Source organism: Kitasatospora sp. NPDC127067 (assembly GCF_042724755.1).
Taxonomy (GTDB): Bacteria; Actinomycetota; Actinomycetes; order Streptomycetales; family Streptomycetaceae; genus Kitasatospora; species Kitasatospora lactacystinica.
On the sequence record NZ_JBHXEM010000045.1, the window covers coordinates 1 to 55,121 of the forward strand.

Below are 55,121 nucleotides of genomic sequence, written 5' to 3' on the forward strand. Positions count from 1 at the left end.
GCCGGCCTCAAACAGGGCTGGGCGTTCTCCTGGCGCTCCCTGATGGCCGCCGAACTCGTCGCCTCCTCCCCCGACCTCGGCCGCGGCCTCGGCCGGTTCCTGGAGGACCAGCGCGAGTTCTCCGACATGTCCGGCGTCCTCCTCGGCATCATCCTCATCCTCTTCGTCGGCATCGCCATCGAACTCCTCGTCTTCACCCCCGTCGAACGCCGCGTCCTGCGCAACCGCGGCCTCCTGACCACGAGCAAGTGAGGCACCGCTGATGCCCGCCCTCCTCCTGATCGCCCACGGCAGCCGCGACCCGCGCCACGCCGCGACGGTGGCCGCGCTCGTGGAGGAGGTGCGGGCGCAGCGGCCCGGCATCGAGGTCGCCACCGCCTATCTGGACCATTGCGCGCCGCGGATCCCGCAGGTGGTCGGGCGGCTGGCGGACGCGGTGGCGGTGCCGCTGCTGCTCAACCGGGCGTTCCACGCCAAGCACGACATCCCGGCCGCGCTGCGCGCCGCCGGCTCCCGGCTGCCGGTCGCGGACGTGCTGGGCCCATCGCCCCTGCTGCTCGCCGCCCTGGACCGCCGCCTCGCCGAGGCCGCTCCGGCGCTCGGCTCGCCCGCCGTCCGGGCCCGTACCGGCGTCGTGCTGGCGGCGGCCGGCTCCTCGGACCCGGCCGCCGACGCCGCGACCCGCGCGGTCGCCGCCGAGTGGCGCCGTACCCGGGGCTGGGCCGCCGTCGAGGTCGCGTACGCCTCCGCCGAGGGCCCGCGCGTCCCCGACGCCCTCGCCGCGCTGCGCGCCGCGGGCTCCGAGCACACCGCCGTCGCCCCTTACCTGCTGGCTCCGGGCCTGCTCCCCGACCGCATCGCGGCCGCCGCCGAGGAGGCCGGGGCGGATGTGCTGGCCCCGGTCCTCGGCCCGTCCCCCGAGGTGGCGGCCCTCCTCCTGCAGCGCCACGACGAGGCCCTGCGGGCCGCCGAAGCGGCCCCGGCCCTCACCGCCTGAGCCTCACGAGGCCTTGCGGTGCTGGTACTCGGCGACCGCGGCGGTGATCACGCTGAGCGGCACCGGCTCGTCGATGTCGGCGATGGCGGCCTCGATCCACTCCCGCATGATCGCCGTCGGCTTCAGCCCCCGCTCCCGGGCGCGGCGCCGAACCTCGTCCATCACCGGCTTGGGCAGCCGCAGCGAGGTGGTGATCATCACCGACTCGGCCGCCACCGGCTCTCCCGGCTCGGCGCTCATGATCTCGTCCTCGCTCAGCTCGTGCGTCTCGTAGTACTCGGCAATCGCTTCGAGGTCCGCACCGTTGTCAGTCATCCGTCACCTTCAACTCGTCCGTTTGAGGAACAAGCGCCTCTCGGCGGCTGTCATGTCGCGGGCCGTGGCGCAGTACCACGCCGACGGCACCGCCGCGCTCCGCGCCAACACCACCAACAGGTACCGCCCGGACCGCGTCACGCCGTGGCACAGGGTCGTCCCCTGACGGCCGTCCGAGAACCAGTGAGGGCGGCAGAACACGACGTCCTCGACCTCCTCCGGGTCCACTCCGTGCCTGGCGATGTGCTCCTCGGAGCGCTCGGTCCAGTAGATCTCACTATGCACGAGCAGCAGCGTGTTGCAAACGCATTGCACGGCTCAAGCCGCCGTCACTCGGGCGAGTGACGGCGGCCGGGAGCAGCAACGGCGCGCGCCGCACGGGCCGCACGCCGTCACGGCCGACCGCACCCGGGTCACACCCGGCGCAGGGTGAAGGTGTCCGTCGGGTGCCCGGCGTTGGCCTCGGCGAGGCCGCCGGCGAGCTGGTAGAGGCTGCCGGCCGGGCCGCCGACCACCGCGGTGGGGGTGGGGTCGGCCGAGGGGCGGACGGCGGTGAGGCGGGCGGTGCGCCAGTGGTCCTCGGAGCGCAACTCGACCTCGGCGTCCCGTCCCGCGCCGAAGAAGGCGTTGGTGACGCCCGCGATCGAGCCGTCCGGGCGGCCGAGCAGGCCGTCCAGGTGGAGCAGCGCCTGCCCGCCGGCCACCTCGACGCGCCGCAGCGCGGCCGGGTTCCCCAGCGGGACCTGCCACAGGGTGCCGTCGTCCCACTTGCCGAGGATCAGCCGGCCGTCCCGGTGGACGATGCCGTTGAGGCCGTACGCGCCGGGGGCGGGGGCCAGTCGCGGGTCGCGCAGCAGGACGGCGGCGCTGCCGTCCGGGGCGACCCGGTAGACGACGGGGGCGAAGGAGTCGGTGACGTACGCGGTGCCGTCGGGGCCGATCGCGATGTCGTTGGCCAGGTGGTCGGCGCCGTCGGCGGCGACCGCCGCGAGGTCGGTGTAGAAGAGGCGCCGGCCGGTGTCCAGGTCGTAGGCGCCGATCCCGGCGACCTTGCCCAGGGTGGCGGGGGTGCTGCGCTCGCCGATGCCGTTGTCGAGGTTGGTGACCAGGACGCGGCGGTGGACCGGGTCGATCCGCAGGCCGGCGATCTCGATCAGGGTGCCGGGGTCGTCCACCAGGGTGCGCACGCCGGCGTCGGTGCCGACGGCGGAGACGGTGCCGTGCCGCAGCGAGCCGAGCAGGAAGCGGTGGTGGGCGGCGTCCCAGTCGCCCGACTCGGGGACGAGGCCGGGCGCGCGGCCCTGGATCACGGCGGGTGCCGGGCAGGCGGCGGCCGCGGCGGGCAGCGCCCCGGCCGTGCCGAGGAGGGCGGCCGCGACGGCGACGGCGGCCAGGGCCCGGCGGGCAGTACGGTTCTGACGGTGGCTCATCGGCGTTCCCTCGCGTGTGCGGTCCGTTGACGCGGTCAAGCCTCGCCCGATCGGCCGGCCCGCAGCAGTGCGTGGGAATACTGGTAGTCGGACTACCGGGAAGAACGGGGGACGGGGTGGACGTGAGGGACGTGGACGACACCGGGGAGCGCCGCTCGGCGCTGTCGAGCTTTCTGCGCAGTCGCCGCGCGCGGCTGACGCCGCAGGACGTCGGGCTGGCGCCCGGGGTGCGGCGGCGCACCCCGGGGCTGCGCCGCGAGGAGCTGGCGCTGCTCGCCGGGGTGGGGGTGACCTGGTACACGTGGCTGGAGCAGGGGCGGGACATCCACCCGTCGCCGGAGGTGCTGGCGAGCCTCGCCCGTACGCTGCGGCTGGACCGGGCGGAGACGGCGTACCTGTTCCGGCTGGCCGGCGGGCATCCGCTGGACGGCGAGGTGGCCGCACCCGGGGACGTGCCGGCCCCGCTGCTGCGGCTGATGCGCGCGCAGTGGCCGGCGCCGTCCTTCGTGATGGACGCCAACTGGGACATCCGGGCCTGGAACCCGGGCGCGGACGCGCTGTTCGGCCTGACCGGCCGCCCGCCGCAGGAGTGCAACCTGGCCTGGGTGGTGTTCGGCAACCCGGTGCACCGGGCCCGGGTGGAGCACTGGGAGGAGCACGCCCGGCGCTTCCTGGCCCAGCTGCGCTCCGCCTACGCCGAGCGCGGCGGCGAGGCGACGGCCGTGGGGCGCCGGCTGGCCCGGATGATCCGGCAGGTCCGCGGCGAGTACCCGGAGGCGGACCGCTGGCTGGACGAGCACCAGGTCGCGGAGCGCTCCGGCACCGAGAAGGTGATCCGGCACGAGCGGGTGGGCGTGCTGCGGATCGACCAGCACGTGCTGCTGGCCGCCGAGGGCCTGCAGCTGATCGTGATGTCGCCGCGCGACGCCGGAACCGAGGAGCGGCTGCGCACCCTGGCACCGGCCCCGGAAGCGGCGGTGGCCCCGGCCCCGGTGTAGCGCGGACAGCGGTCCGCCGCCCCGCACGGCGCGGGGGGGGCGGCGGACCGGGAGCGGTGGACCGGGGCCGGCCGTCAGACCGGCAGGTTCCACTTCTGGTTGGCGGCGCCGTTGCAGTCCCAGATGCCGAGCTGGTTGCCGTTCTCGGTGGCGAAGCCGAGGTCGTCCAGGCAGCGGCCGGACTGCGGGTTGAGCAGCGAGCCGTCGGCCCGGGCCTGCCACTGCTGGGCGCCGCTGCCGTTGCAGTCCCAGATCTGCACCTTGGTGCCGTTGCCGGTGTTGCCGCCCGACACGTCCAGGCACTTGCCGAGCGCGCGGATCGTGCCGTCGACGCCGATCCGCCACTTCTGCGCGACCGAGCCGTTGCAGTCGTAGATCTGGACGGCGGTGCCGTTGCCGAGGTTGGCGCCCCGCACGTCGACGCACTTGTTGACGTAGCCGGTGATCTGGCCGGTCGGGCCGGCCGGCGGCGCGGCGCCGAGGACGACGCGCGGGAACATCACGGAGTCGCCGATCATGCAGGAGGCGGACACGGTGCCGTCGCCCATCCCCAGGCCGCCGATGGCGGGGCGGGAGAACTGCACGGTGTGGGTGGAGTTCCAGTAGAGGCAGTTGGCGGTCACGGTCCAGGTCTGCATCGGGTCGAGGCCGCTACAGCTGCCGACGGCGTTCCAGGCGGAGGTGTAGGCGGCGCAGGCGGGGGCGGCCTGGGCGGCGGTGGCCGGTGCCACCACGGCGGCGGCCCCGACGAGCAGGGCGGTGGTCAGCAGGGCGGAGGTTCGGCGCATGGGAGGGTCGTCCTTCCGAATCGGGGAATCACGTCGACTCACCGTCCACGCCCCGTCGGTGACGGTGCGTCGGATGTGTGGGCCGCGTGAAAGACTCGGGGGTGCGCGGTCGGCCGTCAACCGGCAGGACACCGGCAGCTGCCGGGTGCGGTGGGGCTGAGCAGGGACGTTGTCCCAGGGGGCAGTTTCGCCGGGTCCGCACGGCCGGGCCGTCGAGGGCCGGGTCATCGACGGGCCGGGTCGCGGGAGCGGCGGCCGGGAGCGACGGCCGGGCTGCGGGGGGATGCGGGGGCGCGCCACCGATCCGCCCCCGGAGGGAAGGTGCGCGGCAGGGAGCGGGGACGTCCCGGGCGGGCCGCCGGTCCGGCCGGACAGCGCACGGCCCGGCTCCCCCCTGCCGGGGGAACCGGGCCGTCGTCGGAACGGAAGGGCGTCAGTCCGTCTTGCGGCGCTGGCGGCCGGTGCCGTAGTTGGAGCCGGACTTGGAGCCGCTGCCGGGCTTGGCGCGGCCCGAGGAGCGGCCGATGAAGCCGGCCGCCTGCGGGCGGTCGCCCTGGGCGGCGGCGCCCATGCGCTGCTTGGGGCGGGGGCGGCGCGGGTTGCCGTTCATGTCGACGTCGGCGGGCAGCGCGGAGCGCTTGCCGGACCGGCGGCGCGGGGCACCGGACTTGGCCCCGGCGGGCTTGTCGGCGCCGTCCTTGGCCGAGGCGCCGGACCCGGCCTGGGCCGCGACGACCGGTACGGCCAGCGTCACCGCGACACCGCTGGGCGTGCGGGCGCCGGTGATCCGGGCCAGGTCGGCGTCGCCCGGGCGGATCTTGGTGACGGTCGGGCGGATGCCGGCGACCGTCATCAGCCGGTTGACCTCGCGGCGCTGCTCGGGCAGCACCAGGGTGACGACCGTCCCGGACTCGCCGGCCCGGGCGGTGCGGCCGCCGCGGTGCAGGTAGTCCTTGTGGTCGACCGGCGGGTCCACGTTGACGACCAGGTCCAGGCCGTCGATGTGGATGCCGCGGGCGGCGACGTTGGTGGCGATCAACGCGGTGACGTGGCCGTCCCGGAACTGGTCCAGGACCCGGTTGCGCTGCGGCTGGGACTTGCCGCCGTGCAGGGCGGCGGCCTTCACGCCGTTGGCGAGCAGCTGCTTGGCCAGCCGGTCGGCGCCGTGCTTGGTGTGCACGAACATGATCACGCGGCCGTCGCGGGAGGCGATGTGCGCGGTGGCGGAGACCTTGTCGGTCTGCTCCAGCTGGAGGACGTGGTGGTCCATGGTGCTGACCGCGCCGGCCGAGGGGTCGACCGAGTGGGTCACCGGGTCGGCGAGGAAGCGCTTGACCAGCCGGTCGACGTTGCGGTCCAGGGTGGCGGAGAACAGCATCCGCTGCCCGCCCTCGGCGACCTGCTCCAGCAGCTTGCTGACCTGCGGCAGGAAGCCCATGTCGGCCATCTGGTCGGCCTCGTCGAGGACCGTGATCGCGACGTCGGAGAGATTGACGTCACCGCGCCCGATCAGGTCGTCCAGCCGGCCCGGGGTGGCCACCAGCACCTCGGTGCCGCGGCGCACCGCGTTGGCCTGCCGGTTGATCGACATGCCGCCGACGACGGTGGTGATCCGCAGGTTGACGGCGGTGGCGTACGGGGTGAGCGCCTCGGTGACCTGCTGCGCCAGCTCGCGGGTGGGCACCAGCACGAGCGCCAGCGGGTGCCGGGCGTCGGCACGGCGCCCGGCGGTGCGGGCGAGCAGCGGCAGGCCGAAGGCCAGGGTCTTGCCGGAGCCGGTGCGGCCGCGGCCGAGCACGTCGCGCCCGGCGATCGAGTCGGGCAGCGTGGCGGCCTGGATCGGGAAGGGCTCGGTGACGCCCTCGCGGGTGAGCGCGGAGAGGATCGCCCTGGGCAGTTCCAGCTCGGCGAAGGAGGCCGCCGGGGGCCGGGGCGGGGTGCCCTGGACCACGGTGAACTCGGTGGCCTCGGGCACGGCGGCGGGGCGGCCCTGCTTGGGGGCGCCGCCGCGGTTGCGCGGCTTGCGCGGGCGGTCGCCGCCGGCGGTGCGGCGGGCCTGGTCGGTGGTGCGGGGGCCGCGGTCGCGCGGCGGGCGGGCAGGGGTGGTCACGGGAGCTCCGTCGGTCGGTCGGCAGCCCGGGCTGCGGGCTGGTCGGCCGTCGGAGGATTTGCGTGTGCCGCCCCGGCCGTACGGCGGCATGAGCGGGGGCCCGCACCGTGCGGTGCGGGCCCCCGCTTCGCGATGATCGCGAGTCAGCGTGGAGCTGACGTCAGCCGATGATCTGGATGTTCTCGGCCTGCGGGCCCTTCTGGCCCTGGGTGACGTCGAACTCGACCTTCTGGCCCTCGAACAGCTCACGGAAGCCCTGAGCCTGGATGTTCGAGTAGTGGGCGAACACGTCGGCGCCGCCACCATCCTGCTCGATGAAGCCGAAGCCCTTTTCGCTGTTGAACCACTTCACGGTGCCGGTAGCCATAACCGTCTCCTCTAACTGGGGCATCAGGGACCCACACCTCGTGGATCCCCAAGTAGCCGCGATCCCCATCCGGAGACTGAAACACCGGACAAAACAAATGCGCCTGTCGGTTGGAACCAGCAGGCGCACACCACGTTCATGGGAACCAAAACTGCAACTGCATCGACTGTAGCACGGTGGAACCGGGCGTGACCGGGGATTTTCCGCCTCGGAGATCACGTTTGGCGGCTCCGGCAAACGGGCAGCGGCGCCCCGCCGAAGCGGGACGCCGCCTGTCCTCGCGGACCCGGTCGGACCAGGGCCGACCGGTCGGGTCAGTGCCGGCCGGCCGGCTCCGGCACGCCGTGCGTGCCGGGCAGCGGGGCCGGGCCCTCGCCGTGGCCGTGACCGTGGCCGGGGTCGGCGCCGTGGCCGGGCCACCAGGCCTTGTTGCCGATCAGCGCGGTGAGCGCCGGGGTGAAGAACATCGCCATCACGAAGGCGGCCAGGATGATGCCGAAGGCCATCGCGAAGCCGAACTCCAGCATGAAGATGTTGCCCGCGAGCATGAAGGTCGCGAAGGACGCCGCCAGGATGAAGCCGGCCGCCGCGACGGTCGGGCCGCCGTGGCGCAGCGCCTCGCGCGCGGCCTCACGCGGGTTGCGGCCCTCGCGGGCCTCCTCGCGGAGGCGGGCGATGATCAGGATGTTGTAGTCGGTGCCGATCGCCACCACGAAGAGGTAGATGAGGATCGGCAGCATGAACATCAGGCCGGTCTCGCCGCCGAGGTTCTGGAAGAGCAGCGTGGTGGCGCCGAGGGTGGCGGTGAAGCCCAGGCCGACCGAGGCCATCAGGTACCAGGGGGCGACGACGCTGCGCAGCTGCAGGCCGAGGATGAGCAGGATCAGCAGACCCGCGATCGGGAAGACCAACTTGTAGTCGTGGGTCATCGCGAGGTTGATGTCCTTGTAGATGGCGGTCAGGCCGCCGACCTTCGCCTCGGTCCCGGCCGGCACCTGGCCGTGCGCGGCCTCCCGGAGCCGGGTGAGGGTCGCGATCGCCTCGTTGCTGTCCGGCTTGTCCTTCAGCATGACGGTGAAGTCGGCCGTCACGCCGTCCGCGCTGAGCTGGGGCTTCGGCGCGGCCTGGGCCACTCCGGAGACCTCGCCGAGCTTGGCGGCGTAGGAGTCGAACGCGCCCGGGTCGAGCTTGGCGCCGCTGGTGCTGGTGAGGAAGACGTGGGTCGGGTCGGCCGCACCGGCGGAGAAGCCGTGGATCATCTTGTCCTGAACGACCATCGACTCCTTCTCCTTGGGCATGGAACTGCCCGCGAGGTCGAAGGTGCCGTTGTAGCCCAGGGCGCCGACGGACAGCGCCAGCAGCACGCCGCCGGAGGCGAGCGCGACCACCGCCGGGCGCTTCTGCACCATCCGGCCGAGCGCGGCGAAGCGCGCGTCGTTCGGCTCCCGCATCCACTTCTTGCCCGGCCAGAACACGGCACGGGCCGGGATGACCGCGAGCAGGGCCGGGGCCAGGGTGAGCGAGGCGAAGGCGGTGACCACGACGGCGATGGCCAGGGCGGGGCCGAGGGCCTTGAACATGCCCAGGCTGGAGAGGATCAGCACGGCGAAGGCGACGGTGACCGCGCCGGCGGCGGAGGCGATCGCCTCGCCGACCCGCCCGACCGCGTTGGCCACGGCCTCCTTGCGGTCGTCACCGGCCCGCAGCCGCTCGCGGTAGCGGAACGCCAGGAAGAGGAAGTAGTCGGTGCCGACGCCGAGCACGACGACGATCAGGATCGCCGAGAGTATCGGGGTGCTTTCGAGGCCGAAGGCCTTGGTGGCGTAGTTGATCAGGCCGTTGGAGGTCGGCATGGCGACCACGAGCGAGACCAGGAGCGGCAGCAGGCCGGCCAGGATGCTGCGGAAGATGATCCCGACGATGATCGCGACCAGGACGATCGTCGCCAGTCCGATGAGGGCGTCGGCCGAGCCGGAGGCGTCCTGCTGGTCCAGCGACTGGGCGGCGGCGCCACCGAGCTGGAACTTGACGTCGGTGCCCGCGCTGAGTGCCTTGCCCTCCTCACGGAGGTGCTTGGCGACGTCGCCGAACGCCTTGGGGTCCTGCTGCTTGGTCTTGTCGATGGCTATCGGCGCGAGCGCGTACTTGCCGTCCTTGGACGTGGTCTGCTCGCCGACCGGGATGATCTTCTCGACCGCCTCGATCTTCTTGTCCGTGAGGCCCTGGACGATCTTGGCCATCGCGGCCTTGTCGCCCTCGTTCAGCGCACCGCCGTCGTTGCGCTCGAAGAGTGCCAGCGCGGACGGCGTGAAGCTGGCCGGGAACGCCTGTTCCTGGAGCGCGGCGGCCTGGATCGACTCGTAGTGCTTGGGGAGGAACGACGCCTCGTCCGTCTGCGCGGTGATCTTCGGCGCCGTCGCGACGATGGCGACCATCGCGACGACCCATGCGGCGATCACCCACCACGCACGGCGAACGACGAATTGTCCTAGTCGGTGGAACATGCTCGTGATGCCTCCTGGGCATGGTTCACCGCAGCCCTTGGGGGACGGGACGCTGGGCGACGGCAGGACCGGCTCGGGGAATGCCCGGCGGGCACTCCCTTGCCGGTCGGCAGGTAAGTGGATCTGGGGCATCATCCTACGAGCACTTGCTTGCCGCCCGGCAAGGAGCCCCCGTGTGCTTCAACCCCCGTAGGCCGCCCCGAAGCGGCCCCGCCCCAGTTTCCCCCGCCCACAGCCCTGTTGACCTCGTGCTCCGGGTGGAGTCCTCTCCCCCTCAGGGTGGAGGCGCACCCCCTACCCCCCAGGAGGAGATCTCGGGGTCCGGGGGTAGGGAAAACCCCACCCCGGACCCGAGGAGAACACCAGGAGAGGGCCACCCGCCAGCCGGATTACCCGTCAACCCCCGCTTCCCTACTGTCGATCGGGACGCCGGACAGCAGCCGGCGCACCGCGACCGGCGGCTCCCCCGACCCAGGGCCGCCGCCGCTCCCGTCCGGCGACCACCGCCGCTCTCCCAGGGGGGAAGACCCACCGTGAAGCCCGTGAAGTCCAGACTCGGCCCGGCGGCCGCCATGGGCGCCTGGAGCGCCCGGCACCGCAAGACCGCCGTGTTCGGCTGGCTGCTCTTCGTCGTCCTGGCCGCCGCGCTCGGCGCCGCGCACGGCAGCACCAAGGTGACCGAGGCCGAGTCGATCCCCGGACAGGTCTCCCGGGCCGCGCGGATCCTCGACGAGGCCGGGCTGCAGAGCCCGGCGGGCGAGACCGTCCTGGTCCAGAGCACCACCCGCAACGCCGACGACCCGGAGTTCCGCGCCGCCGTCGGCCAGGTGGTCGCCGCGGTGAACGGCACCGGCAAGGCCGCCGAGGTCCGCTCGCCGTACGACACCCGGGCGGTCTCCGCGGACGGCCACTCCGCGCTCGTGACGCTGACGCTCAAGGGCGACCGCGAGCAGGCGCCGGACCACGTCCAGCCGGTGCTGGACGCGGTGGCCGGCGTGCAGCGGCAGCACCCCGACCTCACCGTGGTCCAGCTCGGCGACGCCAGCTCCGGCAAGTGGATGCAGGACCAGCTCACGAACGACTTCGCCCGCGCCGAGTGGACGGCCGTGCCGCTCGCCCTCGGCATCCTGCTGGTCGCCTTCGGCGCGCTGGTCGCCGCCGTGCTGCCGGTGGTGCTCGCGCTCACCGCCTTCGTCGCCGCCGCCGGGCTGGTCGCCCTCAGCAGCGGGTTCCTGCACACCAGCGGCGACGCCTCCTCGGTGATGCTGCTGGTCGGTCTCGCCGTCGGCGTCGACTACTGCCTCTTCTACCTGCGCCGCGAGCGCGAGGAGCGGGCCGCCGGACGCGACGCCGCCACCGCGCTGGCCGTGGCCGCCGCCACCAGCGGCCGGGCCGTACTGGTCTCCGGCGTCACCGTGGTGGTCGCCATGGCCGGCATGTTCCTCACCGGGATCGCCACCTTCAAGGCGATGGCCTTCGCGACCATCGTGGTCGTGATCACCGCCGTGCTCGGCTCGCTCACCGTGCTGCCCGCACTGCTGTCGATGCTCGGCGACCGGGTCGAGAAGGGCCGGGTGCCGTTCCTCGCCAGGCCGCGCCGCCCGGCCGCCGGGGACCGGAGCGGCGGACGGTTCTGGAACGCGGTGCTGACCCCGGTGCTGCGCCACCCGCTGGCCGCCACCGTCCTCGCCGGCGCCTTCCTGCTGGCCGTGGCCGCACCGCTGCTCACCATGCACACCGCCAAGCTGACCTTCCAGCAGCAGCTGCCCGCGGGCAACGCCCTGGTCGCCGCCTCGCAGAAGATCGAGGCTGCCTTCCCGGGCAGCCCCGCCCCCGCCACCGTGGTGATCAGGGCCGCCGACATCGACTCCCCCGCGATGACCGCCGCGATCGCCGAGCTCAGGGCCAGGGCGCTGGCCGGTGGACGGATGCACGGCCCGGTGGAGGTCACCGTGCACCCCGACAAGAACGTGGCCACCGTCGACATCCCGCTCAACGGCACCGGCAACGACGCCGCCAGCAACGAAGCCCTGCGGAGCCTGCGCGAGGACCTGGTGCCCGCCACCGTGCTCGCGGTGCCCGGCACCGAGGCCCCGGTCACCGGCCAGACCGCCGGCTCGTACGACTTCAACCGGAAGATGACCGGCTCGATGCCGCTGGTCCTCGGCTTCGTGGTGGTCTTCGCCTTCCTGCTGATGCTCACCTCGTTCCGCTCCCCGGTCGTCGCCCTCACCGCCGTGGTGCTCAACCTGCTCTCGGTGGGCGCCGCGTACGGGGTGCTGACGCTGGTGTTCCAGCACGGCATGGGCGCCTCGCTGCTGGGCACCGCCGGGGTCGGCGCGGTGGAGTCCTGGGTGCCGCTGTTCCTCTTCGTGATCCTCTTCGGACTCTCGATGGACTACCACGTCTTCGTGGTCTCCCGGATCAAGGAGGGCCACGACCGCGGCCTGCCGACCCGGGACGCGATCGCCCACGGCATCCGCTCCACGGCCGGGGTGGTCACCAGCGCCGCGGTGATCATGGTGGCGGTGTTCTCGGTCTTCGGCTCGCTGTCCATGCAGGTGATGAAGCAGATGGGCGTGGGCCTGGCGGTCGCGGTGCTGATCGACGCCACGGTGATCCGCGCGGTGCTGCTGCCCTCGGTGATGACCCTGCTCGGCGAGCGCAACTGGTACCTGCCGCGCTGGCTGAACTGGCTGCCGGACCTCTCGCACGGCGAGTCCGTCCCGCCGCCCGGCGCCGACCGGGCCCCGCACGGGCCGCCGGCCGCCCCGGCGCAGGGGGCGCGCCACCGGGCCGAGGTCTGAGCCTCCGGCACCCCCGGCACCTCCGGCAACCTCGAAGCCCCGGCGTCCCGACCGCTCCGAGACCCCTCCGAGCCCCCCTCCGACCCGCCCGACGCCGGGCTCCGCAGCGCGCGGGGCCCGGCGTCCTTGCGTCATGATGATCACCGTCCGGGGTTCCCCGGATGAACGTCGGCGGAACGGAAACCCAGTCATGATCCCCTTCGACGAGGGCCGCGCCCGGCTGCTGCTCGCCCGGGCCTGCGAGTCGGCCGGGCTGGCCGCCCCCGACGGGGCCACGCTGCTCGCGCTCGGCGAGAACGCCGTCTTCGACCTCGGCGACCCGGCCGTGGTCGCCAAGGTCGGCCGCGGCCCCGAGCTGTACGACCGCGCCCACCGCGAACTGGCCCTGGCCCACTGGCTGGCCGGCCAGGACGTCCCGGTGGTCCGCCCGTACGACGCGGTGGCGCCCGAGCCGCAGCTGGCCGACGGCCACCCGGTCACCTTCTGGCACCGGCTCGCGCCCGCCGTCCGGCCCGCCCGCCCGGTCGACCTCGCCCCGCTGCTGCACGCCCTGCACCAGCTGCCGCTGCCGCCCTTCACGCTCGGCCGGCGCGACCTGCTGGCCCCGGTCGAGCGCTGGCTGGCCTCCGCCGAGGGCCACGTGGACCCGGTGGACGTCGCCTTCCTGCGCCACCGCCGGGACGCCTTCGCGGCCGCCCTGCCCGACCTCGTCCCGCAGCTGCACCCCGGGGTGATCCACGGAGACGCGCTGCCGCGCAACCTCCACATCGGTCCGGACGGGCCGGTGCTGCTCGACCTGGAGTTCATGGCGAACGACCTGCGCGAGCACGACCTGGTGGTCCTCGCCCTCAGCCAGGACCGCTACGGCGTGCCCGTCGAGGAGTACCGCGCGTTCACCGGGGCGTACGGCTGGGACGTGCGCGAGTGGCCCGGCTTCACGGTGCTGCGCGGCGCCCGGGAGACCGCCAGCGCCTCCTGGGTGGCGCAGCAGGCGGCCAGCAACCCGGCCGCGCTGAAGGAGTTCCGGCGCCGGGTCGACTCGCTGCGGGACGGGGCCACCGAGGTGCGCTGGTACCCCTTCTGACGGCCCTCCCCGTTACCCGTGGAGCGGCGGGGCCGCCAGCGGGGCGAGTGTGAGAAGACTCTTACGGCGGGTCGGTCCGGTCCGCAACCGCGGAACGTACGATCGGCGTCCTGTCGGACAGTCGTCCTGACCCGAGAGATCGGCACCGCACTCGCACCTCAGGAGCCGCCGCCATGCACCGGACCGCCCGCCGCCCCTCCGCCCCGAACCGACCGTCCCGATCCAGGCGCCGGCTGCTCGCGGGCTGCGTCGCGGTGGTCGCCGCCCTGGGGCTGGCCGCGTGCGGGACCGCCAGCGGGGCACTCCGGCCGCCGAGCGCGGCGGTGCCGTCCGGGACGCAGTCGCCGGCCGCCACCGAACCGGGCGGGACGGCGGCGGCCACCGTCGCGCCGGCGCCCGGATCGGACACCGTGCCACCGGGCGAGGGCTCCCCGGCCGCCGCCGTACCGGCCGCCCCCGCACCGGCGGTGCCGGCGAAGCCGAGGCCGACCGCGGCCACGGGCTCCCCCGTCTCCACCGTGCCGACCACTCCCACCACGCCCACCACACCCACCGCTCGGGCCACCCAGGCCCCACCGGTCACCCCGACCGCCGCGCCGTCCTCGCCCGCCGGGCCGCCCCCGCACACCGGCGCGGGCACCGTGATCGGCTCCACCGCCTCGGGCGGCCGCACCGTGGCGCTCACCTTCGACGACGGCCCCGGCCCCGCCACCGGCCAGATCCTCGACCTGCTGGCCCAGTACCACGTCAAGGCCACCTTCTGCCAGATCGGCCAGAACGCCGCCGCCAACCCCGCCATGGTCAAGCGCGTCCTGGCCGCCGGGCACCGGCTCTGCGACCACAGCGTCCACCACCCGCAGCCGTTCGCCAAGCTCCCGCACGACAAGGCCGTGGCCGAGATCACCGACGCCCGGAACATGATCGTCCAGGCCGGCGGCCCCGGCACCGGGGTCGGCTGGTTCCGCGCCCCGGGCGGCGGCTTCAACGCCGACAACGAGCACATCACCGCGAGCCTCGGGATGTCCTCCCTCGGCTGGTCCGTCGACCCGCGCGACTGGGCGCGTCCGGGCACGCCGGCCATCGTCTCGGCCGTGCAGAAGCAGCTCAGGCCCGGCGGCGTGATCCTGATGCACGACGGCGGCGGCGACCGCAGCCAGACCGTGGCCGCGCTCAAGCAGCTGCTGCCCTGGCTGGTCGCCCAGGGCTACACCTTCGACTTCCCGGCCGCGTAGGGCCAGGGCCGTCGGGGCCTCGGCTCCGCCCGGAGCGCTCCGGAGTTTCCCCCGTTCTCCCCCGCGTCCCCGGTTCCCGGTTCCCGTACCGCGGACGGCTCCCGTACGGCGGCCGTCCGGGCCGCGTCAGGGCACGCGCAGCCGGTAGACCTGCCGGGAGCCGCCCTCCGGGCCCGGGGCGGCGGCCTCGGCCGGGGTGAAACCCAGCCGCTCGTAGAAGACCCGGGCGCCGCTCGCCACCGCGCCCGGGTGGTCCGGGCCGAAGGTCACCACCTCGACGGTGGCCGGGCCCCGGACATGACGGCGCAGCGCGTCCTCGACCAGCTCCCGGCCGACGCCGGTGCCCCGGGCGCGCCCGGCCACCACCAGCCAGTGCAGGTGGTACGGCCCCGGGTCGGCGGCGCCGAACAGCAGGCCGCCGAGCAGCCCCTCGCCGTCCTCGGCGACGGTCGCCAGGCCCCCGTCGATGCTGCCGCGCACCGCACGGTGGAACCCCGGCTCGGCGACCATCGGGCCGAACCAGTGCTCGACCTCGGCGGCGAGGGCGAGGAAGCCGGGCAGGTCCGCGGGGCGCGCGGGCCGCACGGCCGTCACCGGGCGGGCCAGCGCGGGTCGACCACCGCCTGCGGGTCCTTGCCGCGGCGCAACCAGGCCTGGAGGCCCTCGGCCCACTGCCGGTACCAGTCGATCTGCCGGCGGTGCAGCTCGGCGGGCTCCAGCTCCCCCACCTCGGCCGGGTAGCGCCCGGCCAGCGCGACGGCGACCCGGACGGCGGCGAGCGCGTCGCTGCCCGCCTCGTGGGCGTCCGTCAGCTCCACCCCGTACAGCTCGCAGACCCGCTGCAGGGTGCGCGAGCCCTTGCGGTACTTGTCCACGGCCCGGTCGATCACCAGTGCGTCCAGCACCGGCCCGACCGGCCGGCCCAGGCGCTCGGCGAGCGTCGCCAGCCCGTGCCGGCGCAGCTCGGCGTCGAGCAGCGACAGGTCGAACGGCGCGTTGAACGCCACCACCGGCCGCCCGGCGGCGATCCGCTCGCACAGCGCGGCGGCTATCTCCTCCACCGCCTCCTTCGCGGGCCTGCCCTTGCTCCGCGCCACCTCGTCCCCGATCCCGTGGATCGCCGCCGCCTCGGCGGGTATCGGCACCCCGGGGTCGAGCAGCCAGTGCGCGGCGCCCACCCGGGCGGCCCCGACGGTGTCCACGAGTGCGGCCGTGACGATGCGGTCCACGGCCGGGTCGGTGCCCGTGGTCTCCAGGTCGAAGCCGACCAGTGGCTGCTGCCACCAGCTCATCAGGTGTGTCCTTCCGTCCTGCCTCTCGAAACAGCCCCTATCATCACCCGGCCCACCGACAACCCGGCCCGCGGGAGCCCGGTCACGGGCCCGCCCGGGCCCCGGGCGCGGACGAAGGGGCCGCCCCCGAGCGGCGCCCCGGTCCTGCCCGTGCCCCCTCGTCGGCCCGGGGCCGCACCGTTCGCGGCCGGCGCGAAGAGCGCCGGGCCGGGCGTCCGGCGGTGACGTCGAGCCGCCCGGCGCGGCCGTGCCGAACCCGTGGCAGTGCTGAGAGCCCGTCATGCCGACCGCCCCGGTCGCGGGGTGCGACCGGGGCGGGCGGGGCGGCCGGGGTGGGCTAGCGGGGCGGGGTGGCGAGGGCGAGCCGGCTGGGGAGGACGCTGGAGGCGACGGCGAGCAGCAGGCACAGGGCCGTGCCGGCGCCGAGCGGTGCCCAGGGCAGTCGCAGGGCGACGGTGGCCCGGCCGGCCAGGATGCGGTGGTTGAGCAGGGCGGTGGTGCCGTACTGGGTGAGCGCGGTGACGGCGAGGGCGAGCAGCGCGGCGGTGGCGACGACCAGGACGGCCTCCAGCGCGACCATCGACGTGACCTGGCGGCGCACCGTCCCGGCCAGCCGCAGCACGCCGAAGTCGCGCCGGCGGTCGGCGGTGCTCATCACCATGGTGTTGACGATCGCGATCAGCGCGTAGAGCAGGGCGGGCCCGAGGATCGTGGTGGTGGCGATCCAGGCGTAGTGGGCGCCGGGGTCGGGCCCGGGGTCGTGGGCGTCGGTGAGGGTGCCGCCGAGCCGGTCGGCCGGTTCGGCGTCGAGGTGGACGGCGGCGGGGCGGGCGCCCGCCAGGTGGCCGGCGACGGCGTCGCCGCTGAGCAGGACCTCGTCCAGGCCGAGCTGGGTGCGGTAGACGAGGGCGAGCCGCAGGCTGGTGACGGTGCCGTCGGCGAGGCGCAGGTTGACCTGGTCGCCGAGTTTCCAGCCGTGGCCGCGGACCTGGTCGGTGGAGGCGGCGAGGGTGGCGCCGCGCAGGTCGGCGGCGCTGCCGTCGACGGCGGGCAGTGTCCAGGCGGTGGCGAGGTCGCCGTCGACGACGGTGGCGGCGGACGGCGCGCTCGCGGGCGAGTCCTCGCCGTGGTCGTCGAAGGCGGGGGCGGCGGCGCCGAGGCCGGTGACCACGGTGGCGGTGGTGGCGGTGGCGTGCAGTCCGGGGCGGGCGGCGGTGAGCCGGTGGGCGGCGTCGGCGGGCAGTGGGGCGCCGCCGGGGCGCAGCACGTACGCGGCGGCGGCGAGGGCCCGGTTCTGGGCGGTCATGGCGTCGGCGAAGGCGGCGGTGGAGCCGACCACGGTGCCGGTGAGCGCGATGGCGAGGAAGGCCGGGGTGGCGGTGGAGACGGTGCGGCGCACGGCGGTGAGCGCGTTCTGCCGGGCGAGCAGCGGGGCGGCGGCGACGGCCCGGGCGAGCGGGGCGCTGAGCAGTCGCAGCAGCGGCGGTACGACGGCCGGTGCGAACAGGGCGAGCGTGGTGATGGCGAGCAGGTCGGCGCCGAGCACCCACTGGGAGGCGAGTTGCGGGTCGTCGGGCTGGTCGCCGGGGGCGGGGGTCATGGTGGGCGCGGCCAGGTAGTAGCCGACGGTGCCGGCCAGGGCGGTGAGGCCGAGCAGCGCGCAGGTCCAGCGCAGCGGGGTCATGGCCGCGCGGTCGGCGGCGGCGTCGCCGAGCGCCTCGACGGCGCGCACCCGGCCGGCCCGCAGGGCGGCGGTGACGGCGCCGAGCAGGGCGACCAGGAGGCCGACGGCGGCGGCGAGCAGCATCGGCCCGGCGGCGGGGTGTGCGGTGAATCCGTCGGGGGCGGCGCCGCGGGCGACCAGCCAGGCGGCGAGCGCGGGTGCGCCGGGCAGCGAGAGCAGGCAGCCGCTGACGGCGGCGGCGAGGGCGACGACGGCGGCCTCGCCGGTGATCAGCCAGACGATCTGCCGGGGCGTGGCGCCGACGGCGCGCAGCATCGCGATCTCCTGGCGGCGCTGGGCGACGGCGAAGGCGAAGGTCCCGGCGACGACGAAGACGGCGACGAAGGCGGCCATCGCGGCGGTGAACTGGAGCACCTTGTGCAGGGAGGGCGCGCCGAGCGGGGAGTCGTCGCCGGCGGTGTCGTGGAGCAGGCTGCCGGTGGTGGCGACGAGCAGGACGCCGAGGGTGAGGGCGACGTAGGAGCCGGCGAAGGCGGACTTGCGCCGCCGCAGGCTCGCGGTGGCGACCGGCAGCAGGGTGGTGATCGAGGTCATGCCGCCGTCTCCAGGGCGGTCATCCGCTCGGCGACGTGCTGGGCGGTGGGGTGGGGCAGGTCGTCGACGATCCGGCCGTCGGCGAGGAAGAGCACGCGGTCGGCGTAGGCGGCGGCGACCGGGTCGTGGGTGACCATGACGGTGCTCTGGCCCTCCTGGTCGACGAGGTCGCGCAGCAGGGCGAGGACGTCGCGGCTGCTGGCGGAGTCGAGGGCGCCGGTCGGTTCGTCGGCGAACAGCATGCGCGGCCGGGTGATCAGTGCGCGGGCGATCGCGACGCGCTGCTGCTGGCCGCCGGACAGCTGGGAGGGCAGGTGTCCGGCGCGCTCGCCGAGGCCGACCTGGGCGAGCGCCCGGCGCACCTGCGCGGGGTCGGGGCGGCGGCCGGCCAGCCGCAGCGGCAGCCCGACGTTCTGTTCGGCGGTGAGCGAGCCGACCAGGTTGAAGGCCTGGAAGACGAAGCCGATCCGCCGGCGGCGCAGCACGGTGAGCTCGGTCTCGCCCAGTGCGCCGAGGTCGGCCCCGTCCAGGGTGACCCGGCCGCTGTCGGGCCGGTCGAGGCCGGCACAGCACTGCAGCAGGGTGCTCTTTCCGGAGCCGGAGGGGCCCATGACGGCGGTGAAGCCGCCGCGCGCGAACTCGACGTCCACCCCCCTGAGCGCCCGTACGGCCTCCGGGCCGGTTCCGTAGGTGCGGTGTACGTCGTCGAGGCGCAGGACGGCCCCGTTCTCCCCCGTGATCTTCACAGCAGCCACACCTACCACGGTGGCCACGGCCCTGACCAGGCGGTTTGGGGGAATCGTTATGCCGTCAGCCGCCGTGCCCCGACGAGGACTTCGGCGCGGACCTCGGTCCCGCCGACGGGGCGGTGCAGGAAGACGTCGACCGGATCCTCGTGGACGACGGTGAAGCCGTGGCGTTCGTACAGCCGCTGGGCGGCGCTGCCGCGGAGGACGACGAGGCGGAACGGTTCTCCGGCGGCGTCGGCCTCGGCGAGGAGGTGGCGCAGCACGGCGGTGCCCAGGCCCCGCCCCTGGAGGTGCGGGGCCAGGTAGAACAGCTCCAGGTGGCGTCCGCCCCGCTCGTCGGGGCGGACGGTGACGCAGCCGGCGAAGGCCCGGTCCACCAGGAGTACGGAGGTGTACCTGGTCGAGAAGGACGCCCTCACCCGCTCCCGGGAGCGGGCCGGGTCCCAGCGGCCGAGGCGTTCCAGGTCGGCGCGCATGACCTGGGCCTTGAGGTCCGTGACGGGTTCGAGGTCCTCGGGCGCGGCGGGGCGCAGGCTCCAGTCGGGGGCGATGTTCACGACCCGCAGTCTGGCAGCCGCGTCACCGCTCCGACCAGCCGTTTTCGTCAGGACACCGGCCGGGAGTCGGCCCAGACGCCCTCGAACTCCTCACGGTAGACCTCCAGCAGTCCCGCCTCGGTGCCGCCGGGCTGCTGGCCGGCGCCGCCGCGCAGCACCAGGGCCGGGGACTCCATGCCGCGGGCGCGGCGCAGGTAGGGCTGGATGACGCCGAGGTCGCGGCCCTGCCGGCGGCCGCCCGCCTGGCCGGCCGTGCGGGGGCCCTCGACCAGGTAGGCGGTGAAGCGCGGGGTTTCGTCGAAGACCCGGATCTCGAAGCCGCCCTGGTCCCGCAGCCGGGCCCGCACCCGCCGCACGTGCATGATGTTCATCTCGATGGAGCGCGACAACTCGCTGCGGCCGAGGCCGAGTTCGCGTTCGCGGCGGCGCACCGCGCTGCTCGCCGGGTTGAGGAAGAGCAGCCGCACCCGGCAGCCTTCGCCGGCCAGGCGCACCAGGCGCTTGCCGGTGTAGTTCTGGCAGAGCATGCCGAGGCCGATGCCGAGGGCGTCGAGGCGCCGGGCGCCGTCCAGCAGGTCCTCGACGGGGAGGTCGCGCTGGAGCCGGACCCGGTCGGCGTGCACGGCGACGACGTCCGCGTACCGGCCGGCCACCAGGGACTCGACCACGTCGGCGGGCACCCCGCCGGCACCCCCGTCCAGGACGGCCAGCAGCCGGGCGGCGGCCCGCTCGGTCTGGGCCAGCACGGTCTGGGTGAGCACCCGGTTGCGGGAGACCACGTGCCGGGCCACCTCCAGCTCGTCGAGCGCCAGCTCGATCTCGCGCCGGTCCGCCAGGTACGGCTCGAAGCAGGGCCAGTGCTGCACCATCAGTTCGCGCAGCTGGGGCAGGGTGAGGAAGACCAGCGGGTCGTCGTCGGCCGGGTCGAGGAGGTAGCCCTTGCGGCGGCTGACCTCGCGCACGGCCCCGGCCCGGTGCGCCCACTCCTCGCCGGCCGGCCCGGCGGCGGCGGTGACCCAGTCCTCGCCGTGGGCGGGGGCGTAGATCGGGTGCAGCACCTCGTCGACCAGGGCGCGCAGCCGCTGTTCGACCAGGTTGAGCCAGACGTAGGCGCGGCCGGACAGCCGGACCCGCTGGTAGGCGTCCTCCCATTCGCCGGCCGACCAGGCCAGTGCGGGTATCTCGACCGGGCCGCCCTGGGCGGGCACCAGGGCCCGGCCGGTCAGGGTGGGACGCATGACCACCGTGGGCGCCTCGCTGCGGGTCGCGCCCCGGTCGGGGCCGCCGGGCCCGGAACCACGGCCGCCGGCGGGGAACACCATGCGCCACCTCATCTGGTTGCTGCGGCCGGCCCCCGCGGGCGCGGGGACCGTCGAAAGCCTGTCGGCCCGCCCCGGGCGGCCGGACGATCAAGGGTACTGCCCGCCGCGAGCCGATCGCAGCCGGTTGCCCGGGGCCCCTCCCGCACCACCGGAGCACTCTTCACACGAATGCCCGACGGGCGCTCGTTCGGCCCAACCCGGGCCGGATGTCCCGGCCCGCGGGGAGGGGCTCGGGGAGTATGCCCTGTGCCGCGCGTCACGGCGGCTGTGCCGTGCGTCACGGCGCACGGTCACGCACATGCCCGGCCGCCCGGCCGGGAAGAGAGCGTCCGGGCCCCGGCAGGCGGCCGGTCCCGTTGTCGGAGCACACGTCAGTTTCCGTCGGCAGCAAGGAAGTTGAGAAGTCATGCAGGTCTGGCCCGGTACGCCCTACCCGCTCGGCGCCACCTACGACGGGGCCGGCACCAACTTCGCCGTGTTCTCCGAGAGCGCCGACCGGATCGAGCTGTGCCTGATCGCCGAGGACGGCTCCGAGACGGCCGTCGAGCTGCGCGAGACGGACGCCTTCGTCCGGCACGCCTACCTCCCGGGCGTCCAGCCCGGCCAGCGCTACGGCTTCCGCGTGCACGGCCCGTACAACCCCGGCCTGGGCCAGCGGCACAACAGCGCCAAGCTGCTGCTGGACCCGTACGCCAAGGCGATGAGCGGGCACATCGACTGGGACGAGTCGGTCTACGGCTACCACTTCGGCGCCCCCGAGCGCCGCAACGACCTGGACTCCGCCCCGCACACCATGCACTCGGTGGTGATCAACCCGTACTTCGACTGGGGCACCGACCGGCCGCCGCGCACCGACTACCACCGCACCGTCATCTACGAGGCCCACGTCAAGGGCCTGACCCGGCTGCACCCCGGCATCCCCGAGGAGATCCGCGGGACGTACGCGGGCCTGGCCCACCCGGCGGTGATCGAGCACCTGGCCAAGCTCGGCGTCACCGCGATCGAGCTGATGCCGGTGCACCAGTTCGTCCGCGACCACCGGCTGCGGGACCTCGGCCTCGCCAACTACTGGGGCTACAACACCGTCGGCTTCTTCGCCCCGCACTCCTCCTACTCCTCCACCGGCGACCGCGGCCAGCAGGTGCAGGAGTTCAAGTCCATGGTCAAGGCGCTGCACGCGGCCGGGATCGAGGTGATCCTGGACGTCGTCTACAACCACACCGCCGAGGGCAACCACCTGGGGCCGACGCTGTCTCTGCGCGGCCTGGACAACGTCTCCTACTACCGCCTCGCCCGCGACCAGCGCTTCTACGAGGACACCACCGGCACCGGCAACAGCCTGCTGATGCGCAGCCCGCACGTGCTCCAGCTGATCATGGACTCGCTGCGCTACTGGGTCACCGAGATGCACGTGGACGGCTTCCGCTTCGACCTCGCCGCCACCCTCGCCCGGCAGTTCCACGAGGTGGACCGGCTGTCCTCCTTCTTCGACCTGGTCCAGCAGGACCCGGTGGTCTCCCAGGCCAAGCTGATCGCCGAACCCTGGGACCTCGGCGAGGGCGGCTACCAGGTGGGCAACTTCCCCCCGCTGTGGACGGAGTGGAACGGCATGTACCGCGACACCGTGCGGGACCTGTGGCGCGGCGAGAACGCCACCCTCGCCGAGTTCGGCTCCCGGCTCACCGGCTCCGCCGACCTCTACCAGGACGACGGCCGCCGCCCGATCGCCTCGATCAACTTCGTGACCTGCCACGACGGTTTCACCCTGCGCGACCTGGTCTCGTACAACGAGAAGCACAACGACGCCAACGGCGAGGACAACCGGGACGGCGAGTCCTTCAACCGCTCCTGGAACTGCGGCGTCGAGGGCCCCGCCGCCGACCCGGCCGTCGAGGAGCTGCGGGAGCGCCAGCAGCGCAACTTCATCGCCACCCTGATGCTCTCCCAGGGCGTGCCGATGCTCTCGCACGGCGACGAGCTCTGCCGCACCCAGCTGGGCAACAACAACGCCTACTGCCAGGACAACGAACTCACCTGGATGCACTGGCCCGAGGGCGACGGGCCGCAGGCGCGGCTGCTGGAGTTCACCCAGGGGATGATCTGGCTGCGCCGCGACCACCCGGTGTTCCGGCGGCGGCGGTTCTTCCACGGGCGGCCGGTGTCCGCCTCCGGCGGCTTCGACGACCTCACCGACATCGCCTGGTTCACCCCGACCGGGGAGGAGATGACCAAGCGCAACTGGGGCGCCAGCTACGCCAAGTCGCTGACCGTCTTCCTCAACGGCTACGCGATCTCCGAACCGGACCGGCGCGGCGGCCGGATCGTCGACGACTCCTTCCTGCTGATGTTCAACGCCCACTCCGAACCGCTGGAGTTCACCGTGCCCGCCGACCACGGGCAGGAGTGGCAGGTCGTGGTCGACACCGCCCGGCCCCGGCTGCCCGCCCCCGGCACGGGCGCCCGGGTCAAGGCCGGGGACGCCCTCTGGCTCACCGACCGCTCGCTGATGGTGCTGCAGCGGCCCGCCTAGGTGCTCCGGTCCGTGTCGGCAGTGCCGCGGGGGCGTGCCGGCGGTGCCGCGGCGCCCCGCCTGGCCGGTCGCCGGACGCGGCGCGGGCCCTTCGGACGGCCGGGGGCGGTCACCTGTTCGGGCCAGCAGCGGGTCTTGGCGGCGGCCTCCCCCGGGTACCTATGGAGCTATGACCCCCGCCGCCGAGCCCGCGCAGCCCCGCCCGGCCGCCACCGTCCCCTCGTCGTCGTACCGCCTCCAGCTCCAGCCCGGCTTCACCCTCCGCGACGCCACCGGCGCCGTCCCCTACCTGGCCGCCCTCGGCGTCTCCCACCTGCACCTGTCCCCGCTGCTGGAGGCCGTCCCCGGCTCCACCCACGGCTACGACACCGTCGACCACACCCGGATCAGCGAGCAGCTCGGCGGCGAGCCGGCGCTGCGCGAACTGGCCGCCGCCGCGCACCGCCACGGCCTGCGGCTGATCGCCGACGTGGTGCCCAACCACATGGCCGTGCCCGCCCCCGAACGGCTCAACCGGCCGCTGTGGCAGGTGCTGCGCGACGGTCCCGACTCGCCGTACGCGCGCTGGTTCGACATCGACTGGACCGCCCAGGCCGGCCCCGCCGACGCCCCCGGGCGCGGCCGGGTGCTGCTGCCACTGCTCGGCGACCGGCTCGGCGCCGTCCTGGACCAGCTCACCGTGGACGCCGTGGGGGCGCCTCCCGGCCGCCCGACGGGGGGAGTGCTGCGCTACCACGAGCACGAGCTGCCGCTGCGCCCCGGCACCGAGGAGCTGCCGCTGCCCGAGCTGCTCGGCCGCCAGTGGTACCGGCTCGCCTGGTGGCGCCTGGCCCGCACCGAGCTCAACTACCGGCGCTTCTTCACCGTCAACGAGCTGATCGCCCTGCGGGCCGAGGACCCGGAGGTGTTCGCCGCCACCCACGCCGTCCTGCTCGGACTGCACGCGGACGGCGTCCTGGACGGCTTCCGGATCGACCACCCGGACGGGCTCGCCGACCCGCGCGGCTACCTGCGGCGCCTGGCAGCGGCCACCGGCGGGGCGCCGGGGACCACCGGCGGGCAGGCGGGGGGCGCGGCCGGGGCGTACGTCGTGGTCGAGAAGATCCTCACCGGCGAGGAGCGGCTGCCCGAGGACTGGCCGGTGGCCGGCACCACCGGCTACGACGCGCTGCGCCGGATCGACGGCGTGCTCACCGACCACGCGGGCGCCTGCCGGCTGGCCGGGGCGTACGAGTCCTTCCGGCACGGCGGCCCGGTCCGGGACCTCTGCACGGACCCGCACCCCGCCGTCGCCGAGGCCCGGCGCGGGCGGGCCGACATGGCCGGGCCGGACGGCGAACTCGCCGCCGAGGTCGACCGGCTGGTGCGGATCGCGCTGCGGATCGGCGCCGCCGAGCCCGCGCACGCCGACCACTCGCCGGGGCAGCTGCGGGCCGCGCTCGGCCGGCTGCTCACCGGCTACCCGGCGTACCGGCCGTACGCCCGGCCCGGCGAGGCGGTCCCGGCCGCCTCGGCGCAGCAGCTACGGGCTGCCCTGGAGGGCTCCGCCGACCCGACCGACCGGCTGGTGGCCGCGCTCGCGCTCGGCGAGCTGGGCCGGGGCGCCGACAAGGACGAGTTCTGCACGCGCTTCGCCCAGACCGCCGCCGCGGTGGCCGCCAAGGGTGTCGAGGACACCGCCTTCTACCGCTGGAACGCCCTGCCCGGCCTCAACGAGGTCGGCGGCGAGCCCGCCCGGCCCGGACTGCGCCCCGCGGACTTCCACGACTGGTGCCGCTACCTGGAGCGCACCTGGCCGCACAGCATGACGGTGCTGTCCACCCACGACACCAAGCGCAGCGCCGACGCCCGGGCCCGGCTCGCCGTGCTCGCCGAGCGGCCGGACGCCTGGGCCGCCGAGGCCGCCGCCTGGTCCACCGCCGCCGGCCCCGGCTTCGACCCGGACGCCGACTGGCTGCTGTGGCACACCCTGGTCGCCGCCTGGCCGATCGACCCGGACCGGCTGGTCGCCGCCCTGCTCAAGTCCGCCCGCGAGGCCAAGCTCCACACCTCCTGGACCACCCCCGACCCCCGCTACGAGCGGGCCCTGGAGCAGCGCGCCCGCGCGGTCCACGCCAACCCCGGGCTGCTCCCCCGGATCGAGGGCGCCGTCCACGCCCTCGCCCCGTACGCCCGCGCCAACACCCTGGCCGCCGCGCTGCTGCACCTCACCGTGCCGGGCGTGCCGGACCTCTACCAGGGCAGCGAGGAGCCGCTGTACACCCTGGTCGACCCGGACAACCGGGGCGTGGTGGACTTCGGCGCGCTCGCCGTGCGGCTCACCGACGCGGCCGCGCCGCGCCCCGGCGACCTCGCCCGGGAGAAGCTGCACCTCACCGCCACCGCGCTGCACCTGCGCCGCACCCGCCCGCTCGGCCCGTACCGGCCGCTGCACGCCGCGGGCCCCGCCGGTGACCACCTGCTGGCCTTCGCCCGGGGCGGAGACGTGGTCACCGCCGTCACCCGGCTGCCGTACGGGCTGGAGCGGGCCGGCGGCTGGCGCGACACCGTGCTGGAGCTGCCGGCCGGCGGGCCCTGGACGGACGAGCTGACCGGGCGCCGCCTCCCGGCGGGTACGGTGCCGGTGGCGGAGCTGCTGGCGGCCCTGCCGGTGGCCCTGCTGACGAGGAGGGACTGATGCCGCGCTACCAGGTGTGGGCGCCCAACGCCGCGTCCCACGTGCGGGTCGACGTCAACGGCTTCGCCTACGACCTGGCCCGCTGCCCGGACCGGGACGGCTGGTGGTCCGGCGAGGCCCCGGCGGGCGACTACGCCTTCCGGCTGGACGACGGCCCGCCGCTGCCCGACCCGCGCTCGGCCCGGCAGCCGCACGGCCCGGAGGGGCCCAGCCGCACGGTGGACCACGCCGCGTTCCGCTGGTCGCGGCCCGGCCGGCGCGGCCGGGCGCTGCCCGGCGCGGTGCTGTACGAGCTGCACGTGGGCACCTTCACCGCCCGCGGCACCTTCGACGCCGCCGCCGAACGCCTGGACCACCTGGTCGAGTTGGGCGTGGACTTCGTCGAGCTGATGCCGGTCTGCCCGTTCCCCGGCCGGCACGGCTGGGGCTACGACGGGGTCTCGCTCTGGGCCGTCCACGAGCCCTACGGCGGGCCCGAGGGACTCAAGCGCTTCGTGGACGCCGCCCACCGCAAGGGCCTCGGGGTGGTGCTCGACGTGGTGCACAACCACCTCGGCCCGTCCGGCAACCACCTTCCCGCGTACGGCCCGTACTTCACCGACCGGCACCACACCCCGTGGGGCTCGGCGGTCAACCTGGACGCGCCCGGCTCGGACGAGGTGCGCGCCTACCTGATCGGCAGCGCGCTGGCCTGGCTGCGCGACTACCGGATCGACGGGCTGCGGCTGGACGCCGTGCACGCCCTCGCGGACGACCGGGCCGTCCACTTCCTGGAGGAACTCTCCGCCGAGGTGGGGAGGTTGGCGGTCGCCACCAACCGGCCGCTGTTCCTGATCGCCGAGTCCGACCTCAACACCCCGGCCACCACCGCCCCGCCCGAGGCGGGCGGACAGGGCCTCACCGCGCAGTGGAGCGACGACTTCCACCACGCCCTGCACTGCGCGCTCACCGGCGAATCCCAGGGCTACTACGGGGACTTCGCGCAAGCGCCGCTCGCCGCCCTCGCCAAGACGCTCACCCGGGGGTTCTTCCACGACGGCACCTGGTCCTCGTTCCGCGGCCGCCGGCACGGACGCCCGTTCACCCCGCCCGGCAACGGCCACCGGCTGCTCGGCTACCTCCAGACCCACGACCAGGTCGGCAACCGGGCGCTGGGGGACCGCGTCTCCACCAGCCTCTCCCCCGGCCGGCTCGCCTGCGGCGCCGCGCTGGTGCTCACCTCGCCGTTCACCCCGATGCTCTTCATGGGCGAGGAGTGGGGCGCCGCCACTCCCTGGCAGTACTTCACCGACCACACCGACCCGGACCTCGCCGAGGCCGTCCGGCAGGGCCGGCGCCGGGAGTTCACCGGGCACGGCTGGGCCGCCGAGGCCGTCCCCGACCCCCAGGAGCCGGCCACCGTGCTGCGCTCGGTCCTCGACTGGACCGAGCTCCGGCGCGCCCCCCACGCCGAACTGCTCACGTGGTACCGGACGTTGATCCGGCTGCGGCGCGAGCGCCCGGAGCTGTCCGACCCCGACCTCGGCGCGGTGCGCGCGGACTTCGACGAAGCGGCGGGCCGGCTGGTGGTGCACCGGGGGCCGTACCGGATCGCCGTCAACCTCGGGCCGGACGGGGCCGCGCTGCCGCTCGGGGCCACCGGGCGCGAGGTGGTGGCGGCCTTCGGGGCGGCGGAGCTGGAGGGGACGGCGGTGCGGCTGGCGGCGGACGCGGTGGCGGTCGTCGCCGTGCGGCCCGGCCGGACGCTCACCGGCACGACGGGCCCACCGTAGCGGCCGGGCTCACCGGAGGAAGGTGCCGATCCGCTCCCGGAGCGCCGGGGCGTCCAGGCCGTAGGCGGCCAGGTGCTCCGCGATCGAGCCGTAGTGCCGGTGCTCCTCGCGCGGCACCCCCAGGCCCAGCACCCGGTGCGGGCGGTCGGCGAGCGCCGCGTGCGCCTCGTTCGCGGAGGTGCCCGCCAGGTACGGCTCGACCAGCACCACGTCCGCCCGGTCGCCGAGCGCCGCGCGCAGCCCGGCGGCGTCGAAGGGGCGCACCGTCGCCGCGTACAGCACGGCGACGTCCAGGCCCTCGGTGGCCGCGAGCACCGCGTCCAGCATCGGCCCGACGGCGAGCACGGCTCCGCGCGAGCCGGACCGGACGGTGGTGAAGCGGCCCGGCTCGACCGGCACCGCGGCCGCGTTCCGGTGCTCCGAGAGCCGGACGTACACATTGCGGTCGCCGTCCGCGTAGGCGTGGCGCAGCAGTTGCTCGGCCTCGTCCGGGTGGCCGGGGACGTGGACCGTCCAGTCCGGCAGGGTGTCCAGCAGGGCGACGTCGCCCGGGGACATGTGGGTGCGGCCGCCGGCCGGCCAGTCGTACGAGCCCGCCGCGCTCACCAGCACGGCGCCGACGCCCTGGTGGACGAGGTCCAGCTTGACCTGTTCGAAGGGCCGCTCGATCAGGAAGCTGGCGAAGGTGTGGGCGATCGGACGCATCCCGGTGAGCGCCAGGCCGCCCGTCGCGCCGATCAGCAGCTGCTCGCGGATGCCGACGTTGACCACCCGGTCGGGGTGGCGCCGCTGTGCCGGGGCGAAGGCGGCCGCGGTGATGTCGGCGAGCACCACGGCCAGCCGGGGGTCCTCGTCCAGCAGGCGGGTGGTCACGTCCACGAAGCGCTCGCGCATGGTGTCCATCGGTGAAGTTCCTCTCGGGGGCTCGGTCTTGGCCTGATCGGTCGTGGCGGGGCGGGTCGTGGCGGGGCGGGTCGTGGTGTCGGCGGGCGGGGGCCGCCGCCGGGTGCTCAGTGCTGCTCCTTGGGCTCGACCCGGGCGACCACCACGTGCGGGCGGCCCGGGTGCTCCGCGGTGTACGCGCGGTGCAGCGCCTCGTGGTCGCGCCCGTCCACCGTGGCGGTCGACCAGCCCTCGGCCGCGAAGCGCTGGGCGATGCCGCCCTGCCAGCCGTGCGTGGCCGAGGAGTTGTCGATCACCACCACGTGCAGCCGCTCCAGCCCGTAGGCCCCGGCGAAGGCCACCGCCTCGGCGTTGGAGCCCTCGTCGAACTCCGCGTCGCCGACCAGCACCCACACCGCCGGGTCGGTCAGGCCCTGGGCCCGCAGCCCGAGCGCGGTGCCGACGGCCAGCGGCAGGCCGTGTCCGAGCGAGCCGGAGGCGATCTCGACGCCCGCGAGCAGGGTGCGGTCCGGGTGGTGGCCGAGCGGCGAGTCGTAGCCGCCGAAGCTCGGCAGCACGGCCGGGTCAAGGAAGCCCTTGGCCGCCAGTACGGCGTAGTACGCCATCGGGCCGTGGCCCTTGGAGAGCAGGAAGCGGTCGCGGTCCTGGGCCTCTGCGGTCTCCGGGGTCACCCGCAGCACCCGGTCGTACAGCACCCAGAGCGCGTCCAGGGTGGAGGTGGCGGCCGGGCCGTGCTTCTCGGCGCCGGTCATCAGCGCCATCAGGGCGGGCAGGTCCTCGAATCGGGTGCCGGTCGCGTTCGTGGCGGTCGCGTTCGTCGTCATGACCACGATGCTGCACCTTAAAGCCGACTTGAGGTCAAGCGGCTACAGTGGGTTCCCATGACCGCCCACTCCGACGGCCGCCGGGCCCCCGGCCCGCACCACGGCGACCTGCTCACCATCGGCCAACTCGCCCGCCGCAGTGGCCTCGCCGCCTCCGCGCTGCGCTACTACGAGAGCCTCGACCTGATCCAGGCCACCCGCACCTCCGGCGGCCAGCGCCGCTACACCCGCGGCACGCTCCGCCGGATCGCCTTCATCCGCGCCGCCCAGCGGGTGGGCCTCTCCCTGGACGAGGCGAAGGTCGCCCTCGACCGCCTCCCCGAGCGCCCGGCCCCCAGCGGCACCGAGTGGGACCGGGTCGCCGCGTCCTGGCAGAGCCGGATCGACGAGCAGATCGCCGAACTCCAACGGCTCAAGGCCAAGCTCACCGGCTGCATCGGCTGCGGCTGCCTGTCCCTCTCCCGCTGCGCCCTCTACAACGCCGCCGACCGCGCCGGCGAGGCCGGCCCCGGCGCCCGCTACCTGCTCACCCGCGACCCGGACGGCGGACCCGAACCGGTCCCGTCGGGCATGGAGACCTGCGGCACCCGCCCGGAGGGGCACTGAAAACCCTTTGCGCCGGGGCCCTTCGCCTGCCTACGGTACGCCCGTGCTGCCCTTGGTGCTGACGGACGAGGAGTGGGACGCGGTCGTCCCCGACGAGACGGTGATGCGCCCCGGCGCCGAGGCGCTCTGCGCCCGGCTGGGCGTCGGGGGCCTGCCCCTGGAGCGCTTCCCGGAGGGCTCCGTGCCGGTCTACGCGATCGGCGACGCGCTGGTGCTCAAGCTGTTCCCGGCCGCCGCCGCCCGGGACGGCATCGTCGAGGAGCGCGTGCTCACCCACCTGGACGGCGCACTGCCGATCCCCACCCCGACCGTCCACGAGGCCGGCGAGTACGTCAACGGCTGGCGCCACGTCCTGATGTCCCGTCTGCCCGGCGAGGGCCTCGCCCCGGCCTGGCCGCGCATCCCGCCGCCCGACCGCGAGCGGATCGCCCGCCGCTGCGGCGAGGCGCTCGCCGCCCTGCACGCCCTCGACCCCGAGCCGCTCGCCGACGTCCTCGGCCCCGGCGACTGGCCGGCCTTCCTGGCCCGCCGGGCCGCGGGCGCGGTGGCCCGCCAGCGCGAACGCGGGCTGGCGCGGGAGTGGCTGGAGCAGATCCCGGACTTCCTCGCCGCCGCCCCGCTCCCCGCCGCCCCCGGACGCTCCCTGCTGCACACCGAGTTCATGCGCGAGCACCTGCTCACCGACCCGGCCGACGGCTGGCGCCTCACCGGCCTGATCGACTTCGAGCCCGCGATGATCGGCGCCCCGGCCTACGACCTGGTCGCCGTCGGACTCTTCACCACCCGGGCCGACCCGCACCTGCTCGGCCACCTGCTGAACGCCTACGGCCGCCGCTTCGAGCCCAGGCTGCTGATGGCGTGCACCCTGCTCCACGTGTACAGCAACCTGCCGTGGTACCTGCGGGAGTTGAAGCCCTCGGCACGGACGCTGGACGCCCTCGCCGAGGAGTGGTTCGGGACCGCCTAGCCACGCCCTACGGACGCGGGTCGGTGCGCAGCAGGCTGTACCGGACGACATCACGCCACGCACCGGCCCGGAAGGTCACCGCGCGCTGCACGCCCTCCCGGGTGAAGCCGAGCTTCTCCAGGACGCGCTGCTCGGCCAGGTTGCCCGCCTCGGTGTCCGCCTCCAGCCGCATCACCGGGGAGTGCGCGAACAGGTGGTCCACCAGCAGCCGTTGGGCCCGGGTGCCGATCCCGCGCCCACGCACGTGCGGCAGCAGCTGCACGCCGATGCTCCAGTACGGGGCGGACGGCCGCACCCCGCTGCGGTTGGCGGCGACGAAGCCGCCGAACCTGCCCCCGACCTCGACCGCGAGCATCCACTGCCCCTCCTCCAGCAGCCCGCTCTCCAGCCACCGGCGACGGTACCGCTGCGAATCGCGCCAGCCGTACCACTGGAACTCCCCCAGCATCTCCGGGTCGTTCACCAGTCCCTCGACCACGGGGAGGTCGGCCTCGGCTATCGGGCGCAGGGACACTGATTCTTCACTCATGCAGGCGCCAACGCCCGAGCGGACGCGACGGTTCCTCAACCGAGCGGCGGCCGGGGACCGGTGCGCGGCAGGCTGTGGATCGAGCGGGCGAGCCGGAATCCCACGTCGTCGATCCGCAGCGTCGGGTGGCTCCGGCGGCGGACGGAGGCGCGGCAGCTCCAGTGCTCGTCGAACCAGCCGCCGCCGCGCAGGACGCGGTACTCGCCGTACACCTCGGGGTCGTACCGGTCCCAGCACCACTCCCAGACGTTGCCGAGCAGGTCGTACAGCCCGTGGGCGTTCGGGCGCAGTCCGCCCACCTGGTGCGGGCGCTCGCCCGAGTTGCCGCGGTACCAGGCGATGTCGTCCAGCGGGCCGTAGCGCGGGCCGTCCGTGCCGGCGCGGCAGGCGTGTTCCCATTCGGCCTCGGTGGGCAGCCGGTAGCCGTCGGCGGCGCGGTCCCAGGAGACGTCCTCGCCGTCCACCTCGTAGGCGGGCGCGAGGCCTTCGCGCCGGGACAGCTCGTTGCAGTGGTGGACGGCGTCCAGCCAGGAGACGCTGTGCGCGGGGCGGCGGTCGCCGGTCGCACCCTCGTACTGCTCGCGGGTCACCGGACAGGCCGCCAGCCGGAACGGGGCGACGTCGACGGCCCAACTGCGCCGGGTGCGACGGTCGGAGAGGGTGACCCGGCCGGACGGTACGGTGATCATCCGACGATCCTAGGGCGTCCTGAGCGCGGCCGGGGTCCCGCGCCGGGTCAGAGGGCCGGCAGCGACAGCGCGAAGCCCGTGAGCACCGCCCAGCCGACCGGCACGGCCGCGCCGGCGGCCCAGGCGAAGCCCGCCGCCGGGCGGCCCCGCTCCCGGCCACCGGCCCGCTGGAAGCCGGCGGTCAGGCCGGCGATCGCGGCGACGGGCATGGCGAGGCAGGACAGGTAGACGGCCCCGTACCAGATCGGCACCACGGCGATCATCCCGAGGAACGCGAACGGGGCCGACACCAGCGCGACCACGACGCCGGCCGCCGTGCAGGCGACGCGGAGCCGCTTCGGGTCGGAGAAGAACGGCGGCACGGCACAGGCCGCGACGCACACCAGCCCGGGCGCGGAGAGGATCGCCCCCACCGGCCCGTAGCCCGCCACCACGAGGATCACCGGCAGCAGGAACGCCCCGACCCCCAGCCCGGACAGCCACCGGGCACTGACCGGCACCGCGACCATGCTTCCCCCGCACGCAGGACCACTTCGGATGCGGTGGAAGCTAGCACGCGGGGCGGCGCGGTGGTGTGCCGGGCGGTCGCCGCCGGTCGGGCGGGCCGGACCGATAATGGACCGGACGATTCCGTGGGTGAGAGGTGGCGCATGGCCGGCAGGTTGCGGGTGCTGAGGAAGCAGAACCGGCTCAGCCTGGAGGCACTCGCCGAGCAGGTCGGCGTCACCAAGAGCTACCTCTCCAAGGTCGAGCGCGGCATCAGCGACCCGTCGATCTCGACGGCGCTCAAGCTGGCCCACGCCCTCAAGGTCGACGTCGGCCGGCTCTTCTCGGACGAGGTGGAGCCCGAGCTCGTCACCGTCGTCCGGGCCGGTGAGCGCACTCCCGTCGGCACCGGGGCGGGCTCCGGCGTCTCCCGTTACGAGGGCATCGCGACCGGGCTCAGCGGCAAGCGGATGGTGCCGTTCATGATGTACCCGCCGACCGAACCGGCGGACCCGCCGTTCAAGTCGCACACGGGCGAGGAGTTCTTCTTCGTCCACGCGGGCACCGCCGTGCTGGAGTTCCCCGAGCGGAGCGTCGAACTCGGCCCCGGGGACAGCGTGTACTTCAACTCGGCGCTGCCCCACCGCTGCCGGAGCACCGGGCCGGAGCCGGCCGAGATCCTCGTGGTCATCCACGACGACCCGGACGGCCCCTCGGACCGGGTTCCCACACTGCCCTGACGGGCCCGGCGGGCCCGGCGGGCCCGGGGCCGCCCTGAAGCCGTCCCGAGCCCGGCTTCAGGGCGGCCTCACTCCGGCGTCAGGCCTTCGGCCCGGCGCCGTCCGCCAGGGCGACTCCCGCCGCGGACAGCAGCGCGGACAGCTGCGCCGTCCGCGCCCCGTCCAGCGGCAGCAAGGGGTGCCGGGGCTCGCCGACGTCCAGGCCGCACAGGGCCAGGCCCGCCTTCACCGTGGTCGGCAGACCCCCGCCGAGCAGGAACTGCAGCACCGGCAGCTGCCGGTAGAACACCCGGCGGGCCGTTTCCGGGTCACCGGCGCGCACCGCCCGGTACAGGTCGAGGGTGAGCTCGGGGATGAGGCAGGGTGCGGCCGTGCACCAGCCGGCCGCGCCGGCCGCGAACGCCTCCAGGGCCAGCGGGTTGGAGCCGTTGTAGAACGGCAGGGCGCCGTCGGAGAGCTGGGTGAGCCGGTGCATCCGCTGGATGTCGCCGCTGCTCTCCTTGACCATGGTGATGTTCTCCACCTGGTCGACCAGCCGGTGCATGAGTTCCGGGCGGAGGTCGACCCCGGCGGTGGCGGGGTTGTTGTAGATCATCAGCGGGATGCCGATCGCGTCGGCGATCTCGGTGTAGTGCCGGGTGATCTCGCGTTCGTCCAGCCGCCAGTACGAGAGCGGCAGCACCATCACCACGTCGGCGCCGGCCCGTTCCGCGAACCGGGCGCGGCGGACGGCGCTGCGGGTGGTGAGGTCGGCGATGCCGACGACGGTGGGCACCCGGCCGGCGACGGCCGCCACCGACGCCTCGGCGGCGGTGTACCACTCCTGGTCGTCGAGGTAGGCGCTCTCGCCGGTGGAGCCGAGCGGGGCGATGGCGTGGCAGCCGGAACGGACCAGCCGGTCGATCAGCTCGGCGAGCCGGTCGAGGTCCGGGCCGCCGTCGGCCGCGGAGAACGGGGTCACCGGGTAGGCGATGATCCCTTCCAGGGTGGTCGCGGGCATCTCAGGAGTCCTTCCGGGTGACGAGGGCGTCGCCGTGGCCGGCCCGCAGGGCGCGGCGGGCGTAGTAGGCGAAGTTCGCCTGGCCGCGCTTGGGGGTGGAGATCCAGTCGTGCGCCTCCCTGGCGAGCGGTTCGGGGATCTCCCGGATCTTCCCGGCGGCCCCGGCGAGGAGCTGGAGCTCGGCGGCCCGCTCGAAGAGCAGGGCCAGGGTGCACGCCTCCTCGACGGTTCCGGTGGCGACCAGCTGGCCGTGGTGGGCGAGCAGGAGGGCGCGCTTGTCGCCGAGGGCGGCGGAGATGATCTCGCCCTCCTCGTTGCCGACCGGGATGCCGGGCCACTTCTCCAGGAAGGCGCAGTCGTCGTAGAGCGGGCACAAGTCCATGTGCGAGACGACCAGCGGGGTCTCCAGCATCGAGAGCGCGGAGACGTGCAGCGGGTGGGTGTGGATGATGCAGTTGACGTCCGGGCGGGCCCGGTAGACCCAGCTGTGGAACCGGTTGGCCGGGTTGGCCATCCCGTCGCCCTCCAGGACGTGCAGGTCCTCGTCGACGAGGAGGAGGTTGTCCTCGGTGATCTCGTCGAAGCCCAGGCCCAGGCGCTGGGTGTAGTAGGTGCCCGGGCGTTCGGCCCGGGCGGTGATCTGGCCGGCCAGCCCGGAGTCGTGGCCGGCGTCGAACAGGATGCGGCAGGTCAGGGCCAGTTTCTGGCGCACCGTCCAGTCGTTGTCGGGGATCGCGGTCCGCATCCGCTGGTGGGCCAGGTCCACCAGGTCGGTCTTGCCCGTCTCGAACGTGTCGGCCATCGCCGTGGTTCTCCTTCGCTCTTCGGTCGGAGCGGTCCGCCGGGGCGCGGGGTGCGGCCCGCACCGGCGGGCCGCGGGCAGCGGCGACCCGCCCGGCGGCGCCGCGGAGCCCCGGGAAGACACGTCATTCACTTTAGGACACCTTGTGTCCTCGCGTCGACGGGTCACCCACCACCAGGACCCCGGAACCCGGCCGCGACCCCTCCCGCACGGGAAGTCGGCCCGGCCGACTTCCCGTGCGGAGGCACCCCGCTACGCCCCGGCCTCCCGAAGGGTCACCGTGCACAGCCGCTTGGTGGCGCGGGTCAGGGCGACGTACAGGTCCCGTTCGCCCGCGGGCCGGGCGGCGACGATCCCGTCCGGGTCGACCACGACGGCCTCGTCGAACTCCAGGCCGCGCGCCTCCGACGCCGGAACCAGCCGGGCGTACCGCTCGACCCCGGCGGCCGCCAGTTCCGCCGTCCGGCCGTCCGCGCAGACCACGCCGAGCAGCTCGCCCGGATGCGCGGCGGCCTGCGCCCGCAGCTCACGCACCAGCTCACCGGCGAGCCGCTCCGGCGCCACCGCGACGGACCGGGGCTGCTCACCGTGCCGGATCGACCGGACCGGCGGCTGCCCCGGGGCGATCCGGCCGAGCAACTCCCCGGTGGTGGCCAGGATCTCCCGCGTGGTCCGGTAGCTGACGGTCAGCGTCCGCAGGTCGAAACGGCGGCCGACGTGCGGGGCGAGCGCCTCGTGCCAGTCCCGTGCGGTCGCCGCCGGGCCCGCCTGCGCGAAGTCGCCGACCAGTGTCATCGACCGGCCCGGGCACCGGCGCAGAACCATCCGCCACTGCATCGCCGTCAGCTCCTGCGCCTCGTCGACGACGACGTGCCCGAAGGCCTGCTCGGGCGGCCCGTCGACCAGGCTCGCGGCCTCGTCGAGGAGCGGCACGTCGGCGTCGGCCCACGGCGCGCCGGGCGTGCGCAGCAGCGACGCCCGCTCGTCGTCGCCGAGGTGCGGCAGGCGCTCGGCCAGTGCGTCGGCGTCGGCCAGCAGGGCGTCGACGACCTCGCCCGGCACGAGCCGCGGCCAGAGCTCCTCGACGGCCCGGTCCACGTACGCGTCGTCCAGGAGCGCGGCCCGGACGGCGTCGGCGTCGAACTCGTCGGCCCCCGTGGCGGGTTCGTCGTCGACGCCGAGTCTGCGCAGGTCCCGGGCCGCCATCCGGTCGAGGTCGATGCCGGTGAGCAGCGCGACCTCGGCGTCGATGCGCTCCAGCGCCTCGACCGTGCCGCGGGCCAGCGCGCCGGTCAGGGAGTCCACCAGCAGCTCCAGGAACAGCCGGCGCGCCCGGTTGTGGGCGAGGCCGCTCGCCTGCGCCGCCGCCCGCGCCCCGGCGACCTCCGCCTCCTCCAGGCGGACCCACTCCCGCCCGACCCGGACGGTGAAGTCCCCGCCCGGGGCCTGCCGCGAGCGGACCGACCCGGCCAGCGCGTCGGCCAGTTCGGCGCCGCCCTTGAGGCGCGCCGCCCCGAACCCGTCCACGGCGCCCGGCGCGACGCCGGCCAGCTCCTCGCACGTCGCCAGGACGACGTCGTTCTCCCCGAGCGAGGGCAGCACCTGGGAGATGTAGTCGAGGAACCGCGCGTTCGGACCCAGCACCAGCACACCGCGCTCGGCCGCCTTCGGGAACGCGTACAGCACGTACGCGGCGCGGTGCAGCGCCACCACCGTCTTTCCGGTGCCCGGGCCGCCCTGCACCACCGTCACCCCGCGGTGCGAGGAGCGGACGATCGCGTCCTGCTCGGTCTGGAGCGTGGCGACCGCCGTCCCCATCCGCCCGGTCCGCCGCTCCCGCAGCGCCGCCGCCAACGGGCCGTCCCCCACGACGTCCCCGGCGGCCGGCTCCGAACCGTCCAGCAGTTCGTCGCTCACCCCGACCACCGTGCGGCCCGTCAGGCTCAGATGGCGGCGCCGCCGCAGCCCCAGGGGGTGGACCGGCGTCGCCTCGTAGAAGGCCCGTGCCGCCTCCGCCCGCCAGTCCACCAGCAACGGCAGCTCGTCCTCGTCCCGTTGCAGCCCCAGCCGCCCGATCCGCAGCACCGTCCCGTCCGCCAGGTCGATCCGGCCGAAGACCAGCCCGCCCTCGGCGCCCTGCAGCCGGCGCACCTCGCCCGTCAGCCGCCCGGCCGCCACCTCCCGCTCGTACACCTCGCCCGCGCCGTCCGCCGCCGACGCGAGCACCCGCCCCAGCTGCTCCCGCGCCCTGGCGAGCCGCTCGTCGAACAGCTCGCCGATGACGGACACCTGCACCCGCTCCAGCTCCACCTGCTGCGCGGCGTTGTCGTGGATCTGCGACAAGGAAGAGCCCCCTCTCGATTCGACCCGCCACTATGCAGAGGAAATCCGGAGAAGTAAATGTTGACTTGTCCGGTTCGCATGTGGCCCTCGAATCCCGTACGGCAGTTTTCCCGGCGGAATTCCGGCACGCCCCCGGGGCGCCTCTCCCCACTCCGCGAAAATGCCCTTTCCCGGCCCGGGGCGGGGGTGCCGCCACGCGCTCGCCCGGGCCCGGACACCTCTGCCGTACCGTGCCCCGGCGGCCCCAACAGCCCACCGCACAGCGGTCTTTGCGCCCCGTGCGCCCGCCCGCCGGACGGCCTACGATCGGCGGAATGAACCGTACGATCCGCACCACCGAAGACGTGCTCGCCCTCCTCGACGGCCTTTTCCCGCCGGCCGAACCGTTCTGGGACCGGTTCTACGCGGACCGGTCCGCCGAGCGCCCGTTCTTCACGCCGAAACCGGACGAGAACCTGGCCTCCTACCTGGACCGCGGCCTGCTCGCCCCCGGCCGGGCGCTCGACCTCGGCTGCGGCGCCGGCCGCAACGCCGTCCACCTGGCCTCGCTCGGCTTCGAGGTGGACGCCGTCGACCTCTCCGCCACCGCCGTGGCCTGGGCCGAGGAGCGCGCCCGCGAGGCCGGCGCGGGCACCGGCCTGCGGTTCCACCGGGCGAGCATCTTCGAGGCCCGGCTCCCCCACTCCCACTACGACCTGGTCTACGACTCCGGCTGCCTGCACCACCTCCCGCCGCACCGCCGGGTCAGCTACCTGGCCCTGCTCGACCGGGTGCTGGCACCGGGCGGGCACTTCGCCGTCACCGCCTTCGCGGCCGGCGCGACGGGATCCGAGCGGACCGACGAGGAGCTCTACCGGCTCGGCGCCCTGGAGGGCGGCCTGGCGTACTCGCCGGACGAACTCCGCTCGCTGTTCCGCGAGTTCACCCCGCTGGAGATCCGCCCGATGGCCGCCCAGGGCCCCGGTTCGACGCTGTTCGGCGTCCCCTTCCTCCTCACCGCGCTCTTCCGCCGGGCTCCCGGCCGCTGACCGGCCTCCCGCCCGGCGCACCGGCCGCCGTCAGTCCCGCTCCCGTCCCACCGCCGCCTCGTACGCCAGCAGCGTGTCCACCACCAGGCGCCGCTGCGCCGCGTCGAGCGGCCCGAGGGCCGTGCGCCAGGCGACGGCCCCCGGGGCGAGCCAGGCCTCGATGGCGGGCAGCCGGGCGGGGGCGATCGCGACGATCCGGCGCCGGCGGTCGGCCTCGTCCTCGCGCCGTTCGAGGATGCCCTGCCGGCTGAGGTCGCCGACCATCAGGCTGACCGTGGTGGGGGCGACCTCCAGCCGGGCGGCGAGGTCGTTCACGCCCATGGGTCCGTCCAGCAGCAGGCAGGCCAGCAGCGACAGGTGACGGGGCGCCAGCGCGAGGCCGCGCAGCGGCTCGGGGACGGGGATCCGCTTGGCCCGCCCGACCAGCCGGGGCATCAGCAGCAGCATCGACCGCACCGCGTCGTCGAGCCCCTCCCCGGTTGACGACGGCGTGTTCCGCGATTCCCCTTCGGCCGTTGACATCGCACACCCCTCCCCAGTTACCTTTGACTTCAAAGCTGTTTTATGTGCAAAAGCGAACCCGTCAGCCCATGGTACGAACCGAGCCGAACGGAGCTCCACCATGCCGCACCTGAGCCTGCACATCCGCGAGGAGTCCCTCGACCCCGAGGTCGAGCGGGCCCTCATCGCCGGCCTCACCGAGGCCGTCACCTCCGTCTTCGGCGAACGGGTCCGCCCGCTGGTCGCGGTCGAGCTGATCGGGGTCCCCCAGCGCCGCCGGGGCATCGGCGGACTGCCGACCGAGGAGGTCGCACCGGTGGTCCTGCTGAGCCTGCGGGAGGCGGCCTACCACCTGCCGCAGGTGCCCGACGCGCCCGCCCGTCTGGTCGCGGCGGCCACCGCGGCGATCACCGGCGCACTCGGCGAGGCCGTCGGACGGCAGACCGTGGTCACCCTCGACGGCGTCCCGGCGGGCCGCTCCGGGATCGGCGGCCGGATCGCCTGACCGGGGCCGCCCCGCGGATCCGTCGCACGGCGCCGCGCACCCGCCCCCACCAGCCCGGATGCGCCGCCCCGGCCCGCACGCGGAGGCGGTCGCGCGCCCCTGGAACTCTCCGCGCCCCGCCCACCGCACCCCTCCGAGCCCGGTCACATTCACCCCATGAGCCCCACCAGTCCCAAAGGGAATCCGGGCCTCCGGCCGGAACCCGGCTTTGCGACCGGCGGTCCGGTGGCATAGGTTTCGACCGCCGTCGACACACCATCGACCCTGACCGGCCATCAGTCACGGGGCGGACAGCGGGGCGAGGGGCCAGGCGGCCGCATGCACAGGGGAGGAGCTGCCATGCCGCAAGCCCGCGACCACGGGTCGACCGGGCGGCGGGGACGGACGGACGGCGCCGCGCACCAGCGGCCCACGGCCGGTGCGCGCCCGACCCCCGCCCACGCCACCGGACATCCGAGGAACCGTCAGTTGCGCACCACCAGAGTCGTCACCGCCACCGCCGCAGCCCTCGTCTGCCTGGGCGCCCTCAGCGCCTGCGGGCCGGACAACGGCAGCCAGGACGCCAACCCCGCCCTCCCCGCCGCCACCACCGGGCCCAGCGTCAACCCCAACAAGCCCAGCGGGTCCGACAAGGGCATCCCGGACAAGGCCTGGATGGACACCAAGAGCATCCCGATGGACGAGAGTTACCACTACACGCCGCTGGCGGCCAACGCCAAGCAGCTCTCCGGCCCGGTCCAGTTCAAGGGCATGGAGCTGTGCCGCGCCGCGGTCGCGAAGGACGACGAGCCGCTGTTCACCGGCACCGCCTCCGCCCGGGCCTCGGTCGGCTTCGGCGGGGACCGCTGGACGGCCGAGCAGACCCTGCTGTTCCACGGTGACCCGACCCGCAGCAGCGGCACCAAGCAGAGCACCAACCTGGCCGAGGGCCGTCTGACGGAGACGCTCAAGTCCTGCGCCAAGACCGCGCCCGGCGCCACCGTGAAGGTCGACAGCGCCCCGGACGCGCCCTACTTCGCCGCCGTCCTGACCGTCCCGCAGGCCGACGGCAGCACCGTCACCCTGCACGAGTACGTGGTCAGCGACGGCGGTGCGGTCAGCGAACTGGCGGTCTGGGCCACCACCAAGGCCGGCGCCCAGCCCAAGGACGCCTGGAAGGCCCCCGAGGACAAGTACGTCGGCACCGGCATGACCGCGCCGATGTGCGAGGCCCTCCCGGGCTGCGACGGGCACTGACGCCCGACGGGCCCTCACACGCCGCGGACGGCCGGCACCGCCGGCGCCCGCGGCGCCCCACAGACGGCCGCCCGGCCCGTCCGGAACAGGGGACCGGACGGACCGGGCGGCTCCTTCGGGTCCGCTCCCGGTGCCCGGCCCGCGGGCCGGGCGGCCGGTCAGCCCCGCAGGACCGCCAGTTCGACCTCCCGGCCGGTCCCGCCGCCGGGCACCGGCAGCGCCACCCCGGACGGCTCGAAGCCGGCCTTGAGGTACATCGCCTCGGCGCGGGGGTTGTCCTCGTGGACGAACAGCCGCACCCGCTCGATCCGGGGCTCGGTGAGCGACCACGCCCACTCCTGGACGGTCCGGATCAGGTCGAGCGCCAGCCCGGTGCCGCGCGCCCGCGGCCGGACGTAGACGCCGACCACGTGCACCTGGTCGACCTCGACGACGTCGCCCTCCAGGGCCCCGTCCCCGCCGGACCGCTCGACCACTCCGGTCATGGAGCCGAGCCAGGTCCCGTCCTCGGCCTGCGCGATGAACTGCGCCACGTGCGGGTCCGTCGCCGCCCGGGTCGTGCGGTCCTGCCAGAACTCGTCCGGCTTGGCGACGGCCTGCTCGTGGGTCTCCAGGAAGGCCACGGCCGCGACCGGGTCCAGCAGCGCGTCCAGGCGGGTGTCCCTGAGCTGCTGCCACTCGTCGGTCCGCACTCGTCTGATGATCGTCGTACTGGTATTCATCGCGTGATGATGTCATCGGCACCGGCGGCCCGCGCAACCGAATTCGGCGCCTCCGACGGGCCGCTCAGGCCCGAGCCCGCGCCAGCAGCCGCGCCAGCAGGGCCGCCGGCCCCTCCGGCAGGCTGCCGTGGACGAGTTCGGTGCGGTGCACCAGCCGGGGCGCGGCGATCGGCGCGTACCCGACCCCGGGTGCCGCCGCGAGCACCGGTTCGGGCAGCAGGGTGAGCCCGTGCCCGGCCGCCACCAGCGCGAGCAGTCCGTGCACGTCGGTGCCCTGGTAGCGGGTGGCGGGCCGGAAGCCGTCGACGCCCGTGGCCGCGCGCAGCCGGGCCGCCGTCGGGGTGAGGTCGGGGGCGTCCAGCCAGCGGGCGGCGGAGAGGTCGGCGAGCGCGAGGCCGCCGCGGCCGGCCAGCGGGTGGCCGAGGGGCAGCGCGACGGCGACCGGCCGCTCGGCCACCGCGACGGTGCGCAGCGGGCCGACGTCGGGCAGCGGCAGCGGGTCGCTGGGCGCGGCCAGCCCGTCGATCAGGGCGAGGTCGACCTCGCCGGTGGCGACCTGGGCGGGCAGCACGTCCTGGGCGAGGACCCGGACCACCGGCTCCGTCAGCGGATGGGCCCGGCGCACCTCGCCGAGCGCACGCCCCAGGGTCGCCCCGACCGCCAGCGGAGTGGCCCCGAGCACCAGCCGGGCGCTCGGGGCTCCGGCCAGGCGCGCGACGTCGGCGCGCGCCGCCTCCAGCCGGACCAGCAGCGGTGCGGCATGCTCCAGCAGCCGCCGCCCGGCCGCGGTCGGGCCGACCGGCCGACGGGACAGCAGTGTCGTGCCGAGGTCCGCCTCCAGCGCGGCGATCTGCTGGGAGACCGCGGACTGGGTGTAGCCGAGCTCCCGCGCCGCCTCCGAGAAGGAGGCCAAGCGGGCGACGGTGACGAAGGTGCGCAGTTGCTGCGGGTCCACGGCGGTCATCAACCGATCTGATCGATACTTAAGGAATCATCGTTGGCGCTGATCTCGGGTGCGGGGCCAGGATAGCCGCATGACCTACCTGACCCCGCGGATCGCCCTGGTCGGCGACCGCTCCCCCGCCGTCCGCTCGCACGCCCGGATCCCGGGCCTGCTGGCCGCCCTCGCCGAGCACGACCACCTCGTCCTGGACGCCTACTGGATCCCGACCGGGGACGCCGCCGCACCCGGCGCCCTGGACGGCTTCGACGCGGTCTGGCTGCTGCCCGGCAGCCCCTACCGCAGCGAGGCGGGCGCGCTGGCCGCCGTCCGGACCGCCCGCGAACGCGGCATCCCCTTCCTGGGCACCTGCGCCGGGTTCCAGCACGCGGTGCTGGAGTTTGCCCGGAACGTCTGCGGCCTCGCCGGGGCCGTCCACGGCGAGGAGCACCCGGAGGCGGAGCAGCAGGTGATCGCCCCGCTGGCCTGCTCACTGGTCGGCCACGAGGGGGCCGTCGCGATCACCCCCGGGAGCCTCGCCGAACGGGTCCTCGGCGCCACCCGCACCCAGGAGCGCTACCACTGCGCGTACGGCCTCGACTCCGCCTACCTGGACCGGCTGACCGCGCACGGCCTGCGGTTCAGCGGCGCGGACGCCTCGGGCGAGGTGCGGGTCCTGGAGCTGCCCGGACACCCGTTCTTCCTGGCCTCGCTGTTCCAGCCCGAGCTGTCCGGCGACGGCACCCGGGCACACCCCATGGTCCGCGCCCTGGCCCGCGCCGCCGTGGCGCACACGGACTCCACGGCGGCATCGAGCGCCTGACCCGCCGCCGCGGCGGTGTCGACACCCGGCCGGACCCCACGGGGGCGGCGACGAGCGCCCGGTCCGACGCCGCACCGACGCCGCACCGGCGGCGGCCCCGGCCGGGGCGCCCCGAGCCCGCCTCACATCGGCAGCGACCGCAGCCGCACCGGCCCCTCCGGCCATCCGGCCCCCGGCGCCAGCGGCGCCCACATGGTGCGCAGCGGCATCTCCGCCAGCCGTCCCTCCGGCTGCTCCACCGTCACCCCCTCCGCCACCTCCCGGAACCCGAACCCCCGGTAGAACGCGGCCAGCGGCGGTCGGCAGAACAGCAGCGCGTACCGGTGGCCGAGCGTGCGCGCGTGGTCGAGGGCGGCCCCGACCACGGCCCGCGCGAGGCCGCTGTGGCGCCGGTCGGGCGCGACGCAGACCCCGCCGACGCCCATGGCGGTCAGGTCGGTGCCGCCCACGGTGAGCGGCAGCTGCAGCAGCCCGGTGTGGGCGACCAGCCGGCCGTCGGCGGCCCGGACACCGAAGTGGATCTCCTTGGGCAGGAAGGTCAGCCCGGTGTGGGCGACGCCGTACGGGTCCTCCCCGGGGCCGAGGATCTCCTCCTGCTCGGCGCGGCCGTACTGCGCGAGCCGTTCGACCACCGGCGGCCCGGCGGGGTGCGGCCCGGGCGAGAAACGATCATCCATCCCGCCATGCTCTCCTCCTGCCAGGGCCTTTAACCAGTCCCTTCCCAGCCACTCGGTCCGACGGCCGTCCCGGTGCCGCGCCGCTGTGGCAGCATGCCCCTCATGCAGCAGCCCACCGACCAGGCGTCCGCCGACCAGTCGGCCGCCGACCTCGCCGCACCGCTGCCCGGCCCGCCGCTGCACCTGCCCCGCCCGGTCCGCGCCCTCGCGCCGACCGCCCTGGTGCTGCTGGTCCTCGTCCCGCTCGCCGCCAACGACCCGGACGTCGGCCCGACCGCCTCGCCGGGGACCAACGCGGGCCTGATGGCGCTCGGCGCGCTCGCCCTGGCCCTGCGGCGCCGGCACCCGGCCGCGGTCGCCGCGGTCACCCTGCTGAGCGGCCAACTCCCGCTGGCCGTCGCCCTCTACGGGCTGGCCGCGCGGCGCGGCCGGACCGCGCCGGTGTACGTCCTGGCGGCGCTGGCCGGGCTGCGGCTGCTCGTCCCGTTCGACCTCGGGGACGTCGACGCCCCGTCCGAGCTCGCCAACCTGATCGAGGACCCGCTGGTCTTCTGCGCCGTGCCGCTCGCCCTCGGGCTGACCTCCCACCAGCGCGCCCGCACCGTCGCCGTGCTGGCCGAACGCAACCGGCTGCTCGGCGAGCGCAACCGGCTGCTGGAGGAGGCCCGCCGGCACGCCGAGGAGCGCGCGGTGGCCGCCGAACGCGCCCGGCTCGCGCGGGAGATGCACGACGTGGTGTCCAACCGGGTCTCGCTGATCACCCTGCACGCGGGCGCCGGGCAGGTCGCCCGGGCCGAGGACCCGGCCGCCGTCCGGGAGACCCTCGGCCTGATCCGCGCCCTCGGCCTCCAGGCGCTCACCGAACTGCGCGGCCTGCTGGGCGTGCTGACCACCTCCGCCGAACAGGCGCCCTCGCTGCGCGGGCTGCCCGCCCTGGTCGAGGAGTCCCGGCTGGCCGGACTGGCGGTCGGGCTGACCGTCAGCGGACCGGACGAGGGGCTGCCCGACCCGGTGCCCGCCGTGCAGTACGCGGCCTACCGGATCGTCCAGGAGGCGCTGACCAACGCGCACAAGCACGCCCCGGCCGCCGAGGTGGCCGTCACCGTCGAGGTCGCACCGGACGGGCTGCGCCTGACGGTGGTCAACTCCCCCGCCGCCGACGGGGACGCCGAAGCCGCCGGCGGGCGGGCCGATCACCGGGAACTGCCCTCCGGCGGCCACGGCCTGCGCGGCATGCACACCCGGGCCGGCGACCTCGGCGGCACCCTGCACGCCGGGCCGACGCCCGAGGGCGGCTTCGCCGTCCGGGCCCGGCTGCCGCTCGGCGCCGCCTGAACGGAGAGGTGCCGCCCTGCCCGGCCTGGCGTCAGACCATCGCGCGCCGCGCCAGCTCCGCCCAGACCTCGTCCACCCGCGCCTCCAGCTCCGCCAGGCCGCCGCTGTTGTCGATCACCAGGTCCGCGATCGCCAACCGGTCCTCCCGCGAGGCCTGCGCGGCCATCCGGGCCCGGGCCTCCTCCTCGGCCATCCCGCGCAACCGCACCAGCCGGTCCAGCCGTACCTCGTCGGCCGCGTCCACCACCACGACCAGGTCGTACAACGGCGCCAGGCCGTTCTCGGCCAGCAGCGGCACGTCGTGCACCACGGCCGCGTCCGGCGCGGCCGCCGCCTCCAGCTCGGCGGAGCGGGCCCGCACCAGCGGGTGGACGATCGCGTTCAGCGCCTTCAGCCGCTCCGGGTCGGCGAACACGACCGCCCCGAGCGCCGGACGGTCCAGCGCGCCGTCCTCCCGCAGCACCTGCGGTCCGAACTCGGCGACCACGGCCGCCAGACCGTCCGTTCCGGGGGCGACCACCTCGCGGGCGATCACGTCCGAGTCCACGATCACCGCGCCGCGCGCGGCGAACAGCCGGGACACCTCGCTCTTGCCCGCGCCGATGCCACCCGTCAGTCCGATCTTCAGCATGGCGTCAGGCTACCGGCGCGGCACCGGGCCCGTCAGTACGGGCCGCCGCCGAGGAGCACCGTCAGCCCAGCTCCAGGCTCTCGCCCTCCCCCAGCACCGTCAGCTCCGCGCCCGTGCCCGGCCCCTGCGGCCCGACCAGCCGGGTCTGCACCGCGAACCCGATCGGGCTGAGCACCGCCTCGTGCACCGGCACCGCCTGGCGCGGCCCGGCCTCCCGGACGTAGTCGATCACCTCGGAGGCCTTGCTCCAGGGCGCCGCGAGCGGCAGCAGCAGGGTGTCCACGGCGTGCGGCGGCACGGTGAACGCGTCACCGGGGTGGAACAGCCGGCCGTCGAAGAGGAAGCCGATGTTCTGCACCCGCGGGATGTCCGGGTGGATCTCCGCGTGCCACTCGCCGTGCACCGAGACGCCCAGCCCGCCGATCTCGAAGGCGTCGCCCTCGCCGACCGCCTCGATCCGCTGCGCCACGCCGTCCAGCTGGGCGGCGACGGCCCGGTTGGTCCACACCCGCAGGGCCGGGTCGGCCTCCAGCGCGGCGCGCAGCCGGGACTCCTCGAAGTGGTCCATGTGCTCGTGGGTGATCAGGACGGCGTCCGCCCCGGCCAGTGCGGCGGGGTCGGTGAACGATCCCGGATCGACGACGACGGTGGTGCCGCCGTGCTCGACGCGTACGCAGGCGTGTCCGAACTTGGTGATTCGCATGGCAAAAACCATACAGCAATGCTGTACAGCCTTGCTGTATGAATTGCCGATAGACTTCTCCCATGCCCAGCGAAGCCCCGCACCCGGACACCCTGGAACTCGCCGCCGACCTGCGCGCCGCCCTCGGCACCCTGGTCCGCTCCCTGCGCACCGACGACGAACTGCCGCAGAACCAGGCCGCCGTCCTCGGCCTGCTGGTCCGCGACGAGCTCTCCTGCACCGTCGCCGAACTCGCCGCGCTCCAGCGGGTCCGCCACCAGTCGATGGCCCGCACCGTCGCGCTGATGACCGAGGCCGGGCTGGTCACCCAGCAGCCCCACCCCACCGACGGCCGCAAACTGCTGGTCGCCGCCACCGAGGCCGGCCGCGACGCGCTGCTCGACCAGCGTGCGCGCCGCGAACACCGGATCGCCACCGCCATCGAGTCCCGCCTCGACCCCGCCGAACAGGACCGGCTCCGCTCGGCGGTCGACCTGCTACGCCGGCTGGGCTGAACCCACCAGGCCCTTGGGCACACCGCCCCCGGCCGCACCGCCCCCGGGCCCGACAACCTCGGATCCGGCACTCTCGGACCCGACCCCGACCCCGACGCCCTCCGACCCGACGCTCTCCGACCCGGTCCCGGCGCGCGGCACCGGGAGCACCGCCGGCTCGATCTCCGGCAGGTCGACGTGCTCGCTCAGCCCGAACCGTCGGTGCAGCCGCCGCAGCGGGCCGGGCGCCCACCAGTTGAACTCGCCGAACAGACTCATCGCGGCGGGCACCAGCAGGCAGCGCACCAGGGTGGCGTCCACCGCGACGGCGACGGCCAGCGCGATGCCCATCTGCTTGACCATCAGCATGTCCCCGAGCGCGAACCCGGCGAAGACGATCACCATCAGCAGCGCCGCCGAGGTGATGATCCGACCGCTGCGCTGCACGCCCAGCTCCACCGCCCGGACGCAGTCGTGCCCGCGCAGGGTCAGCTCCCTGATCCGGGCGAGCAGGAACACCTCGTAGTCCATCGACAGCCCGAAGGCGAAGGCGAAGACCAGGACCGGAATGAAGGTCTCCAGCCCGCCGGTCGGGCTGAACCCGAGCAGCCCGCTGAACCAGCCGTCCTGGAACACCAGGGTGAGCGCGCCGAGCGAGGCGCCCAGCGAGAGCAGGTTCATCAGCAGCGCCTTGACCGGCATCACCACCGAGCCGGTCATCAGGAAGAGCAGCACCAGGGTGCCGACCGCGACCAGCCCGAGCGCCCACGGTCCGCGCGAGAGCAGCTCGTCCTGGAAGTCCACCACCGAGGCCGCGCCGCCGGTGACGTAGGTGGTCAGCCCGCCGCGGTCGGCCCGCAGCTCCTCCACCGCCTGCTTGGCCTGCCCGCCCTGCGGGTCCCCGTGCACCAGCACGTCGATCGTGGAGACCGCGTCGCCCACCGGCGACACCGCCCGCACCCCGCTCACCCCGGGCAGCTTGGCGACCACGTCGTCCGCGTACGCCTGCGCCACCGACGCCCCGCCCTCGACCACCACGGTGATCGGCGCGGCCGAGGCCTGCGGGAAGCGCTGGTCGATCGTCTCGGCGACCTGCCGCCCGGCCGAGGAGGCGGGCAGCACCGCGGCGCCGGAGCTGCGCATGTCGGCGTGGAGGAACGGCGCGCCGGCCGCCATCAGCAGCGCCACCGAGGCGAGGGTGACCGCCACCGCCCGCTTGCGCACCCGGCGCACGGTCCGGCTGAAGAACCCCTCGTCCGCCACGGGCGCGGCGGGTGTCTTGATCCGCGCGCCGGCGAAGCCGAGCAGTGCGGGGATCAGGGTCAGCGCGGCGGCGACGGCGATCACCACCACGCTCACCCCGGCGGCCGCCACCGCGCCGAGCACCGGGCTGGTGAAGACGAAGAGTCCGGAGAGCGCGACGGCGACGGTCAGCCCGGAGAAGGCCACGGTGCGTCCGGCGGTCGCCGCGGTCCGTTCGACGGCGGCGGCGATGTCCGCGCCGTGGCCGCGTTCCTCGCGGAAACGATTCACCATGAGCAGCGCGTAGTCGATCGAGAGCCCGAGCCCCAGCACCGTGGCGATCGGCAGCACGCTGGTGTCGATGTCCATGATCCGGCTGAAACCGAACATGGCCAGCAGCGCGCCGCCCACCGAGGCGACCGCCCCGATCACCGGCAGCGAGGCCGCCGCCAGCCCGCCGAAGACCAGCACCATGACGATCAGCGTGAGCGGCAGCGTCACCATCTCGCCGAACCGGGTGTCCTTCTCGGTCTGCTGCTTGACCTCCTGCTGCAGCACCAGGTCCCCGCCGACCGTGACGTGGGCGCCGCCCGCCCCGTTCAGCGCGCCGAGCCGCTCGGTGACGGCGTCGGTCTGGGCGGTGCTCGCGGCGTCGGCCATCCGCACGGTGACCAGGCTCGCCGTCCCGTCGGCGGAGCGCAGCGCGGCGGGCGCCGGGCCGGAGCCGTACGCGTCGAGCGCGGAGGAGACCCCGGGCAGGGCGGCGATCTCGGCGGTGGCCTTCTCGACCGCGGCCTTCACCGCCGGATCGTCCACCGGCCTGCCGTCCACCACGGCGGTCACGGTGCCCTTGGCCGGGTCGGCCGCGGCGACCACCGCACTGCCCCGGTCGGCCTCGGCGCTGGCGGAGGAGGCCCCGGCCACCGAGCCCTCGAAGACGCGTCCCCCGATCAGGACCCCGACCACCAGGACGACGGCCCACAGGCCGAGCACCCAGCGACGGTGGCGGAAGCAGAACCGGCCGAGGGCCGCGAGCCGGCCGCCGACCACGGCGGTGGGGGCGGAGGCAGAGGCGGGGGCGGCGGAGGCGGGGGTGGCGAAAAAGGGGTTTCGCATGAAGGAGCCTTTCGGGCAGCTCCCCTCAATCTAGGTGCAACCCGAACTCCGGCCTATAGATGGGTAATGAGCCTCATCTCACACTTTCCTTCACATAAAACACAAATAAGTCAGAGCGTGATAAGTCATGGCGAAAAACGAAATGGGCCCCACCCGGAAATCCGGGTGGGGCCCACCGTCTAGCTATCGGCTAGCGGGAAGCGAGAGCCTCAGCTCTGGCCACCGGCCAGCTTCTCGCGCAGGGCGGCCAGGGCCTCGTCGGAGGCCAGGGCGCCCGAGCCCTCGTCGCTGCTGGACGAGTAGGAACCACCGGCGGCAGCGGCGACGGCGTCGCCACCCTCCTCGGCGGCCTGGGCGTCGGCCTCGCGGCTCTTGATGACCTGGGCCTGGTGCTGCTCGAAGCGGGTCTGCGCCTCGGCGTACTGGCGCTCCCACTCCTCGCGCTGCTTCTCGAAGCCGGGCAGCCAGTCGTTCGCCTCGGGGTCGAAGCCCTCCGGGTAGATGTAGTTGCCCTGGTCGTCGTACGAGGCGGCCATGCCGTACAGGGTCGGGTCGAACTCGACCTCGGCCGGGTTGGCACCCAGGGCCTCGTTGGCCTGCTTCAGCGACAGGCTGATGCGACGACGCTCGAGGTCGATGTCGATGACCTTGACGAAGATCTCGTCGCCGACCTGGACGACCTGCTCCGGGATCTCGACGTGGCGCTCGGCCAGCTCGGAGATGTGGACCAGACCCTCGATGCCCTCGTCCACGCGGACGAACGCACCGAACGGAACCAGCTTGGTGACCTTACCCGGGACGACCTGACCGATCTGGTGGGTCCGGGCGAACTGCTGCCACGGGTCCTCCTGGGTCGCCTTCAGCGACAGGGAGACGCGCTCGCGGTCCATGTCGACGTCGAGAACCTCGACGGTGACCTCCTGGCCGACCTCGACAACCTCGGACGGGTGGTCGATGTGCTTCCAGGACAGCTCGGAGACGTGCACCAGGCCGTCGACGCCACCCAGGTCCACGAAGGCACCGAAGTTGACGATCGAGGAGACGACGCCGGAGCGCACCTGGCCCTTCTGCAGGGTGGTGAGGAAGGTCTGGCGGACCTCGCTCTGGGTCTGCTCCAGCCAGGCACGGCGGGACAGGACCACGTTGTTGCGGTTCTTGTCCAGCTCGATGATCTTGGCCTCGAGCTCCTTGCCCACGTAGGGCTGGAGGTCGCGGACGCGACGCATCTCGACCAGCGAGGCGGGGAGGAAGCCCCGGAGGCCGATGTCGAGGATGAGACCACCCTTGACGACCTCGATGACGGTACCGGTGACGATGCCGTCCTCTTCCTTGATCTTCTCGATCGTGCCCCAGGCACGCTCGTACTGAGCGCGCTTCTTGGACAGGATGAGACGACCCTCCTTGTCCTCCTTCTGGAGAACCAGGGCCTCGATGTTGTCACCGACGGCGACGACCTCGTGCGGGTCAACGTCGTGCTTGATCGAGAGCTCGCGGGACGGGATGACGCCCTCGGTCTTGTAGCCGATGTCGAGGAGAACCTCGTCACGGTCGACCTTCACGATGACGCCCTCGACGATGTCGCCATCGTTGAAGTACTTGATGGTCTCGTCGATGGCGGCGAGGAAGGCCTCCGCGTCGCCGATGTCGTTGACCGCGACCTGCGGGGTGGTGCTGAGGGAGGAGTCGGTGGGGCTCGTCATTAGGAAAAGGGCTCCGGTACGGACATGAAAGTCGTAGGTAATGCCACGCGGAGGGCCCGTATCGCTCCCACCGAAAGCCGGACAGCCAAGAACACGGCACACCGGGATTCCCGTACAACGAGAACCGGCGTCCGTCTTGCGACCGTGGGGTCTTCGACAGATGCGAGCGCGACCTGCTCCGTCCGAGGCGCGCAGGCCCGCAGCGCAACTTGTAGCATACGGGGACGGCCAGGCACGGTCAATGCCGAAGGACGGCAAGACGGTGGAGCCCGGTACGGATCAGGCCATATCCTCCGAATGCGCGCCTTGCGGCGACACACGAAGGGGCCACGTCCCCGGATGCCACCGCCAGGATCCGGACCCTGACGGGCCGGTTCGCGGCAGCGGCGCTTCCGCATTCCATACCCTACGCGATGGGCATTGTCACCGTGGCCACCACCCCCCAGTCGGACCTGCACGATCTTGACACCTCCCCCGCGCGGGCCGAGGAGGAGGACGGCGACGACGCGATCCGCCGCGAGGCCGGCACCGGGGAGAGCAGCCGCGCCAGCCGGCACTGGTGGGACCGCAACGCCGACGAGTACCAGGACGAACACGGCGAGTTCCTCGGCGACGACCGCTTCACCTGGTGCCCCGAAGGCCTGGACGAGGCCGACGCCCGGCTGCTCGGCGAGGTGGCCGGCCGGGACGTCCTGGAGATCGGCGCCGGCGCCGCCCAGTGCTCCCGCTGGCTCGCCGCCCGGGGCGCCCGGCCGGTCGCCCTGGACATCTCCTACCGCCAGCTCCAGCACTCCCGCCGGATCGACCTCGGCCGCGGCACCGACCCCGTCGCCGTCGTCCAGGCCGACGCCGCCGTCCTGCCCTTCGCCGACGCCTCCTTCGACCTCGCCTGCTCCGCCTACGGCGCCGTCCCGTTCAGCGCCGACACCACCGCGCTGATGCGCGAGGTCCACCGGGTGCTGCGGCCCGGCGGGCGCTGGGTGTTCTCGGTGACCCACCCGATCCGCTGGGCCTTCCCGGACGAGCCCGGCGTCGAGGGCCTCACCGCGGTGTCCTCCTACTTCGACCGCACCCCCTACGTCGAACAGGACGAACAGGGCCGCGCCACCTACGTCGAACACCACCGCACCCTCGGCGACCGGGTCCGCGAACTCGTCACCGCCGGCTTCCGGCTGGTGGACCTGGTCGAGCCCGAGTGGCCGGCCGGACTGGAACAGGAGTGGGGCGGCTGGTCCCCGCTGCGCGGGCGGCTGATCCCCGGCACGGCGATCTTCGTCACCGAGCGGGGCTGAGCCCCTCCATGAACCCGGCCTGGCGCGAACTGCCCGTCCGCACCGCCCTGCCCGCCCTGCACCGCGCGTTGGACGAACACGGCACCGCCGTCCTCGCCGCACCGCCCGGCACCGGCAAGACCACCCTGGTGCCGCTCGCCCTGGCCGGACTGCTCGATCCGGGCGGTCCGGTGCGCCGGGTGCTGGTCGCCGAGCCCCGCCGGCTCGCGGTACGGGCGGCCGCCCGGCGGATGGCCTGGCTGCTCGGCGAACCGGTCGGCGGCCGGATCGGCCACACCGTGCGCGGCGAGCGCACGGCGGGCCCGGACACCGTGGTCGAGGTGGTCACCACCGGCGTGCTGCTGCAACGGCTCCAGCGCGACCAGGAACTGCCCGGCGTGGACGTGGTGGTGCTCGACGAATGCCACGAACGGCACCTGGACGCCGACACCGCGCTCGCCTTCCTGCTCGACGTCCGGGCGGCGCTGCGGCCCGAACTGCGGCTGGTCTGCGCCTCGGCCACCTCCGACACCGAGGCCTGGGCCGAACTGCTCGGCGGCGCGCCCGTGGTGGAGGCGCACGGGACGTCCCACCCGGTCGAGGTGGTCTGGGCCCCGCCGCCCCGCGCCGTCCGGCCCGCCCACGGCACCCGGGTGGACCCGGCCCTGCTCGACCACGTCGCCTCGACCGTCCGGCGGGCCCTGAACGAGCGCGACGGCGACGTGCTCTGCTTCCTGCCCGGCGTCGGCGAGATCGCCCGGGTCGCCGGGCAACTGGGCGGCGTCACCGCCGAGGTGCTGCAACTGCACGGCCGCGCCCCGCAAGCCGTACAGGACGCCGCCCTCACCCCGTCCCCCTCACGGCGGGTCGTCCTCACCACCGCCGTCGCCGAGTCCAGCCTCACCGTGCCGGGCGTACGGGTCGTGGTGGACGCCGGACTGGCCCGCGAACCCCGCACCGACCACGCCCGCGGCCTGGCCGGGCTGGTCACCGTCCGGGCCTCCCTCGCCGCCGCCCGCCAACGCGCCGGCCGCGCCGGCCGCGAAGCCCCCGGCACCGTCTACCGCTGCTGGAACGAGGCCGAGGACGCCCTCGCCGCCCGCTTCCCCACCCCCGAGATCGCGCTCGCCGACCTCACCCCCTTCGCCCTCCAGGCCGCCTGCTGGGGCGACCCGGACGCCACCGGCCTCGCCCTTCCCGACGCCCCGCCCGCCGGGGCGATGGCCGCCGCCCGACAGACCCTCCAGGCCCTCGGCGCCGTCTCCTCGGACGGGCGGGCCACGGCCCGCGGCGTCCGGCTCGCCCGCACCGGGCTGCACCCCCGGCTCGGCCGCGCCCTGGTCGACGGCGCAGCGGCGGTCGGTGCGCGGCGGGCCGCCGAGGTGGTCGCACTGCTCTCCGAAGAACCGCCCAGGGCGCTCGGCGACGACCTCGGCGCGGTCTGGCGGACTGTTCGCTCCTCCCGAGACCCCTACGCGGGCCGCTGGCGCGACGAGGTCCGCCGCCTCCTGCGCGGCGCCGGCTCCGAGCCCGCCACCCAGCTCTCCGACAGCGCCGCCGCCGGCCTCGTCGTCGCCCTCGCCTTCCCCGAACGCATCGCCCGCGCCCGGGTCGACAAGCCCGCCCCCGGCGAGCGCAGCCCGTACCTGATGGCCTCCGGCACGGCCGCCGAACTCGCCCCCGGCACCACGCTCGGCGCCGTGCCCTGGCTCGCCGTCGCGGTCGCCGACCGCCCGGCGGGCTCGCACTCCGCCCGGGTGCTGCACGCCGCCGCGCTGGACGAGGACACTGCTCTGGTCGCGGGTGCGGCGCTGCTGACCGCTCGTGAGGAGGTCCACTGGGACACCCGGCGCGGTGAGGTCGTCTCCCGCCGGGTCGAGTCGCTGGGCGCCATCGAGCTCGCGGAGAAGCCCCTCAACCGCCCCGACTCTTCGCTCGTCCGGTCGGCGCTCCTCGAAGGCCTGGCCCGCGAGGGCGTCAGCACGCTGTTGAGCTTCCCGTCCAACCTGCGCGAGCGCCTCGCGTTCCTCCACGCCGCCCTCGGTGAGCCCTGGCCGGACGTCAGCGACGAGGCGCTGCTGGAACGCGCGGAGGAGTGGCTGGAGCCCGAACTCTCCCGCGCCCGCCGCCGCTCCGACCTGGCGAGGATCGATACGACGGCCGCCCTGCAACGCCTCCTCCCCTGGGCCACCGGCGAGGCCGGCCGCCTCGACGAACTCGCCCCCGAACGCATCACCGTGCCGTCCGGCTCGAAGATACGAGTCGACTACACCACCGAACGCCCGGTGCTAGCGGTCAAGTTGCAGGAACTCTTCGGCTGGACCAAGGCTCCCATCCTGGCCGGAGGACGCGTTCCGCTGACCATCCACCTGCTCTCCCCCGCCGGCCGTCCTGCCGCCGTCACCGGTGATTTGGAGAGCTTCTGGCGCGAGGGCTACCGCGCCGTGCGAGCCGATCTCAGAGGCCGCTACCCCCGCCACCCCTGGCCCGAAGACCCGACCACAGCCGAACCCACCCGCC

48 protein-coding genes and 1 pseudogene (1 of these 49 running past the window's edge) are annotated in these 55,121 nt (G+C 74.7%); 21 read left to right on the top strand and 28 right to left on the bottom strand.

Annotated elements, in window-relative coordinates; genetic code table 11:
- Both ACFWJ4_RS19395 and ACFWJ4_RS19400 read left to right on the top strand, forming a co-directional pair.
- Nucleotides 1-252: pseudogene (locus ACFWJ4_RS19395) on the top strand (ABC transporter permease); the annotation flags it as partial.
- Nucleotides 253-262: 10 nt separating this feature from the next.
- Nucleotides 263-997 (top strand): sirohydrochlorin chelatase, encoded by a 735-nt coding sequence (locus ACFWJ4_RS19400; protein WP_359909680.1) that lies wholly within the window; start codon nt 263-265, stop codon nt 995-997.
- 3 nt (nt 998-1,000) lie between these two features.
- On the opposite strand, the gene ACFWJ4_RS19405 is transcribed toward ACFWJ4_RS19400, so the two are convergent.
- Nucleotides 1,001-1,312, bottom strand: coding sequence for a hypothetical protein (locus ACFWJ4_RS19405; protein ID WP_380545470.1), 312 nt, complete (start codon nt 1,310-1,312; stop codon nt 1,001-1,003).
- 22 nt (nt 1,313-1,334) lie between these two features.
- On the opposite strand from ACFWJ4_RS19405, the gene ACFWJ4_RS19410 reads away from it, so the two are divergent.
- Nucleotides 1,335-1,478: a hypothetical protein gene (locus tag ACFWJ4_RS19410; protein ID WP_380545472.1), complete on the top strand. Its 144-nt coding sequence runs from the start codon at nt 1,335-1,337 to the stop codon at nt 1,476-1,478.
- Nucleotides 1,479-1,725: 247 nt separating this feature from the next.
- Here ACFWJ4_RS19410 and ACFWJ4_RS19415 read toward each other — a convergent pair whose 3' ends face one another.
- A complete protein-coding gene (locus tag ACFWJ4_RS19415) occupies nt 1,726-2,742 on the bottom strand; it encodes a hypothetical protein (protein WP_380545474.1) in 1,017 nt (338 codons plus the stop codon).
- Between the two features lie 116 nt (nt 2,743-2,858).
- On the opposite strand from ACFWJ4_RS19415, the gene ACFWJ4_RS19420 reads away from it, so the two are divergent.
- Nucleotides 2,859-3,740: a helix-turn-helix transcriptional regulator gene (locus ACFWJ4_RS19420; protein WP_380545475.1), complete on the top strand. Its 882-nt coding sequence runs from the start codon at nt 2,859-2,861 to the stop codon at nt 3,738-3,740.
- 74 nt (nt 3,741-3,814) lie between these two features.
- Here ACFWJ4_RS19420 and ACFWJ4_RS19425 read toward each other — a convergent pair whose 3' ends face one another.
- From ACFWJ4_RS19425 to ACFWJ4_RS19440, 4 genes are all read right to left on the bottom strand, one after another.
- Entirely contained in the window at nt 3,815-4,528 is a 714-nt protein-coding gene (locus ACFWJ4_RS19425) for a ricin-type beta-trefoil lectin domain protein (protein WP_380545477.1), read from the bottom strand.
- A gap of 433 nt (nt 4,529-4,961) precedes the next feature.
- Nucleotides 4,962-6,728: a DEAD/DEAH box helicase gene (locus ACFWJ4_RS19430; RefSeq protein ID WP_380545479.1), complete on the bottom strand. Its 1,767-nt coding sequence runs from the start codon at nt 6,726-6,728 to the stop codon at nt 4,962-4,964.
- Between the two features lie 70 nt (nt 6,729-6,798).
- Nucleotides 6,799-7,005, bottom strand: coding sequence for a cold-shock protein (locus ACFWJ4_RS19435; RefSeq protein ID WP_030060364.1), 207 nt, complete (start codon nt 7,003-7,005; stop codon nt 6,799-6,801).
- Between the two features lie 314 nt (nt 7,006-7,319).
- On the bottom strand, nt 7,320-9,509 hold the full coding sequence (locus ACFWJ4_RS19440; protein WP_380545481.1) for an MMPL family transporter: 2,190 nt from the start codon (nt 9,507-9,509) through the stop codon (nt 7,320-7,322).
- Between the two features lie 572 nt (nt 9,510-10,081).
- Between ACFWJ4_RS19440 and ACFWJ4_RS19445 the strand changes: the two genes are divergently transcribed.
- From ACFWJ4_RS19445 to ACFWJ4_RS19455, 3 genes are all read left to right on the top strand, one after another.
- A complete protein-coding gene (locus ACFWJ4_RS19445; RefSeq protein ID WP_380545552.1) occupies nt 10,082-12,316 on the top strand; it encodes an MMPL family transporter in 2,235 nt (744 codons plus the stop codon).
- 190 nt (nt 12,317-12,506) lie between these two features.
- Complete coding sequence (locus ACFWJ4_RS19450) at nt 12,507-13,400, top strand: aminoglycoside phosphotransferase family protein (protein WP_359909662.1); 894 nt, start codon at nt 12,507-12,509, stop codon at nt 13,398-13,400.
- A gap of 173 nt (nt 13,401-13,573) precedes the next feature.
- The gene (locus ACFWJ4_RS19455) at nt 13,574-14,632 is read left to right on the top strand and encodes a polysaccharide deacetylase family protein (RefSeq protein ID WP_380545483.1); all 1,059 of its coding nucleotides are present in this window, start codon (nt 13,574-13,576) and stop codon (nt 14,630-14,632) included.
- A 126-nt stretch (nt 14,633-14,758) separates the two neighbouring features.
- Here the strand turns inward: ACFWJ4_RS19455 and ACFWJ4_RS19460 are convergent, their stop codons facing one another.
- The 6 genes from ACFWJ4_RS19460 to ACFWJ4_RS19485 all read right to left on the bottom strand — a co-directional run bounded on the left by ACFWJ4_RS19460 (nt 14,759) and on the right by ACFWJ4_RS19485 (nt 20,746).
- Nucleotides 14,759-15,226: a GNAT family N-acetyltransferase gene (locus ACFWJ4_RS19460; RefSeq protein WP_380545485.1), complete on the bottom strand. Its 468-nt coding sequence runs from the start codon at nt 15,224-15,226 to the stop codon at nt 14,759-14,761.
- Nucleotides 15,223-15,924 (bottom strand): exonuclease domain-containing protein, encoded by a 702-nt coding sequence (locus tag ACFWJ4_RS19465; RefSeq protein ID WP_380545487.1) that lies wholly within the window; start codon nt 15,922-15,924, stop codon nt 15,223-15,225. The genes ACFWJ4_RS19460 and ACFWJ4_RS19465 overlap by 4 nt, the downstream gene beginning before the upstream one ends.
- Before the next feature lie 337 nt (nt 15,925-16,261).
- Nucleotides 16,262-18,202: an FtsX-like permease family protein gene (locus tag ACFWJ4_RS19470; protein WP_380545489.1), complete on the bottom strand. Its 1,941-nt coding sequence runs from the start codon at nt 18,200-18,202 to the stop codon at nt 16,262-16,264.
- A complete protein-coding gene (locus ACFWJ4_RS19475; RefSeq protein ID WP_380545554.1) occupies nt 18,199-18,948 on the bottom strand; it encodes an ABC transporter ATP-binding protein in 750 nt (249 codons plus the stop codon). The genes ACFWJ4_RS19470 and ACFWJ4_RS19475 overlap by 4 nt, the downstream gene beginning before the upstream one ends.
- Before the next feature lie 56 nt (nt 18,949-19,004).
- Nucleotides 19,005-19,508 carry a GNAT family N-acetyltransferase gene (locus tag ACFWJ4_RS19480; RefSeq protein WP_380545491.1) on the bottom strand — a complete coding sequence of 168 codons (504 nt, stop codon included), beginning with the start codon at nt 19,506-19,508 and terminating at the stop codon, nt 19,005-19,007.
- A 47-nt stretch (nt 19,509-19,555) separates the two neighbouring features.
- Nucleotides 19,556-20,746, bottom strand: a complete 1,191-nt coding sequence (locus ACFWJ4_RS19485) for an SAV2148 family HEPN domain-containing protein (RefSeq protein WP_359909683.1) — start codon at nt 20,744-20,746, stop codon at nt 19,556-19,558.
- A 490-nt stretch (nt 20,747-21,236) separates the two neighbouring features.
- Here ACFWJ4_RS19485 and glgX point away from each other — a divergent pair, with 490 nt between their 5' ends.
- The 3 genes from glgX (at nt 21,237) to treZ (ending at nt 27,809) form a co-directional block, all read left to right on the top strand.
- On the top strand, nt 21,237-23,360 hold the full coding sequence (glgX, locus tag ACFWJ4_RS19490; RefSeq protein WP_380545493.1) for a glycogen debranching protein GlgX: 2,124 nt from the start codon (nt 21,237-21,239) through the stop codon (nt 23,358-23,360).
- 169 nt (nt 23,361-23,529) lie between these two features.
- Nucleotides 23,530-26,037, top strand: a complete 2,508-nt coding sequence (treY, locus tag ACFWJ4_RS19495) for a malto-oligosyltrehalose synthase (RefSeq protein WP_380545495.1) — start codon at nt 23,530-23,532, stop codon at nt 26,035-26,037.
- On the top strand, nt 26,037-27,809 hold the full coding sequence (gene treZ / locus ACFWJ4_RS19500; protein ID WP_380545497.1) for a malto-oligosyltrehalose trehalohydrolase: 1,773 nt from the start codon (nt 26,037-26,039) through the stop codon (nt 27,807-27,809). Before treY ends, treZ begins: the two co-directional genes overlap by 1 nt.
- A 9-nt stretch (nt 27,810-27,818) precedes the next feature.
- Here the strand turns inward: treZ and ACFWJ4_RS19505 are convergent, their stop codons facing one another.
- Both ACFWJ4_RS19505 and ACFWJ4_RS19510 read right to left on the bottom strand, forming a co-directional pair.
- Nucleotides 27,819-28,712 (bottom strand): transketolase C-terminal domain-containing protein, encoded by an 894-nt coding sequence (locus tag ACFWJ4_RS19505; RefSeq protein WP_359909632.1) that lies wholly within the window; start codon nt 28,710-28,712, stop codon nt 27,819-27,821.
- Nucleotides 28,713-28,819: 107 nt separating this feature from the next.
- Nucleotides 28,820-29,536 carry a thiamine pyrophosphate-dependent enzyme gene (locus ACFWJ4_RS19510; protein WP_380545499.1) on the bottom strand — a complete coding sequence of 239 codons (717 nt, stop codon included), beginning with the start codon at nt 29,534-29,536 and terminating at the stop codon, nt 28,820-28,822.
- Between the two features lie 57 nt (nt 29,537-29,593).
- On the opposite strand from ACFWJ4_RS19510, the gene soxR reads away from it, so the two are divergent.
- Together soxR and ACFWJ4_RS19520 are read left to right on the top strand one after the other, a co-directional pair.
- Nucleotides 29,594-30,142: a redox-sensitive transcriptional activator SoxR gene (gene soxR, locus ACFWJ4_RS19515; protein WP_359909625.1), complete on the top strand. Its 549-nt coding sequence runs from the start codon at nt 29,594-29,596 to the stop codon at nt 30,140-30,142.
- A 43-nt stretch (nt 30,143-30,185) separates the two neighbouring features.
- Nucleotides 30,186-31,109: a phosphotransferase family protein gene (locus ACFWJ4_RS19520; protein ID WP_380545501.1), complete on the top strand. Its 924-nt coding sequence runs from the start codon at nt 30,186-30,188 to the stop codon at nt 31,107-31,109.
- 7 nt (nt 31,110-31,116) lie between these two features.
- Here ACFWJ4_RS19520 and ACFWJ4_RS19525 read toward each other — a convergent pair whose 3' ends face one another.
- The 3 genes from ACFWJ4_RS19525 to ACFWJ4_RS19535 are packed head-to-tail and all read right to left on the bottom strand — an operon-like array spanning nt 31,117 to nt 32,827.
- The gene (locus ACFWJ4_RS19525; RefSeq protein ID WP_380545503.1) at nt 31,117-31,638 is read right to left on the bottom strand and encodes a GNAT family N-acetyltransferase; all 522 of its coding nucleotides are present in this window, start codon (nt 31,636-31,638) and stop codon (nt 31,117-31,119) included.
- A 35-nt stretch (nt 31,639-31,673) separates the two neighbouring features.
- Nucleotides 31,674-32,327, bottom strand: coding sequence for a formylglycine-generating enzyme family protein (locus ACFWJ4_RS19530; RefSeq protein ID WP_380545505.1), 654 nt, complete (start codon nt 32,325-32,327; stop codon nt 31,674-31,676).
- A 47-nt stretch (nt 32,328-32,374) separates the two neighbouring features.
- Entirely contained in the window at nt 32,375-32,827 is a 453-nt protein-coding gene (locus ACFWJ4_RS19535; protein WP_380545507.1) for a hypothetical protein, read from the bottom strand.
- Between the two features lie 150 nt (nt 32,828-32,977).
- On the opposite strand from ACFWJ4_RS19535, the gene ACFWJ4_RS19540 reads away from it, so the two are divergent.
- Entirely contained in the window at nt 32,978-33,553 is a 576-nt protein-coding gene (locus ACFWJ4_RS19540) for an XRE family transcriptional regulator (RefSeq protein ID WP_359909615.1), read from the top strand.
- A 79-nt stretch (nt 33,554-33,632) separates the two neighbouring features.
- Here the strand turns inward: ACFWJ4_RS19540 and ACFWJ4_RS19545 are convergent, their stop codons facing one another.
- From ACFWJ4_RS19545 to ACFWJ4_RS19555, 3 genes are all read right to left on the bottom strand, one after another.
- Nucleotides 33,633-34,553 carry a dihydrodipicolinate synthase family protein gene (locus ACFWJ4_RS19545; protein WP_380545509.1) on the bottom strand — a complete coding sequence of 307 codons (921 nt, stop codon included), beginning with the start codon at nt 34,551-34,553 and terminating at the stop codon, nt 33,633-33,635.
- A gap of 1 nt (nt 34,554) precedes the next feature.
- Nucleotides 34,555-35,355, bottom strand: coding sequence for an aldolase (locus tag ACFWJ4_RS19550; protein WP_380545511.1), 801 nt, complete (start codon nt 35,353-35,355; stop codon nt 34,555-34,557).
- A 252-nt stretch (nt 35,356-35,607) separates the two neighbouring features.
- Nucleotides 35,608-37,698, bottom strand: coding sequence for a HelD family protein (locus ACFWJ4_RS19555; protein ID WP_380545513.1), 2,091 nt, complete (start codon nt 37,696-37,698; stop codon nt 35,608-35,610).
- A 314-nt stretch (nt 37,699-38,012) separates the two neighbouring features.
- On the opposite strand from ACFWJ4_RS19555, the gene ACFWJ4_RS19560 reads away from it, so the two are divergent.
- Nucleotides 38,013-38,726, top strand: a complete 714-nt coding sequence (locus ACFWJ4_RS19560; RefSeq protein ID WP_380545515.1) for a class I SAM-dependent methyltransferase — start codon at nt 38,013-38,015, stop codon at nt 38,724-38,726.
- A 30-nt stretch (nt 38,727-38,756) separates the two neighbouring features.
- On the opposite strand, the gene ACFWJ4_RS19565 is transcribed toward ACFWJ4_RS19560, so the two are convergent.
- A complete protein-coding gene (locus ACFWJ4_RS19565; RefSeq protein WP_380355280.1) occupies nt 38,757-39,248 on the bottom strand; it encodes a MarR family transcriptional regulator in 492 nt (163 codons plus the stop codon).
- Nucleotides 39,249-39,348: 100 nt separating this feature from the next.
- On the opposite strand from ACFWJ4_RS19565, the gene ACFWJ4_RS19570 reads away from it, so the two are divergent.
- Together ACFWJ4_RS19570 and ACFWJ4_RS19575 are read left to right on the top strand one after the other, a co-directional pair.
- Nucleotides 39,349-39,732 carry a 4-oxalocrotonate tautomerase family protein gene (locus ACFWJ4_RS19570; RefSeq protein WP_380545517.1) on the top strand — a complete coding sequence of 128 codons (384 nt, stop codon included), beginning with the start codon at nt 39,349-39,351 and terminating at the stop codon, nt 39,730-39,732.
- Between the two features lie 468 nt (nt 39,733-40,200).
- The gene (locus ACFWJ4_RS19575) at nt 40,201-40,968 is read left to right on the top strand and encodes a hypothetical protein (protein ID WP_380545518.1); all 768 of its coding nucleotides are present in this window, start codon (nt 40,201-40,203) and stop codon (nt 40,966-40,968) included.
- Nucleotides 40,969-41,126: 158 nt separating this feature from the next.
- On the opposite strand, the gene ACFWJ4_RS19580 is transcribed toward ACFWJ4_RS19575, so the two are convergent.
- Nucleotides 41,127-41,690 carry a GNAT family N-acetyltransferase gene (locus tag ACFWJ4_RS19580; protein WP_380357727.1) on the bottom strand — a complete coding sequence of 188 codons (564 nt, stop codon included), beginning with the start codon at nt 41,688-41,690 and terminating at the stop codon, nt 41,127-41,129.
- Between the two features lie 64 nt (nt 41,691-41,754).
- The gene (locus ACFWJ4_RS19585; RefSeq protein WP_380545556.1) at nt 41,755-42,645 is read right to left on the bottom strand and encodes a LysR family transcriptional regulator; all 891 of its coding nucleotides are present in this window, start codon (nt 42,643-42,645) and stop codon (nt 41,755-41,757) included.
- A 79-nt stretch (nt 42,646-42,724) separates the two neighbouring features.
- Here ACFWJ4_RS19585 and ACFWJ4_RS19590 point away from each other — a divergent pair, with 79 nt between their 5' ends.
- A complete protein-coding gene (locus ACFWJ4_RS19590) occupies nt 42,725-43,453 on the top strand; it encodes a hypothetical protein (RefSeq protein ID WP_380545520.1) in 729 nt (242 codons plus the stop codon).
- Nucleotides 43,454-43,575: 122 nt separating this feature from the next.
- On the opposite strand, the gene ACFWJ4_RS19595 is transcribed toward ACFWJ4_RS19590, so the two are convergent.
- Nucleotides 43,576-44,130, bottom strand: coding sequence for a GNAT family N-acetyltransferase (locus ACFWJ4_RS19595; protein ID WP_380545522.1), 555 nt, complete (start codon nt 44,128-44,130; stop codon nt 43,576-43,578).
- 102 nt (nt 44,131-44,232) lie between these two features.
- Between ACFWJ4_RS19595 and ACFWJ4_RS19600 the strand changes: the two genes are divergently transcribed.
- On the top strand, nt 44,233-45,465 hold the full coding sequence (locus tag ACFWJ4_RS19600) for a sensor histidine kinase (protein ID WP_380545524.1): 1,233 nt from the start codon (nt 44,233-44,235) through the stop codon (nt 45,463-45,465).
- 31 nt (nt 45,466-45,496) lie between these two features.
- Here the strand turns inward: ACFWJ4_RS19600 and coaE are convergent, their stop codons facing one another.
- Nucleotides 45,497-46,096, bottom strand: coding sequence for a dephospho-CoA kinase (gene coaE, locus ACFWJ4_RS19605; protein WP_380545526.1), 600 nt, complete (start codon nt 46,094-46,096; stop codon nt 45,497-45,499).
- A 61-nt stretch (nt 46,097-46,157) separates the two neighbouring features.
- A complete protein-coding gene (locus ACFWJ4_RS19610; RefSeq protein WP_380545528.1) occupies nt 46,158-46,799 on the bottom strand; it encodes an MBL fold metallo-hydrolase in 642 nt (213 codons plus the stop codon).
- 62 nt (nt 46,800-46,861) lie between these two features.
- Between ACFWJ4_RS19610 and ACFWJ4_RS19615 the strand changes: the two genes are divergently transcribed.
- Nucleotides 46,862-47,293, top strand: a complete 432-nt coding sequence (locus ACFWJ4_RS19615; RefSeq protein ID WP_380545530.1) for a MarR family winged helix-turn-helix transcriptional regulator — start codon at nt 46,862-46,864, stop codon at nt 47,291-47,293.
- On the opposite strand, the gene ACFWJ4_RS19620 is transcribed toward ACFWJ4_RS19615, so the two are convergent.
- Both ACFWJ4_RS19620 and rpsA read right to left on the bottom strand, forming a co-directional pair.
- Nucleotides 47,276-49,630 (bottom strand): MMPL family transporter, encoded by a 2,355-nt coding sequence (locus ACFWJ4_RS19620; protein ID WP_380545532.1) that lies wholly within the window; start codon nt 49,628-49,630, stop codon nt 47,276-47,278. The genes ACFWJ4_RS19615 and ACFWJ4_RS19620 overlap by 18 nt on opposite strands.
- Nucleotides 49,631-49,839: 209 nt before the next feature.
- Nucleotides 49,840-51,330 (bottom strand): 30S ribosomal protein S1, encoded by a 1,491-nt coding sequence (gene rpsA, locus ACFWJ4_RS19625; RefSeq protein ID WP_316520647.1) that lies wholly within the window; start codon nt 51,328-51,330, stop codon nt 49,840-49,842.
- A gap of 413 nt (nt 51,331-51,743) precedes the next feature.
- Between rpsA and ACFWJ4_RS19630 the strand changes: the two genes are divergently transcribed.
- Complete coding sequence (locus ACFWJ4_RS19630; protein WP_380545534.1) at nt 51,744-52,622, top strand: class I SAM-dependent methyltransferase; 879 nt, start codon at nt 51,744-51,746, stop codon at nt 52,620-52,622.
- 8 nt (nt 52,623-52,630) lie between these two features.
- Nucleotides 52,631-55,121, top strand: partial view of an ATP-dependent helicase HrpB gene (gene hrpB / locus ACFWJ4_RS19635; RefSeq protein WP_380545536.1) — the 5' portion only. 20 nt of this gene lie beyond the right edge of the window; the window shows 2,491 of its 2,511 coding nt (coding positions 1-2,491); the start codon lies at nt 52,631-52,633; the stop codon falls past the right edge of the window.

Excerpts from the sequence above, each read along its gene's own strand:
- ACFWJ4_RS19400 (WP_359909680.1), top strand. The coding sequence starts at position 263 with ATGCCCGCCCTCCTCCTGATCGCCCACGGCAGCCGCGACCCGCGCCAC.
- ACFWJ4_RS19405 (WP_380545470.1), bottom strand. The coding sequence starts at position 1,312 with ATGACTGACAACGGTGCGGACCTCGAAGCGATTGCCGAGTACTACGAG.
- ACFWJ4_RS19415 (WP_380545474.1), bottom strand. The coding sequence starts at position 2,742 with ATGAGCCACCGTCAGAACCGTACTGCCCGCCGGGCCCTGGCCGCCGTC.
- ACFWJ4_RS19425 (WP_380545477.1), bottom strand. The coding sequence starts at position 4,528 with ATGCGCCGAACCTCCGCCCTGCTGACCACCGCCCTGCTCGTCGGGGCC.
- ACFWJ4_RS19430 (WP_380545479.1), bottom strand. The coding sequence starts at position 6,728 with ATGCCGCCGTACGGCCGGGGCGGCACACGCAAATCCTCCGACGGCCGA.
- ACFWJ4_RS19435 (WP_030060364.1), bottom strand. The coding sequence starts at position 7,005 with ATGGCTACCGGCACCGTGAAGTGGTTCAACAGCGAAAAGGGCTTCGGC.
- ACFWJ4_RS19440 (WP_380545481.1), bottom strand. The coding sequence starts at position 9,509 with ATGTTCCACCGACTAGGACAATTCGTCGTTCGCCGTGCGTGGTGGGTG.
- ACFWJ4_RS19445 (WP_380545552.1), top strand. The coding sequence starts at position 10,082 with ATGGGCGCCTGGAGCGCCCGGCACCGCAAGACCGCCGTGTTCGGCTGG.
- ACFWJ4_RS19450 (WP_359909662.1), top strand. The coding sequence starts at position 12,507 with ATGATCCCCTTCGACGAGGGCCGCGCCCGGCTGCTGCTCGCCCGGGCC.
- ACFWJ4_RS19455 (WP_380545483.1), top strand. The coding sequence starts at position 13,574 with ATGCACCGGACCGCCCGCCGCCCCTCCGCCCCGAACCGACCGTCCCGA.
- ACFWJ4_RS19465 (WP_380545487.1), bottom strand. The coding sequence starts at position 15,924 with ATGAGCTGGTGGCAGCAGCCACTGGTCGGCTTCGACCTGGAGACCACG.
- ACFWJ4_RS19470 (WP_380545489.1), bottom strand. The coding sequence starts at position 18,202 with ATGACCTCGATCACCACCCTGCTGCCGGTCGCCACCGCGAGCCTGCGG.
- ACFWJ4_RS19485 (WP_359909683.1), bottom strand. The coding sequence starts at position 20,746 with ATGCGTCCCACCCTGACCGGCCGGGCCCTGGTGCCCGCCCAGGGCGGC.
- glgX (WP_380545493.1), top strand. The coding sequence starts at position 21,237 with ATGCAGGTCTGGCCCGGTACGCCCTACCCGCTCGGCGCCACCTACGAC.
- treY (WP_380545495.1), top strand. The coding sequence starts at position 23,530 with ATGACCCCCGCCGCCGAGCCCGCGCAGCCCCGCCCGGCCGCCACCGTC.
- treZ (WP_380545497.1), top strand. The coding sequence starts at position 26,037 with ATGCCGCGCTACCAGGTGTGGGCGCCCAACGCCGCGTCCCACGTGCGG.
- ACFWJ4_RS19505 (WP_359909632.1), bottom strand. The coding sequence starts at position 28,712 with ATGGACACCATGCGCGAGCGCTTCGTGGACGTGACCACCCGCCTGCTG.
- ACFWJ4_RS19510 (WP_380545499.1), bottom strand. The coding sequence starts at position 29,536 with ATGACGACGAACGCGACCGCCACGAACGCGACCGGCACCCGATTCGAG.
- soxR (WP_359909625.1), top strand. The coding sequence starts at position 29,594 with ATGACCGCCCACTCCGACGGCCGCCGGGCCCCCGGCCCGCACCACGGC.
- ACFWJ4_RS19525 (WP_380545503.1), bottom strand. The coding sequence starts at position 31,638 with ATGAGTGAAGAATCAGTGTCCCTGCGCCCGATAGCCGAGGCCGACCTC.
- ACFWJ4_RS19530 (WP_380545505.1), bottom strand. The coding sequence starts at position 32,327 with ATGATCACCGTACCGTCCGGCCGGGTCACCCTCTCCGACCGTCGCACC.
- ACFWJ4_RS19540 (WP_359909615.1), top strand. The coding sequence starts at position 32,978 with ATGGCCGGCAGGTTGCGGGTGCTGAGGAAGCAGAACCGGCTCAGCCTG.
- ACFWJ4_RS19545 (WP_380545509.1), bottom strand. The coding sequence starts at position 34,553 with ATGCCCGCGACCACCCTGGAAGGGATCATCGCCTACCCGGTGACCCCG.
- ACFWJ4_RS19550 (WP_380545511.1), bottom strand. The coding sequence starts at position 35,355 with ATGGCCGACACGTTCGAGACGGGCAAGACCGACCTGGTGGACCTGGCC.
- ACFWJ4_RS19560 (WP_380545515.1), top strand. The coding sequence starts at position 38,013 with ATGAACCGTACGATCCGCACCACCGAAGACGTGCTCGCCCTCCTCGAC.
- ACFWJ4_RS19565 (WP_380355280.1), bottom strand. The coding sequence starts at position 39,248 with ATGTCAACGGCCGAAGGGGAATCGCGGAACACGCCGTCGTCAACCGGG.
- ACFWJ4_RS19570 (WP_380545517.1), top strand. The coding sequence starts at position 39,349 with ATGCCGCACCTGAGCCTGCACATCCGCGAGGAGTCCCTCGACCCCGAG.
- ACFWJ4_RS19580 (WP_380357727.1), bottom strand. The coding sequence starts at position 41,690 with ATGAATACCAGTACGACGATCATCAGACGAGTGCGGACCGACGAGTGG.
- ACFWJ4_RS19590 (WP_380545520.1), top strand. The coding sequence starts at position 42,725 with ATGACCTACCTGACCCCGCGGATCGCCCTGGTCGGCGACCGCTCCCCC.
- ACFWJ4_RS19595 (WP_380545522.1), bottom strand. The coding sequence starts at position 44,130 with ATGGATGATCGTTTCTCGCCCGGGCCGCACCCCGCCGGGCCGCCGGTG.
- ACFWJ4_RS19600 (WP_380545524.1), top strand. The coding sequence starts at position 44,233 with ATGCAGCAGCCCACCGACCAGGCGTCCGCCGACCAGTCGGCCGCCGAC.
- coaE (WP_380545526.1), bottom strand. The coding sequence starts at position 46,096 with ATGCTGAAGATCGGACTGACGGGTGGCATCGGCGCGGGCAAGAGCGAG.
- ACFWJ4_RS19610 (WP_380545528.1), bottom strand. The coding sequence starts at position 46,799 with ATGCGAATCACCAAGTTCGGACACGCCTGCGTACGCGTCGAGCACGGC.
- ACFWJ4_RS19615 (WP_380545530.1), top strand. The coding sequence starts at position 46,862 with ATGCCCAGCGAAGCCCCGCACCCGGACACCCTGGAACTCGCCGCCGAC.
- ACFWJ4_RS19620 (WP_380545532.1), bottom strand. The coding sequence starts at position 49,630 with ATGCGAAACCCCTTTTTCGCCACCCCCGCCTCCGCCGCCCCCGCCTCT.
- rpsA (WP_316520647.1), bottom strand. The coding sequence starts at position 51,330 with ATGACGAGCCCCACCGACTCCTCCCTCAGCACCACCCCGCAGGTCGCG.
- ACFWJ4_RS19630 (WP_380545534.1), top strand. The coding sequence starts at position 51,744 with ATGGGCATTGTCACCGTGGCCACCACCCCCCAGTCGGACCTGCACGAT.